45 protein-coding genes (2 of these 45 cut by a window edge) are annotated in these 57,671 nt (G+C 35.7%); 18 read left to right on the top strand and 27 right to left on the bottom strand.

Going from position 1 to position 57,671, the window contains the following annotated elements; all coding sequences use genetic code 11:
* The 4 genes from LEP1GSC202_RS10755 to LEP1GSC202_RS19465 all read right to left on the bottom strand — a co-directional run.
* Positions 1 to 1,865, bottom strand: the 5' portion of a protein-coding gene (locus tag LEP1GSC202_RS10755; protein WP_015677670.1) for a hypothetical protein. Its footprint begins 2,374 nt before the window's first position; 1,865 of the gene's 4,239 nt are visible here — the first part of the coding sequence; the start codon lies at positions 1,863 to 1,865; its stop codon lies off the left edge, out of view.
* Positions 1,862 to 4,915 (bottom strand): Ig-like domain-containing domain, encoded by a 3,054-nt coding sequence (locus LEP1GSC202_RS10750; protein ID WP_015677788.1) that lies wholly within the window; start codon positions 4,913 to 4,915, stop codon positions 1,862 to 1,864. The genes LEP1GSC202_RS10755 and LEP1GSC202_RS10750 overlap by 4 nt, the downstream gene beginning before the upstream one ends.
* A gap of 9 nt (positions 4,916 to 4,924) precedes the next feature.
* Complete coding sequence (locus LEP1GSC202_RS10745; RefSeq protein WP_244147709.1) at positions 4,925 to 7,174, bottom strand: fatty acid desaturase; 2,250 nt, start codon at positions 7,172 to 7,174, stop codon at positions 4,925 to 4,927.
* Between the two features lie 257 nt (positions 7,175 to 7,431).
* Positions 7,432 to 8,961: a hypothetical protein gene (locus LEP1GSC202_RS19465; protein WP_015677706.1), complete on the bottom strand. Its 1,530-nt coding sequence runs from the start codon at positions 8,959 to 8,961 to the stop codon at positions 7,432 to 7,434.
* Between the two features lie 194 nt (positions 8,962 to 9,155).
* Between LEP1GSC202_RS19465 and LEP1GSC202_RS10735 the strand changes: the two genes are divergently transcribed.
* The 4 genes from LEP1GSC202_RS10735 to LEP1GSC202_RS10720 all read left to right on the top strand — a co-directional run bounded on the left by LEP1GSC202_RS10735 (position 9,156) and on the right by LEP1GSC202_RS10720 (position 15,924).
* On the top strand, positions 9,156 to 12,767 hold the full coding sequence (locus tag LEP1GSC202_RS10735) for an adenylate/guanylate cyclase domain-containing protein (protein WP_015677796.1): 3,612 nt from the start codon (positions 9,156 to 9,158) through the stop codon (positions 12,765 to 12,767).
* Positions 12,730 to 13,416, top strand: a complete 687-nt coding sequence (locus LEP1GSC202_RS10730) for a response regulator (RefSeq protein WP_425256022.1) — start codon at positions 12,730 to 12,732, stop codon at positions 13,414 to 13,416. The genes LEP1GSC202_RS10735 and LEP1GSC202_RS10730 overlap by 38 nt, the downstream gene beginning before the upstream one ends.
* Positions 13,416 to 15,317 (top strand): 7TM-DISM domain-containing protein, encoded by a 1,902-nt coding sequence (locus tag LEP1GSC202_RS10725; protein WP_015677752.1) that lies wholly within the window; start codon positions 13,416 to 13,418, stop codon positions 15,315 to 15,317. The genes LEP1GSC202_RS10730 and LEP1GSC202_RS10725 overlap by 1 nt, the downstream gene beginning before the upstream one ends.
* Before the next feature lie 343 nt (positions 15,318 to 15,660).
* Positions 15,661 to 15,924, top strand: coding sequence for an RNA recognition motif domain-containing protein (locus LEP1GSC202_RS10720; protein ID WP_039928810.1), 264 nt, complete (start codon positions 15,661 to 15,663; stop codon positions 15,922 to 15,924).
* Positions 15,925 to 16,060: 136 nt separating this feature from the next.
* On the opposite strand, the gene LEP1GSC202_RS10715 is transcribed toward LEP1GSC202_RS10720, so the two are convergent.
* Complete coding sequence (locus tag LEP1GSC202_RS10715; RefSeq protein WP_015677715.1) at positions 16,061 to 19,762, bottom strand: LamG-like jellyroll fold domain-containing protein; 3,702 nt, start codon at positions 19,760 to 19,762, stop codon at positions 16,061 to 16,063.
* Between the two features lie 161 nt (positions 19,763 to 19,923).
* Positions 19,924 to 21,135, bottom strand: a complete 1,212-nt coding sequence (locus LEP1GSC202_RS10710) for an NAD(P)/FAD-dependent oxidoreductase (RefSeq protein WP_015677801.1) — start codon at positions 21,133 to 21,135, stop codon at positions 19,924 to 19,926.
* 363 nt (positions 21,136 to 21,498) lie between these two features.
* Between LEP1GSC202_RS10710 and LEP1GSC202_RS10705 the strand changes: the two genes are divergently transcribed.
* The gene (locus LEP1GSC202_RS10705) at positions 21,499 to 22,266 is read left to right on the top strand and encodes an OmpA family protein (protein ID WP_039928854.1); all 768 of its coding nucleotides are present in this window, start codon (positions 21,499 to 21,501) and stop codon (positions 22,264 to 22,266) included.
* A 72-nt stretch (positions 22,267 to 22,338) separates the two neighbouring features.
* Positions 22,339 to 22,959, top strand: coding sequence for a glycosyltransferase family protein (locus LEP1GSC202_RS10700; RefSeq protein WP_015677814.1), 621 nt, complete (start codon positions 22,339 to 22,341; stop codon positions 22,957 to 22,959).
* Between the two features lie 36 nt (positions 22,960 to 22,995).
* Here the strand turns inward: LEP1GSC202_RS10700 and rnk are convergent, their stop codons facing one another.
* From rnk to LEP1GSC202_RS10685, 3 genes are all read right to left on the bottom strand, one after another.
* On the bottom strand, positions 22,996 to 23,412 hold the full coding sequence (gene rnk / locus LEP1GSC202_RS10695; RefSeq protein ID WP_015677755.1) for a nucleoside diphosphate kinase regulator: 417 nt from the start codon (positions 23,410 to 23,412) through the stop codon (positions 22,996 to 22,998).
* A gap of 232 nt (positions 23,413 to 23,644) precedes the next feature.
* On the bottom strand, positions 23,645 to 24,448 hold the full coding sequence (locus tag LEP1GSC202_RS10690; RefSeq protein WP_015675630.1) for an IS3 family transposase: 804 nt from the start codon (positions 24,446 to 24,448) through the stop codon (positions 23,645 to 23,647).
* A complete protein-coding gene (locus LEP1GSC202_RS10685; protein WP_015675631.1) occupies positions 24,445 to 24,711 on the bottom strand; it encodes a transposase in 267 nt (88 codons plus the stop codon). The genes LEP1GSC202_RS10690 and LEP1GSC202_RS10685 overlap by 4 nt, the downstream gene beginning before the upstream one ends.
* A gap of 79 nt (positions 24,712 to 24,790) precedes the next feature.
* Here LEP1GSC202_RS10685 and LEP1GSC202_RS10680 point away from each other — a divergent pair, with 79 nt between their 5' ends.
* Positions 24,791 to 25,069, top strand: a complete 279-nt coding sequence (locus LEP1GSC202_RS10680) for a hypothetical protein (RefSeq protein WP_039928808.1) — start codon at positions 24,791 to 24,793, stop codon at positions 25,067 to 25,069.
* A 70-nt stretch (positions 25,070 to 25,139) separates the two neighbouring features.
* Here LEP1GSC202_RS10680 and LEP1GSC202_RS10675 read toward each other — a convergent pair whose 3' ends face one another.
* A complete protein-coding gene (locus LEP1GSC202_RS10675) occupies positions 25,140 to 26,099 on the bottom strand; it encodes an alpha/beta fold hydrolase (protein WP_015677760.1) in 960 nt (319 codons plus the stop codon).
* A 252-nt stretch (positions 26,100 to 26,351) separates the two neighbouring features.
* Between LEP1GSC202_RS10675 and LEP1GSC202_RS10670 the strand changes: the two genes are divergently transcribed.
* The 5 genes from LEP1GSC202_RS10670 to LEP1GSC202_RS10650 all read left to right on the top strand — a co-directional run bounded on the left by LEP1GSC202_RS10670 (position 26,352) and on the right by LEP1GSC202_RS10650 (position 29,844).
* Positions 26,352 to 27,341, top strand: a complete 990-nt coding sequence (locus tag LEP1GSC202_RS10670) for a M14 family zinc carboxypeptidase (RefSeq protein ID WP_015677674.1) — start codon at positions 26,352 to 26,354, stop codon at positions 27,339 to 27,341.
* Positions 27,342 to 27,443: 102 nt separating this feature from the next.
* Complete coding sequence (locus LEP1GSC202_RS10665; RefSeq protein ID WP_015677710.1) at positions 27,444 to 27,722, top strand: hypothetical protein; 279 nt, start codon at positions 27,444 to 27,446, stop codon at positions 27,720 to 27,722.
* On the top strand, positions 27,704 to 27,970 hold the full coding sequence (locus LEP1GSC202_RS10660) for a transposase (RefSeq protein WP_015675631.1): 267 nt from the start codon (positions 27,704 to 27,706) through the stop codon (positions 27,968 to 27,970). Before LEP1GSC202_RS10665 ends, LEP1GSC202_RS10660 begins: the two co-directional genes overlap by 19 nt.
* Positions 27,967 to 28,770, top strand: a complete 804-nt coding sequence (locus LEP1GSC202_RS10655; protein WP_015675630.1) for an IS3 family transposase — start codon at positions 27,967 to 27,969, stop codon at positions 28,768 to 28,770. Before LEP1GSC202_RS10660 ends, LEP1GSC202_RS10655 begins: the two co-directional genes overlap by 4 nt.
* A gap of 132 nt (positions 28,771 to 28,902) precedes the next feature.
* The gene (locus LEP1GSC202_RS10650; RefSeq protein ID WP_015677786.1) at positions 28,903 to 29,844 is read left to right on the top strand and encodes a sensor histidine kinase; all 942 of its coding nucleotides are present in this window, start codon (positions 28,903 to 28,905) and stop codon (positions 29,842 to 29,844) included.
* On the opposite strand, the gene LEP1GSC202_RS10645 is transcribed toward LEP1GSC202_RS10650, so the two are convergent.
* The 5 genes from LEP1GSC202_RS10645 to LEP1GSC202_RS10625 are packed head-to-tail and all read right to left on the bottom strand — an operon-like array spanning position 29,845 to position 32,664.
* Positions 29,845 to 30,435, bottom strand: a complete 591-nt coding sequence (locus LEP1GSC202_RS10645; RefSeq protein ID WP_015677703.1) for an HAD family hydrolase — start codon at positions 30,433 to 30,435, stop codon at positions 29,845 to 29,847.
* A complete protein-coding gene (locus tag LEP1GSC202_RS10640; RefSeq protein ID WP_015677636.1) occupies positions 30,432 to 31,064 on the bottom strand; it encodes a molybdenum cofactor guanylyltransferase in 633 nt (210 codons plus the stop codon). Before LEP1GSC202_RS10640 ends, LEP1GSC202_RS10645 begins: the two co-directional genes overlap by 4 nt.
* Positions 31,045 to 31,470 carry a molybdenum cofactor biosynthesis protein MoaE gene (locus tag LEP1GSC202_RS10635; protein WP_015677727.1) on the bottom strand — a complete coding sequence of 142 codons (426 nt, stop codon included), beginning with the start codon at positions 31,468 to 31,470 and terminating at the stop codon, positions 31,045 to 31,047. The genes LEP1GSC202_RS10640 and LEP1GSC202_RS10635 overlap by 20 nt, the downstream gene beginning before the upstream one ends.
* Positions 31,471 to 31,479: 9 nt before the next feature.
* Positions 31,480 to 31,722, bottom strand: a complete 243-nt coding sequence (locus tag LEP1GSC202_RS10630) for a MoaD/ThiS family protein (RefSeq protein ID WP_015677634.1) — start codon at positions 31,720 to 31,722, stop codon at positions 31,480 to 31,482.
* Complete coding sequence (locus LEP1GSC202_RS10625) at positions 31,723 to 32,664, bottom strand: GTP 3',8-cyclase MoaA (protein WP_015677733.1); 942 nt, start codon at positions 32,662 to 32,664, stop codon at positions 31,723 to 31,725.
* 124 nt (positions 32,665 to 32,788) lie between these two features.
* Here LEP1GSC202_RS10625 and LEP1GSC202_RS10620 point away from each other — a divergent pair, with 124 nt between their 5' ends.
* On the top strand, positions 32,789 to 33,865 hold the full coding sequence (locus LEP1GSC202_RS10620; RefSeq protein WP_015677693.1) for a HesA/MoeB/ThiF family protein: 1,077 nt from the start codon (positions 32,789 to 32,791) through the stop codon (positions 33,863 to 33,865).
* Here LEP1GSC202_RS10620 and LEP1GSC202_RS10615 read toward each other — a convergent pair.
* From LEP1GSC202_RS10615 to nirB, 7 genes are all read right to left on the bottom strand, one after another.
* A complete protein-coding gene (locus LEP1GSC202_RS10615; protein WP_015677793.1) occupies positions 33,862 to 36,018 on the bottom strand; it encodes a molybdopterin-dependent oxidoreductase in 2,157 nt (718 codons plus the stop codon). The genes LEP1GSC202_RS10620 and LEP1GSC202_RS10615 overlap by 4 nt on opposite strands.
* A gap of 92 nt (positions 36,019 to 36,110) precedes the next feature.
* A complete protein-coding gene (locus LEP1GSC202_RS10610; protein WP_015677759.1) occupies positions 36,111 to 37,466 on the bottom strand; it encodes a NarK family nitrate/nitrite MFS transporter in 1,356 nt (451 codons plus the stop codon).
* A gap of 198 nt (positions 37,467 to 37,664) precedes the next feature.
* On the bottom strand, positions 37,665 to 38,855 hold the full coding sequence (locus LEP1GSC202_RS10605) for a molybdopterin molybdotransferase MoeA (protein ID WP_015677756.1): 1,191 nt from the start codon (positions 38,853 to 38,855) through the stop codon (positions 37,665 to 37,667).
* Positions 38,852 to 39,766, bottom strand: a complete 915-nt coding sequence (gene moaCB / locus LEP1GSC202_RS10600; protein WP_015677780.1) for a bifunctional molybdenum cofactor biosynthesis protein MoaC/MoaB — start codon at positions 39,764 to 39,766, stop codon at positions 38,852 to 38,854. The genes LEP1GSC202_RS10605 and moaCB overlap by 4 nt, the downstream gene beginning before the upstream one ends.
* Positions 39,767 to 39,775: 9 nt before the next feature.
* On the bottom strand, positions 39,776 to 40,567 hold the full coding sequence (gene cobA / locus LEP1GSC202_RS10595; RefSeq protein WP_015677696.1) for a uroporphyrinogen-III C-methyltransferase: 792 nt from the start codon (positions 40,565 to 40,567) through the stop codon (positions 39,776 to 39,778).
* The gene (gene nirD / locus LEP1GSC202_RS10590; RefSeq protein WP_015677776.1) at positions 40,564 to 40,944 is read right to left on the bottom strand and encodes a nitrite reductase small subunit NirD; all 381 of its coding nucleotides are present in this window, start codon (positions 40,942 to 40,944) and stop codon (positions 40,564 to 40,566) included. The genes cobA and nirD overlap by 4 nt, the downstream gene beginning before the upstream one ends.
* Before the next feature lie 14 nt (positions 40,945 to 40,958).
* Positions 40,959 to 43,478, bottom strand: a complete 2,520-nt coding sequence (nirB, locus tag LEP1GSC202_RS10585; RefSeq protein ID WP_039928847.1) for a nitrite reductase large subunit NirB — start codon at positions 43,476 to 43,478, stop codon at positions 40,959 to 40,961.
* Between the two features lie 421 nt (positions 43,479 to 43,899).
* Here nirB and LEP1GSC202_RS10580 point away from each other — a divergent pair, with 421 nt between their 5' ends.
* Both LEP1GSC202_RS10580 and LEP1GSC202_RS10575 read left to right on the top strand, forming a co-directional pair.
* Complete coding sequence (locus tag LEP1GSC202_RS10580) at positions 43,900 to 47,412, top strand: nitrate reductase (RefSeq protein WP_015677772.1); 3,513 nt, start codon at positions 43,900 to 43,902, stop codon at positions 47,410 to 47,412.
* A gap of 140 nt (positions 47,413 to 47,552) precedes the next feature.
* Positions 47,553 to 48,662 carry a PepSY-associated TM helix domain-containing protein gene (locus LEP1GSC202_RS10575; RefSeq protein ID WP_015677659.1) on the top strand — a complete coding sequence of 370 codons (1,110 nt, stop codon included), beginning with the start codon at positions 47,553 to 47,555 and terminating at the stop codon, positions 48,660 to 48,662.
* A gap of 13 nt (positions 48,663 to 48,675) precedes the next feature.
* Here the strand turns inward: LEP1GSC202_RS10575 and LEP1GSC202_RS10570 are convergent, their stop codons facing one another.
* From LEP1GSC202_RS10570 to LEP1GSC202_RS10560, 3 genes are all read right to left on the bottom strand, one after another.
* A complete protein-coding gene (locus tag LEP1GSC202_RS10570) occupies positions 48,676 to 49,239 on the bottom strand; it encodes an LIC_11695 family lipoprotein (RefSeq protein ID WP_015677708.1) in 564 nt (187 codons plus the stop codon).
* A gap of 16 nt (positions 49,240 to 49,255) precedes the next feature.
* The gene (locus LEP1GSC202_RS10565; RefSeq protein ID WP_015677661.1) at positions 49,256 to 51,703 is read right to left on the bottom strand and encodes a TonB-dependent receptor; all 2,448 of its coding nucleotides are present in this window, start codon (positions 51,701 to 51,703) and stop codon (positions 49,256 to 49,258) included.
* 192 nt (positions 51,704 to 51,895) lie between these two features.
* Positions 51,896 to 52,306 carry a CoA-binding protein gene (locus LEP1GSC202_RS10560; protein ID WP_015677689.1) on the bottom strand — a complete coding sequence of 137 codons (411 nt, stop codon included), beginning with the start codon at positions 52,304 to 52,306 and terminating at the stop codon, positions 51,896 to 51,898.
* A 179-nt stretch (positions 52,307 to 52,485) separates the two neighbouring features.
* On the opposite strand from LEP1GSC202_RS10560, the gene LEP1GSC202_RS10555 reads away from it, so the two are divergent.
* The 3 genes from LEP1GSC202_RS10555 (at position 52,486) to LEP1GSC202_RS10545 (ending at position 54,973) form a co-directional block, all read left to right on the top strand.
* Positions 52,486 to 53,622 carry a hypothetical protein gene (locus LEP1GSC202_RS10555; RefSeq protein WP_015677804.1) on the top strand — a complete coding sequence of 379 codons (1,137 nt, stop codon included), beginning with the start codon at positions 52,486 to 52,488 and terminating at the stop codon, positions 53,620 to 53,622.
* Positions 53,619 to 54,344 carry a flagellin family protein gene (locus LEP1GSC202_RS10550; protein WP_015677769.1) on the top strand — a complete coding sequence of 242 codons (726 nt, stop codon included), beginning with the start codon at positions 53,619 to 53,621 and terminating at the stop codon, positions 54,342 to 54,344. The genes LEP1GSC202_RS10555 and LEP1GSC202_RS10550 overlap by 4 nt, the downstream gene beginning before the upstream one ends.
* Positions 54,345 to 54,424: 80 nt before the next feature.
* Positions 54,425 to 54,973: a DUF4334 domain-containing protein gene (locus tag LEP1GSC202_RS10545; RefSeq protein WP_039928803.1), complete on the top strand. Its 549-nt coding sequence runs from the start codon at positions 54,425 to 54,427 to the stop codon at positions 54,971 to 54,973.
* A gap of 21 nt (positions 54,974 to 54,994) precedes the next feature.
* On the opposite strand, the gene LEP1GSC202_RS10540 is transcribed toward LEP1GSC202_RS10545, so the two are convergent.
* Together LEP1GSC202_RS10540 and LEP1GSC202_RS10535 are read right to left on the bottom strand one after the other, a co-directional pair.
* Entirely contained in the window at positions 54,995 to 56,143 is a 1,149-nt protein-coding gene (locus tag LEP1GSC202_RS10540; protein WP_015677692.1) for an alpha/beta fold hydrolase, read from the bottom strand.
* Between the two features lie 10 nt (positions 56,144 to 56,153).
* A protein-coding gene (locus LEP1GSC202_RS10535) for a glycoside hydrolase family 2 protein (protein ID WP_015677765.1) crosses the window boundary here: on the bottom strand, positions 56,154 to 57,671 show its 3' portion. Its footprint extends 177 nt past the window's final position; 1,518 of the gene's 1,695 nt are visible here — the last part of the coding sequence; its start codon lies off the right edge, out of view — the gene reads right to left on this strand; the stop codon is at positions 56,154 to 56,156.

The following is a 57,671-nucleotide window of genomic DNA, read 5'->3' as shown; positions in this document are numbered from 1 at the left end:
TACAAATCATTTGAATTATCGAATATAATTTGGTTCGAACCATTTGTTAAATTTACCACCTTACCGATATCAGGTCCCGCTGTTATTTTTAGATTCGAATTTGTTTCACCAAATCCATCATTGGCTGCCCGACTGAGTATCAGTAATGGAGCGCTTGTGAATGTACTTGAATTTGGACATCCATCACCAGAAGGAATGGATCCATTCGTAACGATGGATTTAACAAATGTATTGGGTGCCAAAGATACACCGCGGAGAATTTGTCCTTCTTTGATTCCAGATAAACTATTTGGCTTTAACCTTGCACAATTGTTTTCAGTTGTACCTAAAAATTCTTGGATTGGATCACTGAATATTTTACCTCCGATGCGGAAGTTATCCGATAGTGAAGTAAAATTACCATTGGATTTAAATAGTCTTTCTAATAATCTTCCTAATACCGAGATTCCAAAATTTCCTGTTCCCATATTGACTCGTGCAGTGGAAGGATTGGGTTCATTCGGATTTGGTGATGTAGTTCCATAATGAAAACCAAAGACACGATAATACAGTTTTGCTCCTTTTTTGATTTCTACATAGTATGTATTGGCTCCATCGGTTGGCCTAAGACTCAAGTCGGAAAGTGTTGATAGATTGAGATTGGTTTGCCAAGGTATAAAGGAAGAAGTAGGTGGATGATTCAATTTTTTGATTTTAATTTCGTCCGCTTCCAAAAATTCTGATATAGTAGTTTGGATGGTGATTTCTGGAATAAGTGCTTTGTTTATAATCGCAGATTTAAAGTTAGGTGTTGGATGAATGGGTAATCCATTCTGTAACGTTGCTTGAAAGTAAAAAGCTGGTTCTGTGAAAAATTCTGTAATTAGTTTTTGACCTAAACAATTACTTTCATCGATTCTCCTCACACATTGGATTGTATGATTAGATCCAAATAATCTTGCGTCTGGCAATACGATATAATAACGGGTATTTGGTTCTAAAACTTCTAATGGATCCAAAACTAATTGTCGGTGTGAATTCCAATAACAATTACCAATGATAGATTGATTTTCATCATTTGGATTTTTTGTAATTTTGAGTAAACTCCCTCCATAAGGATTTGTTCCAGGAAACCCATTTTCACTTGGGTGATTATGGCAAATTGTATCTTTATCCATTGAATGAGAAAATTCAATTGTAATGGAATCAGATCTAGAAACTACCGAATAGGGTTTCATTACGATTGCACTGGCGTTTGAAGATCCAATCCCGCGGAGTTCCAGAAGTTTTTCTGGTTGATTAGGATCATCTGAAACAATCCGTAAACTTCCTGATTTACTGCCTGAATTTGTGGGTTCAAATTTTATTTCAAACTCGACAAATTGATTGGGAGAAAGGATCAAACTTTGTGAACCGTTATAAGAACCTAAACTAATCAATTGAAATTGATTTGTTTGAGAAGTAATTTCTGTTGATACAATGGTAACTGAATCATTGCCCACATTTTTTAATTTAACTAATTTATTTTCAGAAGTTCCTATTTGTTTTTCAGCAAAGTGAAATATGGATGCATTGGAATATTCATTTCCATCAATTTCTAGTTTTAATGTTCTTAATAAAGTTTGACTTCCACCTGGTGCGGATACAAAACTTAAATCCAAGTTAGGTGGCAAGTTGGGAATTTGACCTATATTTGAACCAATCACTACATCACTTGGATTTGGAGGTGTAATGTTATTAAAATCAGAGGTTTGGCCTACATTTGAATTTTGAGTCGAATTGTTTGTAAAAAATGATTCCAATAAATTTTGAAATGAATTTTTTTCCTTTTGGCCACCAACACATGAAATTACGAAAAGAATACAAATAAAAATGATCTTTTTCATAACCGGCAACTTCCTGTGAAAAGTATATTTTGTACTTTTGTATGTAAAATTAGAAATGATTCATTTGTATTTCCTGGAATTGGCAATGTTTCTAAATCATATAAATCCAGTCCACAAGCACGTAATTTAGGAAGAGGTATATCGCGTGTTATATTGTTGATAAGAGGAATGATCAATGATTTGACTAATGGATTGACAATCTCTTTTATCCCTGATGGACGAAGTGCAAGTGGATTGTGTATCGGACCTTCAAGTGGTTCAATCAAATAGTATAGGTCACCAATTTCTTTGCTCGTGATGAGTTTTAAACTTGGATTACCAATTGATGCCAATACAGAGTTAGAAAATGTGCAAGTTCCCGTGCAATTCGGCAGACTATACGTTCCAAAACTTAAACTTGATTTGGAAGTTAAACTCAAACGAACTTTCGAAATGGTATAAATACTTCCATCTTTACAATCGATAGAAGGGCATAAAGTACGAGATGGGTCTGTTTTTTTACCTTTAATTGTAATTTCTAAATCTGCAAAGCTGATTTGCAGTTTTGGAATTTCTAAATCTGTAGTACCCGATAAGGAACTAAATCCAAGATAGATCGGTTGGATTGGGTTAAGGGTTAGAATGATATCATCATTTGGATATATCGCGCCATTACTTGTTTTTAAATTGTTTTGTCCTGGTGCAAATATTGTAACTATGGGGTCTGCTTTTAGTAAAGATGTAGTGAGTCTAAGCAAAGAAGACGTACCAGCAAATTGATTGATATTTTCAATAAAAGTTTGGTTTACCTCAAAATTAAATCCCCCATTCCACCATAAATGATACATAGCTTGGTTAAGAAGATCGTTATGGATTTTTAATAAAACACCTGGATATTCGTTTGCGTTTTGTAGATTGGAAGGCAATGGCAAGATAGACTTTGTTTGGATAAAAGAATTAGTTCCATATGGAAGTATTGGGTATGTTGAACGTATATAACCAATATTCCATGGACAACGATTTGCATTGTCTTTCACACAGGTTAGTAATGAAACGTCCAGACTACCTTCAATTCCAAAATTGGGTGAGGAAAATTTAGGTGATGTATCTGTTTTTAATTTGGCATTGAGTTTCAAAGTAACTTTATTTAGGGGACTTGGAAGATAATCGGGAAGGCTAATCAGTATACCACTTTCTAATTGGCCCAGAAGGTTATTTAAAATTTCAGGTGTAACTCGCTCGGTTACATCCTTAAGTACATTTTGTACAATTTTGTTTTTTAATCGTGGAATCTCTTGGTTGATCACATCGGCAACTATGGCCGCAACAGCACCCGTACCTGTGACTTGGTTTACTTTTATGTGATTTGCCCAATGGGTCACAAATGGATTGCAAGGTAAAATTGCATTTGGAGTAATAACGTTTGGTAAATCCAAACAATCAATGTTTGGTTGGAAATTTGTAGGGAAGTTATTTGGATTCACTTGTAAAGTGATTTTTCCAAATGCATTTACTTGTAAATTGGACCTTACAAAGGCTCTGCGAGAGATTTCAACTGGTGGATCTTCATTAAATGCAAAAGCAACTTCATCTCCATCTGTTCCTTGGATAGACTCTCCATAATAAACGAGAGTATTGGCCAAAAGATAATCAAAAAATTCAATTTCTTCTACCTTTATAACGATTGCAAATTTCCCTCTTAATTTTTTTCCAAAGACATTGATGTCAAAAATCCCATTTTGAATATCAAATTGGAAATTGAGATTTGTATCTCCAGAAGGAAAACTAGTTTCATCGACAATCAAATTGGTGATATAAATATCAGCTTTTGCTTTGTAATCGACATTAGGATACGTAACACTTTCAAAAATACTTCCTTCCACTTCAATCCCACAAAAAGGACCTATGGTTGAGAGGTAGTCTATATGATTAGGAGTAGGGGCGTGAGTTAATTTTGCTGTTGGCCAAGGAAGACAATTGCCACCTGGGAAAACATTCGATTTCTTATGGATGAATTGGTTTAAGGATTTGTCTGACTGGGTAATTGTGTCAAATAAAGTAAAATTCCCTTTGGCATACTTAGTAATCAGTTCAGCTATCGCATTGATTCCTTGGTTTTGACCAACTAACAAATTTGCCACATTTGATAATTTCGTATCAGTGTTAGTTGCAAGTTCTCCATATAAAAAATTTACACCAAAATAACTAAAATGACCTGAAATCGATTCTACTCTCACAAAATATAAATTGGTCCCAATATTTGGTGGAATTACGGTTGAATTGAATAGGTCATAACTCCTATGAGCTTGGCAATTTTGATTACAGATCCTAACACCTACTGCAACTATGGACGAACAAATGACAGAGAGTGGATCCACAGAATGAGTTTGACCAAGTTTACACAGAAAAATTTCTTTTGTTTCCTCTGGAAAATTGATTCCTAATTCGAGGCGCAAATTCGTTGTTTGGTTTTTGTCTATCACAATTCCTTTGTCCGTGGAAACAGGGTAAGTGATGGACTCATTCACTAACAAACTCCTTGTTATCTGTATGTTTTTATCAGTTTGAAAAGACTGTCGGAAAGGTATTAAGGAAATATTTTGATTAGTCGATTTAGCAATTTGGTTCAATTCTACTTCATAATTTTGATTTGAATTCAGTTCTTCACCCATTCGAATGGATAGGTTGATTGGACTTGTCCATCTTAAACTATAATTTGAGACAGTAGTTCCCATCGTTAGATTTCGAATGGTAATTGCATTGGAGACCGAAGTTGGATCCATCGCTTCTGAAAATTGAAGTTCGAGAGGTTTGTATCGATCGACACTGTTTGGTAAAAACAAAAATCGGACCTCAGGACCAGAACTTCCAAATCCTGAAGGTGTTGGCAATGTAGGTGTATTGTTAGGTGGGTCAATTGGAGTTTGACCAATGCCATCAGCTCTTGTACCCGATGATAATACAGTTACTGATTCGGAGCTTGCAGAACTAGGTTTCTCATTTTTGCAATTGAGTTGGAAGATTGAAATCCCAATCACTATCCCCCATCGTATCCAATTCTGCCAGCCCATCTTATTCAACTATTCCTTGTTAGATGCAATTAACTTTTCAATTCCACTTTTTTCATTTGCAATTTTTGCTAATTCCAATTCTTCCGGACTTGCAAATTTTTTATCCCATTCCATTACTTTTGGAATCATAAGATAATGCCAAAGCGGAGGAATGAGAGCGACCACTATGGTTGTCAAATACCCACTGATCATCATAGGCGCATTAGGATAAGGTCTTAGGTCTTGGTAAGCTACTTCACCTTGTGCATGGTGGTGTGAATGTCTTGTTAGATTAAACATCGTCCACGAACTAATTCGTTTGTTTGTATTCCAGGAATGTCTAGGTTGAACAGGTTCTTCTGGTAATCGGACCATACCATAGTGTTCCATGTAATTTACGATTTCGAGTAATGTTTTTCCGAACAATCCGGCAGCGATAAAAAAGAACATTCCAGATATTCCACCAATCAAATACGCTAAACCAACTAAACATAGGCTCATCAAATGGCCACGAAGGAAAGCATTGTGGTAGGAGATAGTTGATAAATTCTTTCTCTTTAATCGTTTTACTTCGATTTTCCATGCGCTGATATTCCCTTTGATCGTAGAAGCGAGTATATGGTAATACACATTCCTTCCTCGGGGTGCAGTGGCAGGGTCTTCTGTTGTAGAAACATAACGATGGTGACCATACACATGTTCAATGGAAAAAATTGTATCAAAACTAAACGCAAGTAACCATCTACCGATAAACATGGAAATGGGATCCCAAGTTCTGTGAGTCAATTCATGGGCGGTAATAGTGCCAACAAGCCCAATCATAAGGCCCGTCAAAATCACCGCATAAAAATGAACTATTGTTGGAGTGTTTGCTTTTGCTAAATTGAAATCATATTCAAATAAATCTGTAAGCCATGATCCAAATCCCAATGTATCAGTCGGACTAACTGTCCAGGTAGAACAAAAAAAGATAAGGCTTAGAATTGGTAACGCCATCCATAATTGTAATGTTAATACTTCTGGTTTGGAATAACTTGGAGTACTTTTATCATCACCAGAGACGGCATCCCCAACAATGTAGAAGAAGAGTAAGGAAAAAAATCCAATTGTCGTGTAAGTTCCTCCCATTAATAAACTGACAACAGAAGTGAGACCAACCGCATGGAATAAAAAGAATTTTAGGTAATCAAAGAAATTGGCTTTGTTTCTCGATTTTTTATCATCGATTTGTAAGCTGAGACTGTGGTCGATGGTTGTGAATCGATCGGCAAAAATTGATTGTTTATCAATTCCAGATTGGAGAAGTTCTTTTGTCGCAGCATCCACCATTGGTGGGGGGCCACATAAATATGCTTCTGAATCTTTTGTTAGGTGATCTTTGATCTTTGATGTGACAAGTCCTCTTTCACCTTTCCAAGAACTGTTTTTTGGTTCTTCGGATAATATAGGAACAAAGGTGAATTTTCCTTTCCATATTTTCTCAATTTTTTGGATTTCATTGGTTTTGTATAAATCTTCTTTCTTTCGAGCTCCAAAAAGCAATGTGAGCGGCCGTTTGGTGCCGTTTAAAATTCCTTGTTCTAGTATGGCAAGGATAGGAGCAAGACCACTTCCACCAGCGACCATAAGAATTGGATTTTTGTTTTCTCTTAAATAAAAATTTCCAAATGCACCTTTGACTTTTGCTTTTTTGCCAACCAATGACTCATTAAAAATATAATTGGATAATTTTCCATTGGGAACTTTTCGAATGATGAATCGAACTATACCTTTCTCGTTTGGCGCATTGGCAATGGAGTAATTCCTTTCTGCCTCCATTCCTTCGATGGAAAGTGATACATATTGGCCTGCCTTGAAATTAAGTTTGGTATCTAGTTGGATGGAGATTTCGCAGATTTCATCAGTTAAGATCTTTTGTTGGAATACTTTCCCATAAATGGTTTCTTTATTTTCAACTTTAATACTAACATCTGTTTGAGGAATGCTTTGGCAGGCTAAGATATATCGATTGTCTAATTCTTCATCTGAAAGTAGATACCCAGTTTCTGTGAGTTCTTTTACTTTGCCTTCAACGAGTTGGCATTTGCATGTGGCACAACCTCCCACTCGACAGCTATGGGGGAAATCGATGCCGTGGCGTAGGGCAGCGCTCAGTATGTTTTCCTCTGGACGCACTTGAATCGATGTGCCATTGATTTTTACTTGGTTCGTCAATTTTTCTGTGTCTTGTTTTACCGAATCTTTCGCTTTCACACTGCTTGTTCGATCTGTTAGGAACATATCCAACTCCTTTCTTTCCATCGCGATGGTTCACTTGGCAGGAAACCGGCTTTAGCCCTCTTCTTCAATTTATATCGCACGTTCGTTATAAATAGAATAAGTCAAAAATAAGTCAAACATTAAATTTGTGTTTTTTTTGAGAAAAAATGCCTTCTTCCCTGGGAAGCACCGGGTAGAAAACTCGTATGGATGCTGCTAAAAAGAAGGAATGAGAGAGCGGAGAGGGGATTGGACGCTAAATTTCCCGATTGACCAGCCTAATGCTCTAACGGAATGAGAATGGGATGATCGTAGTCCCAATGCCAGACAGACGGTCCAGTTTTCCCATTGATGAGGGGAATGAGAACCAATTCGGGATCGGGGTGCCCACTGGCATCGATTTGGAATTCGAACACAGTACCCACTTTTCCAAAAACATAACGTTTTTTTCCTTTTGTTCTTTCAAATTCCCAACCATAGGCATCGTTCGGATTCATTTTAAATCCAAATCCAATCCGCTCTTTCTGTTTGGAATTGTCCGCAAAAAAGAAATAGAGATCTTTTTCTTCGAGGAAAATTTCCATAAATGGTTTTGCGGAGGCCAACATCCCATATAATATTTTGTCTTTTTGGAAAAAACGAAATTCTACATCCAAGACCTTTTGATTTTTATGATTTCGCAACAAAATGGGTTTTGTTTCTATAAAATCCCAATCATCTTTTAAGCCGTCAAAGATGATTCCATGGTTGCGAATTTTACTCTGCAGATAATCACGATCGTTTGCCTCGATTGGACTTGTGCCTAATGTCAACTCTGCGTAATCACCTAATCCGTCTTTGTCGCTATCCCATTCTTTTGGATTCGTTCCTATTTTGAATTCTTCAAAATCAACGAGAGAATCACCGTCACTATCTTTTAAGATGGACCTAGTATCCATTTGGTAACCTGATTGTAAAACCCAACCAGAAAGGAAATTTTCCCATTTGAAGTCTTTTTGAATTTTTAATAAAGTGAAAACTCCTTTGGATTGATGATCCAATATGGCTTGAGAAGGGGCGATAAAGTAATCATGCCAAGTCTCATGATTTGGATTCATTAGCGAAACCAAAAAGTTTCGATACCCTTCGGTGCCCAATTCTAAAAAAAGTAAATATTGGATTTTAAACGATTTTTCATAATATAAAGGAAAGTTTGTTATGATATTTTCTATTCCTTTCGCTTTGTCTCCTAACGGAGAATCGTTTTTCGGCAATGGATTGAAAAATCCCCACCATGACTTGATTTTATGAATTTCTAATTGATTTAAATCTAAATTTCCGCCCATTGCCATAGCGATTGGTAAAAAACTACTAACCCCTTCCGATATCCATCTTGGGTCTTGGCCAAACCACCAATGACCAATTTCATGATAGAGTAATGGTGCTTGGATGGGAAGTTCTGGATCAGGGAAAGCGAAAGGAAGGTAAATGATTGCACCTTCATTCCTTGCAGTTGTGCCGTCAGTTAGGTCTTTAATGGTTAAAACCTTGCCTTTTGGAGCAACGTTTAAATATTCCGCCACCTTAGGTATATAAGCTGCTGAAGTTTCCAACACTAGTTTTGCAAACTGACTTTTTATTCCCTCTGGTTTGTACAATACCCGAATGGTTTTCGATTCACCTAAAACTTGGATGGTTTTTTCTTGTGACTCCAATCCTTTTTCATTTAACGATTCAGAAGTATCCAGGAGATTCGATTTGGGAATCGTCTGAGACAGAGAACCTAAACAAAATGTTAAGATGAGACAAAGGATAAATCGTAGTTTCATGAGACCAAAATTTTATCTCACCATTGATTTTAGAAAAGCAGTTTCTTAAAATTCTTACAAAAACCCCCTAAACTGGGGGTGACTTCTAGTGAAATATTTATTTCCAAAATGAGGATTTCTGAAAGGTTCAAACGAATTCTTAGCAAAGGTTTGATGACTTTGCGGAGAAAACCGTAAAAACAAAAGAGGATTTCATGGTATCAATTCCTGAACTTTCAATCCATCCAACAGCGATTGAATACTTTTGGCACAAACTTCCTTGGGCCATTCCAAACTTTCTTACTATCTTTGTAGGTTTGGCGATCATGGCATTAGGAATTCTTGCCATTAAAAGAACAAATGATCGTCCTTTGTTATTTTCCTTTATCTGTTTTGCGTTTTCTTTTACCTCATTAGGATTTGTTTTAGCTACCCGCGCAGTTTTACAGGACCAATCAACCATACTGTTTTGGAATCGTATCGGTTATCTTGGTGTCATTTTATTATCACCATCGGCATCTTTTTTAACATATTATCTAACTAAAAAGAAATATAGTATCTTAAAGTTTACAGGTTTAATTGCACTGGTTACAGTTTCGATCGCCTTATACGGAATATGCACTCAATTTGATTTTAATGGTAAATGGTTTCATTATGAATTTGGAAAATATCCAGTTGCAGATTTTCCAATAAAATTGTGGGGACTATTTTCAGCAGTTAATTATTTGTTTGTTTTTGGTCCAACATCAATACATTTTTTGAGCAAACATAAATCTGAATTTGAATCCAACAAAACATTATTTTTAGGATTACATATTTGCGGAATACTTGCAATTACAAACTTGCCGAGTTTGGTCGGTTATCCTGTATTCCCTTTAAGTAGTTTTGCTTTTATTCCTTTATCCATTTTAGGTTATGGGATCTTTCGATCAGATTTTCTGAATTTAAATGATTTATTATTCAAACAAAGAGGTTTGTTTTATTTTTTATCAGGATTTATAACTACCATCTTACTTGTAATAGCCTTTATTGTTTCGTTCTACCTTCATCCTAATCTGCAACTAACAGCATACTTACGTCCGTATTTTTTGGTGCCACTCCTTTCTAGTATAGTCGTTTTTGCTTTGGCAATTTTCATTGCTGGCAGTAACCCCGACAAAAAATTGAATATGTTAGCATCTATTTCCTTTTTTTTGGCAGGAGCATTCACGATCGTGATGGTCATTTTAAAATTTGATATACCACTGATTGTTACGAGAAGGATAGAACAAATTTTTTACACCTTGTTTGTTTTTACGCCAGGAATCCATCTTCGATTTTGTTATGCGTTATATGAGAAGAAGTCACCTAAACAAATGCGAATTTTCGATTTTTTTTCGTTCGTTTTGTCAGGTTTACTTTGGACTCCGTATTTTTTTAGTGGTTTTTTTGAATATAATTTTGGTAAAATTTCAGCTGGTGGAATTGGCCTCAATGCTTTTGGAATTTTAGGCTTTATTGGGATTGTATTTTTTTTAAAAGATTGGATCGAGTTTAGAAAAGAATACAAGAATCGATTGGCAAATTTGATTGTACTCTTTTTATTTATGGGAGACTTTTTAATATTACTCAATTTGCCAGCTACCATGGGTATACCAATTTACACATTAGGTGAATTGCAGTTACTTCCAGCGCTTTTTATTTCCATCTTCATCATTAAATTGGGTGCCATCCCAATTTCAGGACAAGCTACTTTAATTGGAAATCGAGTATCACTTATGATTTTATTTTTTATACCGATTACAATGTCCTTTTATGTATTAAATCTTATCAATTCATTTCCAGTAAGTGTGGCGATCTATCACGCCATCTTTGTTGCCTCTCCCATTGCTCTTGCATTTTACTTAGTTTCGTTTGTGTTTTTGCGATCCACAGCTGTGAAGTTGGACCAAACGATGTTAGCATTGGCAGATGAAAAAATCAGGACTGACCAAGCTCTGATTGAATCGGAAGGAGCAAAAAAAGAAATTGAGGCCATCATCCAACTTACAAATTTAATCAACTCTGAATCCGAATTAGCAAAAATCATTAACGCCATTGCAAACTATGTAAACCAAAAATACGGAATTCTTGCCACTTGGTTATTTCTGTTGGATGAAAACAAAGAAGAGATCAGAAGTGTCTATGCTGAAACCTTTGTGGAAGCAACAAATGAACAAAGAACATTTGTAAATAATTTACGTATCCCTCTAGATGAAACCGGAGGAATTGCCTATTTAGTTTGGAAAAGAAAAAAAAGTATGTTACTTTCGTTTGTGAAAAAATTTAATTCTGAAATTGATAAAAGAATTAGTGAAGGTGTTGGTGCAACTTCATTTTTGCATGTCCCTTTGGTTTTAAACAATGAAACAATTGGGATCATTATGTTTTCAAATTTTGATAAACGTTTAGACATTTCAAAAACGGAATCAAGGTCCATTGAAAGGCTTTGCGCACAGGTTTCAGGTGTCATCCAGAGGGTTCATCTACTCAAACAAACCGAAAAACAAAAAAAAGATATCCTTGCTCTGAATGATCTAATCAAAAATCTAAATGAGAAAATGGACATCCATTTGATTATGAAAAAGGTACATCGGTATGTGAAAGAAAATTTCAATATCATGTATTATTCGTTACTTGTTGCAGACAGCGAAAAAAAATTTTTACGATTCGTCGATATGGAAGTGCCTGAAAACGTTACAGAGTTTCAGAAAAAACGAATCTATGATATGAAAATTCCAATCAAAGGCTCAAAAGGAGCACATGAATTATCTTTGCGTAGAAAAAAACCGATTTATATACCGGATCGAATTGGAAGTTTTGAAAGATGGTTATCCGATGACGATAAATGGGTACAAGAAGTTTGTAGTATCCGATCTTTTATTTTTATTCCAATGATATTAAATGGAGAAGTAGTTGGAATTTTGGATTTATCAAATTCCGAAAGTAAATTGGACTTAACGGATGAAGATATTTCCAATCTTTCGATTCTTGCAGAGCAACTCGCTGGTATTATATACGGTTCAACTCTTTTTAAAGAGCTTGAGATTTCTCGAAATATTGCGGAAGAAGAAAGGAATAAAAACGAAAAATTATTACTCAATATCCTTCCGGTTGACATCGCGCAAGAGTTAAAAGAAAAAGGTGCCACTGAACCTATCTTATATGAAAATGTCAGTGTAATGTTTACTGACTTTAAAGGATTCACTCAAATAGCCGAAGTTTTGTCCCCACAAGAACTGATTCGTGATTTAGATGCATGTTTTGTTCAGTTTGATAAAATCACAGAACATTACAAACTTGAGAAACTGAAAACCATAGGAGATAGTTATATGTGTGCAGGTGGAATTCCAAAACGAAACCATACACATGCAATCGATTCCATTCTTGCGGCATTGGAAATCCAATCATTTATGAACTTGATGAAACAAATCAAAGCAGACCAGGGCCTACCTTTTTGGGAATTACGTTTGGGCATCCATTCGGGCCCTCTAGTAGCAGGTGTCATTGGAGAAAAGAAATTTGCATACGACGTTTGGGGAGATACGGTAAATACAGCTTCAAGAATGGAATCCTCCGGAACTCCAGGAAAAATTAATATCAGCGGAACAACCTATGATATGATAAAGGATATTTTTGATTGTGAATACCGAGGAAAGGTAAATGCCAAAAACAAAGGGGAAGTGGAAATGTTTTACGTGTTAGGATTAAAAAAAGAATATTCCCTTTCGGAAGATACACGAACACCAAACGAACGTTTTTGGAAATATTATGAAACTATGGCAGGAACAAGAGAACATGTCGCCTAATTCTGAAAATAAAATGGAACTAAGTCAAATTAAAGTTGGTATCTTGGAGAACGATGAGTTCTTTTTGGAAGAATTAAAAAATCGTATTTCAGAACTTACGAATGTATCGGAAATACTTTCATGGGAGACCGGTGAAATATTATTACGTGATCCTCGTCACAAATCATTAGATATTTTATTTTTAGATATTATGTTGCCAGGAATGAGTGGTATAGAAGTTGTAAAAGTATTATCTGAGAAAAACGAAAATATCAAAGTGATTATGTTAACCAACATGAATTCCGATGAAATGATTTTTAATTCAATTAAAAACGGGGCACTTGGTTATCTATTAAAATCCGAACTTGGTCAAATTAAAAGTATAGTAGACGTAGTATTAGGTGGCGGTGCATATATTACTCCTACCATTGCACTTAGGGTATTTTCTAGTTTTCGAAAACCTATTGATAAACCTAAGGTTTATTTAACAGATAGAGAGAAGCAAATTTTGGAATTATTGGTAAAAGGGAAAACCATTCCTTTGGTCTCAAAATTCTTAGACCTGAGTGAACATACTGTACAAGGGTATGTAAAATCCATTTATCGAAAATTGCAAGTGCACAATCGTTCTGAACTTGCACTTAAAGTACATGAGTATTCCATATTGTAATGAATTTTTATTCCAAATTTTTTTTAATTTTAATTCTTTCTATTGTTCCATTGCATTGTTATCGGAATTTAACTCCAAAAAATCAGAAGGAATCGATATTAGATTTATCGAATGTAGAATGGGAATCGGATGTTCCTATCAATTTATCTTCGAACTGGGAATTTTATTGGAATGAATTATTGGAACCTTCTGATTTCCAAACTCTGTCTTTAGTAAGTGTTCCTGTTGTGGATTTTCGTCCATGGACCAATCTTGAAATCACAAAAGAAAAATTCCCTGCTAAAGGTTTTGCTACCTATCGCAAAAAAGTGAAAGTCCAAAAAAAGTCAGATCCAATCCACTTAGAGCTTTATTTTTCTCACTTATACACTGCCTCAAAGGTATACATCAACGGGAAATTGGAAGTGGAAAAAGGGAAAGTATCGTTGGATGAATCTCAAATTGATCCAGATAGAACCAATACTTCAATTCATATTGAATCCAACCAAGAAGAATTAGAAATTGTATTACAAATTGCGAACATGTCTTTTTATCATGGTGGGCCTAGAAGCGAATTTTTAATTGCATCACCAAAACAAATGTTATTATTTAAAAGTAAAAGTTTGTTAGTGGAAATTTTTGTTTTTGGTTTGATATTTGGTTCAGCTCTGTATCATTTGTTTTTTTATTTTATCAACAGAAAACAAAGAAGTTTTTTGTTTTTTGCATTTGTTTGTATTACATTTTTAATTCGAATCCCTTTTCTCAATTCGAAATCATATGAATTGTTTTTTCCTGTTTTGAGTTTTGATTTTCAGACCAATTTGTTGCATTTTGTAAACATTGCCACATTCCTTTTTTCAATTTCTTTTTTAAGTGAATTGTTTAAGCCTTACAATTATCCGTATGTGAGATATACTTTTTATATTGGCGCTTTTTTTGCTTGTTTCACACCATTAACACCTGTTTCGATTCAACATTATTTAAATTTGATTTATATCATTGTATACCTTGTTTTGTTTTTGATATTTTCAATTTTTTTATTAATCAAATATCGAAATGAGGCGCAAGGATTTTATTTTATGGCCATGGGACTTTTTTCCCTCGCTGTATTTTGTTTTTTAGCGATCTCTCTGAACTACTACGGTGTACAGGGTGGATTGTACTTAATCATAGGTTATCTATTTTATGTTGTGTTTCAGAGTGCCTCCCTTAGCCAATATTTTGCTTTTGCCATCGAGTCGAGAGCAAATATCGAAATGAGACTTCACAAAGAATCTTTAAATGCATTATCGAAACAAAGGGCTGAGATGCAGTTGATGGTTCATGACCAATTAGGTGCCAATTTGACAGATTTGAAAGTATATGTGGAAAGGCTAATTTCTGGTTTAAATAAATCATTAAATGAGACATTCGGCTTGGAAAACATTAACCAACGAGTTGTTTCAATCATACAGTCCCTCAGAAATCAACTCCTATATATCGAAGATTTAAATTTGATTTTTGAGAATTTTGTAACAGGAATTCAGTTAACATTGCTTAGACGCTATTCTGATGTTGGGCGAGAATTTGAATTTGTTCCTTCGGATGAATTTGTCAGTTATTTTTCTCAAATCAGAATAACAGGTAAAAATCAAAGTCATTTTCTGAATATTTTTTATATGTTATATGAAGTTTGTACGAATGATATAAAGTATGGAAAAGGGGAATCAATTTGGAATCTTCATTATTCAAACGGAGAATTTTTGATACATCAAAAGAATCTGATACGAAATTCTGAACTGATCGAAAAGGTAAATCCTGAATTAAAAAGTATCAAACAAAGATTGGTGCAACTCAAAGGAAGGTTGCATGTTCAGATAGAAGCTGGAATTTATGAGTTGAGGATTTATTTTCCTGAAGATCGAAGTATTCATTTCTAAAAGCTTCGATTTGGAACATTTCCCTCAGAAAAGATATGATGATAGCCAAAGCCAATTCCTTTTGAAAAATAAGACAATAATTGGATTTTCACAAAAAACGTATGTTAAATGAAAAATTTAATAAATTTGTTTGCTATTAATATGTTCTATATTTATTATGGTAACAGATTCAAAATATTATCGTTTTTTTAACTACTAAGTATTCCTCACTTTCTTGCATTCTGATCGCTTTTCTTAAGTTTTCCCCTGCATTTTCGTTGTGTTTTTACCTGATTTCTTCACTGGAAAGTTGTTTCTAATCCTCTAAAATTTCCGAGTCAAATTAAACTATTAAGGACATCACATGTCAACTAACATCTATGTAGGTAACCTCTCTTACGAAATGACCGAAACTAAACTTAACGAACTATTTTCAGTTCATGGCTCTGTTTCATCAGCAAAAATCATTACTGACCAATACACTGGCGGTTCAAAAGGATTTGGTTTTATCGAAATGAAAGATCGTAATGAAGCAGATAAAGCGATCAGCGATTTAAACGGAAAAAATATTCTCAATCGTGAAATGAAAGTGAATATTGCAAAACCAAAAACAAACAACTGGAACTAATCATTCCAATGGATTCACTTAGGTATGGATGGAAATTCCATTGGACTACCTAAGTGAGTTTGATTTCTTCTATATCAAACTTTGATATTAAAATCCCTTTAATTGTAACTTCCTTTTTTTAATAAACGATTCTTCGTTATGGACAGGTATGTCCTAATTTTAATTTGTATTTACTAGATAAATAACATTCCACAAGTTCTCTATCATTTTGGGTTAATACTTGGTCGAAGTAAAGAAAATCGCCAATGCTTCCATTCAGATAATCACCGTTAGCTGGATAAACTCCCGAATTCCAAAAATATCGCCCCATACTCAAATCACCTAAAGCACAATTGTAGGCAGTACCTGAAGAAGGTGTTACCGCCACACTGGATCCAAACTTATAAATGTTTCCCGTTGTTCCATTGTGCTCGAGTGTCAATAGAATGATTTCACCAAGTGAGCTACTGAATGGAGAAGAAGTGATGACTTTTGGTGGATTGCCAAGTTGTAAGTCAAATAAACTAACAAGTTTATTTGTAGGAGTTCCATCAGGTAAATACAGAAGTTTTGCACCATTTTGGAAAATACCATCACTGCCTGACATCTCCGTATCATTGTAAATGGCAAAAATTGTATTAGATGAAGAAAGTAAAGAGGCCGAACACGCCGTTGAAAGATAAGTGGCGTCAGTTCCGATAAAACGAATACCAGGTGATCCATTCAAAATATTTGCGTTGAAAATTGGCTGGGAACTAGGCGTGGCTTGCGTCAGGTTTAGATTGTTTCGACTACGATCATTCCACGCATAAACACAGTTAGCTCCTCCATTACAGGCCCCTGCACCAAAACTGGCACTCTCAGGTAATAAAAAAAACTTTAGGCTACTACTAGCGATTGTTTGGTTCCACGCGGTAACCTGTGTAGGGTAGTATCCTGAAATTGCTCTAATCTCTGATACGGATAAAGTACGGTCATAAATTCTAACATCATCGATATCGCCAGAAAAATATCCAGTTGGTGTGATCAAACGACCAATATTGAGAGTAGAGCTGACGCCTGTACTCCAAGAACTTTTTCCTTCAGAATGGCGAAGAGTCCCGTTTTCATACACGAAGGCTGTGGTTCCATCGTATACACCACAAAGATGGATCCACTGATTTAAAAAATCTTCTTGTATGACTTTTGCTTCATCATTCCATCCCAACATCCCAACTTCTGGTTGTAGTAAAACAAGACCGCTAGCCGTCGAATCAAGAGCCGTACCAAAACTGATAATGTATTGGGCAGCTGTACTAGATGATTTGAACCATGCACAAATAGATCGACTGCTTCCACCGATAGGCAAACCGTTTGGATTTGATTTTTCAAAATAACTAGTCCCATTAAAATAGTATGCTGAACTTGGGAAACCATTCCGATCCGTTGCAGTGGCTACAATTCCAAAGGATGTGAGATCGTTTGCATAATTTCCGTAGTCTTTTCCATTTCCATTGAATGGGTAATAAGAAATTAAACCTGATGGAACCTGAATTGCTAATTTTTGAATGGCATCATCATCCAATGCACCATTAAAAAATTGAACATTTGAAATTTTCCCTCTGAAATGAAATCCACTTCCATTATCACCGACCTTAAAAGTGTTAGTTGGTATTAATGGGTTTGTTGCATAACCTATAAAATCGGCCTTTCCATTGATGTAAATTTGCCAATTACCAGCAAATCGTCGCATAGCCACATGCGTCCATTGATTTGGAGAAACTTGCATAAATGAAGCTGGACTAAACAAGTTACCATTCGCAATTCTAAGAGAACCAGAACTTTCGATTACGAGACCATATCCATCAGTGTCTGCCAATCCATTGTAAAATATAAATTGATTCGTTATTTTTCCCGATGTATGTATCCAAGCTGAGATGGTTAAATTGTCTGTGATTTGTGATACAATGGAAGAACTTTCTATGTATTGAGTAGTTCCATCAAGTTCAAAGGCTCCATTGGACAATCCATTTTCATCCCTCGTAGTGTTAGGTGCTCCAACCAAATTCCCATCGTTTGTACCAACCGAATCATTTGTATTTCCATCAAAGGTATAATGTAACAATTCGGCTGGTTGTAAATACCTGATGGAATGATTTCCGCGGTCCGCAATGTAAATGGTTTGCCCATCGGTTGCGATATAACCTGGAAAATTGAGTAAACCATTTCCAGTTGCATTGTCCGCATATCCGGGTACACTTCCAACAAGAGTTGTTACTCGATTTGTGGTTAGGTTTAAATGTCTGATCCGATGCCCTAACCATTCTGAAATGAATAAATTGGTTCCATCCGTTGTCAAACCGTGTGGGTCATTGAATTGCGCAGATGTTCCAATCCCGTCAGTGGAAGCTTGTACACCATCACCAGCAATGGTATCAACTGCATTGGTTCCCGCAAGTGAGATCCTTCGAATTTTATAACCACCACCGGCACCCACATCTGATACATATAAATAATTACCAATACCAACAATGGCGATCGGTGAAACAAAACGAGCACTCGTGCCAACTGGGCTGTTGGCAAACGAACAGAGACCAACACCACCAGCAATCGTTGCGACTGCAGTCGTTGTGGGATTTAACGTACGAATTGTACAATTATTCCGATCAACGATATAAAAGATTCCGTTATGTAAAGTCATCCAAGACGGATTTGAAAATGAAGCAAGGATACCTGAAGTATTGTCCGATGAGCCAGCATTTCCAGAACCAGCCAAAGTGGATACGGAAGTTGTTGTTAGGTTGATGATCCGAATTCGATTTCCGTTACTTTCTAAGACAAACAAATTATTACCATTTGTTGTCAGTCCCACGGGACCATTGAATTGTGCAGCTGGTCCGACACCATCCAAACAATTGGTGATCAAAGTGCCTGGACAAGGAGTCCCTCCACCTGAATTTCCACCTGCTAAAATCGTCGTGTTTCCATTCACTTTGTCGATTCTTCGAATCACTCCATTTGCCGTATCTGCAACATATAAGTAATTTGCATCAGCAGCCATCATACTTGGCGTATTAAAGCGTGCTAATGTACTGGTAGTGCTTGTTACGGCAACTCCAGGAGCGGGTCCCAAACCTCCATTGTTTGTTGGGAAAGAACCTGCGAACGTTCTCAAATATGCCTTTTGGTTGATTAAACTGGATCCGATATCAGTTGAGGAGACAGAAAATAAATTACCACCAACATTATAACCAGATACACAAGTGATAAACACTGTGACATTGGCAACACCAATGGTTCCCACTGAAAGAGAAGGGTTGTCAAAAGAACAAACTGTACCTACCGGTTGCGATGAAATGGTAACGGCATAATTAGAACCACTTGGTTGGACGATTGAAAATTTTTGAAATCCATTCGCTGAAAAATTGATTGTATCGGCACCATTATTTTGAACATCAATAGAACCAGTAATGCCTGTTACGTTAACACCTACTTCATAAAATCCAACTCCAAGCCCACAGGTAACATTTATATTTGTGATCGGTGAATTTTGAACGATACCTTGTGCATTTGCAATTGTACAACTGAGTCCAACTCCATTTGTTGTTAGGTTAACATTATAACCATCTCCCGTATTTAATCTTCGGGGAAATGTAAAATTCCCATCAGCTGAGACTGTAATGGTATCACTTCCATTTGTTAAAGTGACTGAAGTATTGGCGATAAGACCAGAAACAACTCCGCCAAGGGTTTGTCCTGTAAACTGAGTGCTAGTAAATATCCGAAGGAATGCAAAAAAATCAAGTGAGCTACGGGAAAGTTTAGGAAAGGAACAGGCCGTGGAGAAAAGACAAACCAGTAGCAAAGTAGATCTTTTCATTTGGTTTCTCCCCAATAAAGGAAAGGATCATGGCCCTTGGAAAATAATCAAGAAATTATCAAGGGAAATCCATTTGCCTTCGATTCGGAGTGTCCCATTGGGAAAGTGTATGGTCTAAAGACGCTCAAACCAATGGGATCCCAATGGAAACAATCCAATCCTTAGGGGAGATGGACGAATCCTTTTTTGTTTTTCCATAACATGTATTTTTCTAAAATGATTTTACCAAAATTGTACAAAAGATTGGGGATCATCAATTCAAATTGTCTTGGCTTAAACAGATGGTTTGTAAGGATCCAAACTTCCTTTTTGCCAGCGTCCATGATACAAATGCCAGGGATCTTTCCAAACGGCATTGTTTTGAATTTCCTAGTCCCTTTGATATCGTTACGAATATTTTCAGCGACAATTTTACCCATCACATCGGAAGGAAAACCAGTTTTGGGAACACCGAAAGGAGCTGCCGATTTTTTGAAAGGTGCAATGACTTCCACTGCAAGTCCAGCTGCATAAACATTTTTATAATGAATGTGTTGGTAACCATCGTTTGTGACAACAAAGCCTTTATCATCTATGAGTTCTGGAGAATTTTTCATCACATCGGCTCCCAAAAAAGGAGGGATCATCATGGACATTTTGTACGGTATTTCTGTTTGGTCACCTAAGGTGATTTTGTTTTTTTCAATTTTTTGAATCGTAGCATTCGTATGCCAATTGATATCATAAAGTTTCATAAAAAGTTCTAACATCGATTGGCCACCTAGAATTCCTCCTATCCCAAAATGACCTAAAAACGGTTCAGGTGTCACCCAAGCGATTTTTACTTGGTTACGAACTCCACGTTTTCTGAGGTATTTGTCCAAATTGAATAGGTATTCATATGCGGCACCCATACAACTTGCACCTTGAGTTGCCGCTACTACAACTGGTCCTGGATTTTTAACAATCTCCTCAAATGCAATGGCTGCTTTTTCTGCAAGTTCGGGTGTGACAATGCATTGGATCATATTCTCTTTTGGATTCAGATTGGGTAAGATATCAAAATTGAGAGAAGCCCCTGTTGCAATAATGAGATAATCATAACTCATTTCACCGTTTTTTTCTGTGATCACTATGTTTTTATCTGGTAAAACTTTGATCCCACGGTCTTGGATAAACTTAACACCTTTTTTATTTAACATTGGTTCTACGGGAAAGGTAATATCTTTTACTTTTCTGGATCCAAACGGAACCCAAATAAGGGAGGGAACATATAAAAATTGAGATGTTGGTGATACTACTGTTACTTCTACTTCATTTCCTAATTTTCTTTTTGTGGAAATGGCTGCAGTGACTCCAGCAAAATTACTACCCAAAACTAAAATAGATTTCATTAAAAATCCTCCATATACAATACAGGGTATTCTATATGACGAATCAATCCAAATCTTTTCATCAAATTGATTTAAAAACCATCTCGACTTCATTTAAACTTAGAATCATTCAATGAAAATAGGGTTCCAGAAGACCGGGAGAAAGACTTTGTTTGTGAGTTCTTAAAGAAGGCCTCTTATTGAGAATGGTTCTTTCTCGTATGGTTTACAAATACAGTAACATTTGTTTGGCTTAGGATTGGATAAACGAGTTTGTGAACTGATCCCCATCCCGAATTGAAATGTGGTTATAATTTTCGTAACTCGGGAAAAATGGATCGGAAAATGGTTTTCATCTTTGGCAAGGATCGCAAAACTTTCCGTATGATGGAAAAAACTTTAAAAGCGAATTGGAAACAAACATTAGGTAGTTTATGTATTGCAATATTGGGAATGGCTTGTTCTTGGAATGGAATTCCTTTGGAGAAGAAAAAACATATCCCGATATCTGTTCCCTCCAGTTGTGAACCAAATTTGGAAACAAGAACCTATCGAATTTTATTTTTACTCCCAGTTTTCACACGTGACATTGGGACGGAATCCAATCTCAACCCTAACGATGCTTTTGTTGTGGAAACAAAAGCGTATGCAAAACCTTGGGACATCGTTGTCACAACATTAGGGTTTTTGTTTTCTGTTACTTCATCGTCTGAAATTAGTGTTGTCTGCCCCAAACAAGTTGTCCTTGAATCATTGGGCAAACAGGCTCCAGGCCAAACGATGGTTTCCAAGTTCCCTTTTTGGCAGGCAAGTGGAAGTCCATCTCCCATCCAATCCATTTCTTTTCCACCTGACGATTATAAATTAACGGAAGAAACGAAGGAAAAATTAATCCAACTGACAAGAGATTTACTCAAATCGGAAACAAATTTTAAAATTGTTTTGGTTGGTAAGTCTCATACTTCCGGTGATATTGCCTACCAAACTAGACTCGTAAAACGTCGGTTTGATGAGATTCGACAAGTATTGGTTTCAGAATCGATTTCAGAAGATCGGATTTTTCCTTTGATGGCCGAAAGAGAGAATAAAACTAGTTTGGATAAACAAGAAGAGAATCAATCTGCGATATCCATTTTTCTAGTCAAAGAATAAACCTTTATTTTGGGAACGAAACTGAATGGATCAACCAAGGAATGTTCGAAAAGAACAGAATGAAGTTTGATTATGCTAAGCATCATTGTTCCCACAGATATAGACGAGAACATTTATTACAAAGAATCACTTTTGCCGTTTCAAAAACATAAGGATGTAGAAATTATCTTAATTCCGCAGAAACAAGCTTTTACGAGGGCGGAAAGAATCAATGTAGGTTTCCATCGGTCAAATGGTGAGCTAATTTTACTGCATCACCCACGCACAAAACTTCCCAAAGATGCGATCAACTTTCTCATAGGCAAAAGCAAAACACAATTCATCGAATGGGAGTGGGGTGGTTTTCTCCATTCCTTTGACAAAAAACATTTTTTTTTAAATTGGATTTCTTGGTATTCCAATGAAGTGAGAGTTCGTAGAAAAGGTATTGTTTATTTTGATCATTGCATTTTCTTTCATAGAAATCTTTGGAAAAAAGATTTAAGTCCTCGTTATTTGTTTGAAGACACAGAGTTAAGTCAAAATTTATTGAAACAAAGTAAACCCATTCTATTACCTTTTAGGGCAATGACATCCGCGCATCGGTTTATTAAAAATGGTATCTATAAACAAACACTACTAAATTTCTTTCTGAAAATTGGTAATCTGATACAACTACCTTCGTCTTTTCTATTTTCTTTATACCAAAAGTAGTTGTATCATGACGAATTCAGCGATTTCGTTTTTGTATCACAAGTGGTAGTCGCCGTTTGCCTCTGGTTGGTAATGAATCCCTGTGATTTGGAATTGAAATATTCCGTTTGGCAATCTCCAATGTAAATTGTCTCCGACTTTATATCCAAGACAAGCAGTGGCGATAGGGGCTAATATCGAAATTTTATTTTCTTCTGAGTTTGCTTCTTCAGGAAACACTAATTTAAATACTTCAAAATTGATTTCATTGTGGTTTTTGATTTCAATCTGAGAATTCATCGTTACTACATTCGCAGGAATTTCTTTTGCATCTACTTTTTGAGCTCTTTCAATTTCTCCGAGTAAATCTTCGATATTTTGATTGGTTTTATCCTGCTTAGCGAATTCTAAAGCCATTTGTTTCAGTCGAATGTAATCAAAATGAGTCACTAAAATTTTTTTCTTCGTATTCATGTTTCATCTCCAAGTTTCATTTGTGTAAAACTTTCAGCTTATTTTCTGCTTCCTTTCTGTCAAGAGTAAGGTTCTGGCTCGGATTTCGGATACCTGAACATCGATTCCAATTCAAAATAATGGATTGCTAACAAAATTCACCTCACTAAGATTCGGCAGATTGAGAATTTTAGAAGGAATGACCTGCCCCCATTTTCAGTACCAATGGATAAGTTAGTTTTCTCTAAACATTTCAACCATAAGATCGCTTAAACTCTGAAGGAGTCAAGTAATTCAATGAAGAGTGAAGACGCTCGTCGTTGTATTCCTTTTGGAAAATTCGCAAAGCATCGGTTAACTCTCTTTGATTTTTAAAGTAGTGTAGATTCAAACACTCATCTCTAAGTTTACCATTGAAACTTTCTATAAATGCATTTTGTGTTGGTTTTCCTTTTTCAATAAAGTGAATTTCTATCCCCTTATCTTCTGCCCATTTCTGGAAGTCTTTGGATGTAAATTCTGTTCCATTATCCAAAACAAATGCTCTTGGAAGTCTTTCGAGGGTGTTTAAATATCTGATCAACTTTTCTGACGAAAAAGTAAACTCTGCCTGAAGTATGGTATTCTCTCTTGTTAAATGATCAATACCTGTTAAAATTCTTTGCTTTCTTCCATCAATCGTCCGTTCGAAAACAAAGTCCATTGACCAAACTTCGTTTGAATTCTTAGGCAATGGTAGTTGCTGTGATGATGCATTTCTTTTCTTTCGCTTCGGTTTTGTCCTTATTTTAAGCCCTTCTAAGCAATATAGTCGATATACTTTCTTATGATTGATTGTCCTACCCGACCTTCTTAACCTTCGGTAAATTCGTCGATAGCCTTCCCGTTTCCATCGAAAAGCAAGTCTTCGAATTTCGTTCATTGTCTCTTCATCAATAGCTTTCGGCTGATAATAATAACTTGATTTAGGAAGAAGAACAACATCTAGGCTTCTGTTTAGAGAAAGTCCCTCTTCAACTAGCAGATCAACTGCTCTCTCCTTCGTTGATCTGCTCAAAACTTTTTTCCCAAAACATTCTTAATTGCTTGGATTTCGAGAGCCATGTCAGCTACCAATCTTTTGAGATTTGAATTTTCCTGCTCGAGTGCCTTCATCTTCTTGATTTCGCTAAGCTCCATTCCTCCATACTTGTTACGCCAGCGATAAAATGTTTGTTCAGTGATTCCGTATTTTCGTGAAAGTTCCTTGATTGGAATACCTGTTTCTGCTTCCTTTAATATCCGAAAAATCTCGCTTTCTTCTATCTTCTTTCTTGCCATAATGCTCTCTCCTTAATATCGGAGAAAACTAACTTAAATATCGGTGCAGTTTTTGGGGAGCAGGTCAGGAAGAGAAACTATGTTTAAGAAAATACTCTTATTATCTTTAGTAATGATAAGTTTAATCACTTTTAATCTTTCCGCAAATGAATGCGAAGAAAATGATTTAGCATGCCAAATGCAAGGGAAAGTGGAAACTGCTGAAAATGAACCAGCTCTAAATCCAGATAAAGTGGATGATAAAACTCATAAGCTTTGTACAAAAAAACCAGATAGTGTTAAATGCCTAAAAAATCCAGATTGTTATTGGGATTCAACCGTAAAGGGAGGAAAGTGTAAGGGAAAAGGGCATCCATAACTGCTCGTCAAATATCAAAAATAAGAATCAAATTCAATCTTGATAGAATCGGTTTGAGTTTGGTTCATTTTTAAGATCGCTTAATGAACTCAAGGATGGCTTTGTCCCTCTTCTTAATTCGTTCAAAGAGGATTCCATAATGGTTTGTTTCGATTTCCAATCCCTTTGCATTCGGAATACGATTCAACATCGACAAATAAGCATCAGATGGCAATAGATCATCGTTGGGATATAAATTCATTTTAGTCCCTCTCATGATGAGAGTGGGTATTTGAATGGATTCAAAATCAAGGTGTTTATTCTTTTTTATTTTTTGAATCATATACAAGGGTCGAAGGAGAAACAAAATGAGTACCTTATATATATGGATTGACCCTCCCATTTCCTTCAATTCTTCTTCCATTACAAATTTTGGCATATGGCAAACATATCCATTGTTTGATTTATGTAACTCATTGATAAAATAGTTTTGAATTTCCTTTGTCCAATGTGGGATTAAGGGGGAGTTTTTTACCAATTGTAAATACGATTCCGGATTCGGAAAAACAACATCCAATCGATCAAACGATTGTTTTAGAACTTTTAAAATTTGAATTCTTTTCTTTACGGATAAGAGTCCACCTCCATCCAACAGTATCATTGATTTAAGTTGGTTTTGGTAACGTAACGCATGTCGAAGGGCAATCATACATCCAAATGAATGTCCAAGAACGATTGGATTTTTTAGTTTATAATATAGGATGATTTCTTGTAGGTCTTTGATATGATTTTCAAAACCATAACCAGTTAAAGGTTTGTCGGAATGACCTCGTCCTCGTAAATCGTAAGAGATGACTTTGTGGCCTTCTTTATGTAAAACTTTGATGATACTCTCCATCGAATGTAGGTTACCCGACAATCCGTGAAGGCAGATGATGGGAGTTTTTTTACCAGGCCAAATACATACATTCAGTTTGATTCCGTTGATCAAGATTCGTTCTTCGCGATTTTTTGATACTGATGGATTTGAGTTTTTTTTAGATTTGATCATAGCGAAATGGATGGAACCGTCTAAGAAAAATTAAAAACGTTTCCATCAAGTTGAAACACATAGTCATGAATGCAATCCATTCTTTTACAAGTCCGATTTGTATGAGAAATTCAATCTTTACGATTTGTAATCAAAATGTAACAAGAAATCAATTATTCGCATTTATGAAATGGAGGCCTATTAAAATCATGAGATTCACTACCTAAATTAAATAATTAAGGTTCAAAATGATATTGGAATGGGATTGAAACAATGTTACGTGGAATGAAGCGACTCAATCGTTATGAAAATAGAATCTTAAGGATAGTGAAACTCGGTGGCAAATTAGTTCGTTTGAAACAATATGGGTTTTCAAGTAAAACGGAAGAAGGGTTTCGATTTCCAATTTATGTTTTGGAAATTGGAAAACCAAAAGCAATTAAAAAAAACGTATCCGCTTTAGTTGCCGGAGTACATGGATTGGAAACGATTGGAATCCGCGTGCTTTTGGATTTTTTAGATCATTTATTAACCCACAAAACATCTGTTTTATACAATGAAATCAAAAATGGAGAATTGGGAATCGTATGCATTCCTATTTTGAATCCCGGTGGTGTTGCGATGAAACGACGTTCCAATCCACGTGGCGTTGATTTGATGCGGAACTCGGGAGTAGAAGCAGTGAAGGCCCCTTTTTTCTTTGGAGGGCATAAGTATTCCAATTTTTTTCCTTATTATCGGGGAAATGTCTTACAATCGGAATCGAGAGTATTAGATCGATTTTTTTATGAGTATCTCTTGAATGCCGAAAATGAGATGATACCTGTCGTAGACATTCATTCTGGATTTGGCACTATAGACCATGTTTGGTGGCCATATGCGAGCATTCATAGACCTTGTGCTGATGAGCCTTTGTTTCAAAAAATGGCGAATCATTTTACCAATTCCTTAAATCATTATTTATATCGATTTGGACCACAAAGTGAAACGTATACAACTCATGGCGATCTTTGGGATCGACTTTATGATTTGTTCCTTGAAAGGGCAAATTCAAAGACAAATGCGCAGAATTCGAGGTTTTTGCCACTTACACTAGAAATGGGAACTTGGTCTGATATTAAAATTGACCCGTGGAAAATTTTCCGTAAACGTGGAATTTTTAACCCAGCGCGTGAATCCAAACAAAAATCGATCATCAGTCATCGAAAATTCTTATCAGATGTTATGCGATTGGCAAAACAAAAAGTTGATGATTTGGTCTAAAAATCCAATTTTTTAGAATTTTTTTTAAATATTCTCTTTACCTTTCCCTATTCTCTGTTACTCTTTTTTTCCTGGGAAAAATTAGTTCCAAAGACAATCATTATGTACCAATTGAGCGAAGTATTAAATCTTATATTTGATAGTATTGGTTTATTGATTTTGATTCGATTGTTTTGGCTTGGACTTATTCCCAAATATAAATATTTATTACTCGGTTTCCTTTCGATTTGGTTTAGTAATATCTTTACTGTCGTAGAAGGATTTTATTTTCCTGATATTTTTAATTTATTAGAACTGACCTGCTCCCCAAAAACTGCACCGATATTTAAGTTAGTTTTCTCCGATATTAAGGAGAGAGCATTATGGCAAGAAAGAAGATAGAAGAAAGCGAGATTTTTCGGATATTAAAGGAAGCAGAAACAGGTATTCCAATCAAGGAACTTTCACGAAAATACGGAATCACTGAACAAACATTTTATCGCTGGCGTAACAAGTATGGAGGAATGGAGCTTAGCGAAATCAAGAAGATGAAGGCACTCGAGCAGGAAAATTCAAATCTCAAAAGATTGGTAGCTGACATGGCTCTCGAAATCCAAGCAATTAAGAATGTTTTGGGAAAAAAGTTTTGAGCAGATCAACGAAGGAGAGAGCAGTTGATCTGCTAGTTGAAGAGGGACTTTCTCTAAACAGAAGCCTAGATGTTGTTCTTCTTCCTAAATCAAGTTATTATTATCAGCCGAAAGCTATTGATGAAGAGACAATGAACGAAATTCGAAGACTTGCTTTTCGATGGAAACGGGAAGGCTATCGACGAATTTACCGAAGGTTAAGAAGGTCGGGTAGGACAATCAATCATAAGAAAGTATATCGACTATATTGCTTAGAAGGGCTTAAAATAAGGACAAAACCGAAGCGAAAGAAAAGAAATGCATCATCACAGCAACTACCATTGCCTAAGAATTCAAACGAAGTTTGGTCAATGGACTTTGTTTTCGAACGGACGATTGATGGAAGAAAGCAAAGAATTTTAACAGGTATTGATCATTTAACAAGAGAGAATACCATACTTCAGGCAGAGTTTACTTTTTCGTCAGAAAAGTTGATCAGATATTTAAACACCCTCGAAAGACTTCCAAGAGCATTTGTTTTGGATAATGGAACAGAATTTACATCCAAAGACTTCCAGAAATGGGCAGAAGATAAGGGGATAGAAATTCACTTTATTGAAAAAGGAAAACCAACACAAAATGCATTTATAGAAAGTTTCAATGGTAAACTTAGAGATGAGTGTTTGAATCTACACTACTTTAAAAATCAAAGAGAGTTAACCGATGCTTTGCGAATTTTCCAAAAGGAATACAACGACGAGCGTCTTCACTCTTCATTGAATTACTTGACTCCTTCAGAGTTTAAGCGATCTTATGGTTGAAATGTTTAGAGAAAACTAACTTATCCATTGGTACTGAAAATGGGGGCAGGTCAGAACATTCCTTTTATTTTTTCTCCTCCGTTTTCTTTTTTGTTAGTCTCAAAAAAGAAATTTTGGTATCAGCACATTGATATGAATGCAATCGTTTTATTAAATCTATTATCCTTTATCATATATCTAATTGCATTATTTCAAATCATTGTTGTTTTGATCAGAAAACCAGTGTTTCGCGGAGAAGGAACAATGGTTTTAGTTCTAGCACTCATTCCATGTTATGTGAACATTTCAAATATTTTTGAACATGGATTTTCCATAGACTATTTTGATGATTACGAAGGTTTTTTTAAGGATTTGTATGCAATGTTCTTACTTATCTATTTTTATATTCATACCATTAAAAAAGAGCAGAATACGATTATCCAACACCAATCTCAAATCAAATCAGATCTTAAATTAAAATCCAAATTACTTACCGAAATTCATCATCGTGTGAACAATAATTTGCAAATTATTTCTGGCCTTATGGCTTTGCAGATAGAATCCGAAAATGATGAAAAACTGACAACATCGCTAAACTTAATTCAAAACCGCATCAATGCGATTGCTTCCGTCCATAAGATCATTTATGGCTCACCAAATCTTTTATTTGTAAACCTTAACCAAATTTTTAGTTCAATCTTATTGAATCTAAAACTTACTTATCTCAAAGAAAATCAAAACATCGAGCTTCGGGAATTGATTGAGGAAGGACTGGAAATGGATTTGGATCGAGCTATACCAATTGGGCTCATTTTAAATGAATTGGTATCCAATTCATTCCGTCATGCTTTCAAAAAAGAGGATAAAGGGATAATTGAAGTAAGTTTGGGTAAATTGAATGATGAGTTCGTGTTGATAATTAAAGACAATGGACTCGGTTCAGAAGGAGAACTTATGGAAGCAAAAGGGATTGGGATCATGCTTGTTAAAAGTTTAGTGAAACAAATCAAAGGTAAAATTATATTTGATAGTGATCATGGTATGACGGCGGAAATTAGATTCCCTTTGGTGAATGCAAATCCTATTCAAATCTAATCATAAATAAAATATTTCATTTAAATTTTTTACAGCATAGGTTGCATCTTTCAAAAATGGGAAAGCGCCGCTTGGATCTATATAAATAGTTTCCACTCCTGCTTGTTTACCAGCTAACATGTCATAAAGATAATCGCCTACCATAATCGTATCTTCTGGCTTTGCTTCCCATTCTCGCATCAAATAAAAAATACCATCTGGATTCGGTTTTGGTAATGCCTTATCACGGCAAATAATGTTATTCGATTTAAAAAATGAATCGATTTTCGCAGCCTTTAAAGTTTCGATTGCGTTGTCATAACTATTTCTAGTCAGGATTCCGATTTTGTGGTTTATTACATTCAATTCGGTAAGAAGATTTGTGGAACCTTCCATTGCGATCGCCAGTTTTGCGATTTTTAGCTCGATTTCGTTTAATTGAATCTCTTTTTGCAATTTCTCTTCTTTTGGTAAATTGGATAGAGAAGTGAGTATGTCTTGTTCCAATGAAATTCCCAATTCTTGTTTGATTGCCAAAAAATCATGTTGGGCTACAGTGAGTGTTCCATCCATGTCAAAAATCCAGAATTTCTTTCGATTGAGTAATTTCATTTTTTAAAAAAATCCAAATCTTTTTCAGTGTTGATATTACGAAAATACCTTTCCTCTACTTTTGGAAGTGGTAGGAAAATCGGTTGCGGATCTAAAGATTCAATTTTTTTTTGAAGAGAAAATTCAATTTTGTTATTCGATTCAATTTCCTTTAACCATAAATCGAGTGTTTGGTGGTTGTATATGCTACAAAGTGGTTCCAGGCCATTACTTGATTGGTAAAATATGCCTGATGAATTTGAGTTTATATGATAATGTCTAAGTATTCTATCAATTGTTTTTAATTTGATATAGGGGATATCGATTGGTAATACGAAAATAGCATTATAATCTGGATTTGTTTTATTTAAGGTGAGATGAGTGGAAAGTAAACCAAGTAATGGTCCATAAACGGGGATGTTTTGGTCCATTATGATTTCATCTTCAGAAAATAACGAACTATAATCTTTAACCTGCTCGGAGCGAAGGGATAGGTATAATTCTTCATTGAAATATTTAATTTTTTGGATGATTTTTGTGATAAATGTTGATTTGTCCCCAATGGGAAGGAATGCTTTGTCTTTTCCCATTCGGATACTTTGTCCACCAGCTAACAATATAAATATGATGTCATTTTTCGTGTGTCTCATGAACACAGCCTTTTGACCAATCGGAACTTCCATCAATATAGGTTTCTTTTTTCCAAATAGGGACTTCGTGTTTCACGCGATCAATGATATATCGATTTGCCTGGTATGCTTCATCTCTATGCACAGATCCTGTGGATACTATCACTGCTATCTCACCAACAACCAATTTTCCTAAACGGTGGATGCAGTCTGCATATTCTAGTTCCCATTTTGTCTTCGCATCATTAATGATATCCTCGATCATTTGGTTGGCCAACTCAGAATACGCTTCATACTCCAAATGCGTGACTGTTTTCCCTTCATTTGTATCTCTGACGATTCCAGTAAACAATACAAATCCACCCATCTTCGGTAATGTCGGTATAATCTCTTGGATTTCTAGTTTGTTTTCAGTGATATGTTTCATTAAAATCAGCTATCCTCCACTCGAGGGCGGTAAGATTGCAATGCTTGCATTTTTAGGAATTGTATCTGATTCCTTGGCCATTTTTTGGTTAATGGAAACTCTACAAACTTTTAATATTTTAGCAGCATCTGGATTCTCTTTTATTAAAATTTCAATTAGTGTTGAAACACTTGTATCTCCTTCGATCTCCCTTTGTTGTTTATTTGGAAAATAATCTTTTAGAGCTGCAAAATATAAAATTTCAACTTCCATTTAACCTCCAATATACTTCATCGATAATTCAGAACCAGTGAATTTATTCTTTTTCGTCAGCATTGCTTGATGTAAAGTGGATTGAATTTCATCAAATGATTCAGGTATCACAAAAGAAGTTTCATCGCTTAGGCATCCATAAATACGTCCCTTGCTATCCATGCGCAATCGGTTACAACCTTCGCAGAATGGTTCGGTATGATTGGCAATCATACCAAAAATATAACCTTCATTTGTTATATAATATTGAGCAGTAGAATCTTGTGGTGTAGGATAATCTTGAAAATGATATTTCAAACGAATTTGGTTTCGAATTTCTTCAGCGGAATAAAAATAGGAAGGGTGTTCTTTCTGTAGTGGACCCATTTTCATAAATTCTAAAAAACGAATAGGAATTCCCTCTTCGCCGCACCAAGTAAGTATGTTCAATACTTCATGGTCATTCAATCCACGTAAAACAGTAGTATTTATTTTTACTTTAAGGCCAATTTGTTTTGCTTTTTTGATTTGGTTTAATACATGGGAAACTGGTATTTTCCGATCGCTTAAACGTTCGAAAATCGATTGTGTAATGCTATCTAAGGAAAAGTTAATTCTTGTTAGTCCAGATGAAACCATTTCTTCCAATAAATCCGGGTTAAAATGACCATTTGAAGTGAGGGCTATTTCCTGGATGGAATGATATTTTACGATTTGGATCAATTCAATTAAATTTTTATGAAGTGTTGGTTCTCCTCCTGTCAAATGTACTTCCTTAATTTTTAAATGGGGTTTCAGTAAGTTCAAATTTTTATCTAATTGATCCGGGCTTAAAGAATGTGAATGGGTTAGCTGTGGAGAAAAATTTTCTTTTTCTTTGGGTGCACAATAAACACATGCGAAATTGCAATGGGATAGGATACTAATTCGCAAAACTTCAAATTTTCGAGTATCCAGTGTCATCGTTATAAACGAATTTATACAGGAATTCTAAGTTGGAAACTAAAATTGATTTTTTTCAATGGGTTCTATCGGAAAAATCGACATTAAGATCCTTTTTTGAATCGTTTTTTATACAATCGAAATTATGAATATAGATAAAAATAAATTTTTTCAAAGGCAAAGTTTGGTCCCAGAAATCGGTGAATTTGGGCAAAAGAAATGGGCTGAATCGTCAGTGTTGATTATTGGGCTAGGTGGTTTAGGTTGTCCTTCTGCTTTACAATTAGCAGTTTCTGGAATTGGTAGGATCGGTCTTATTGATTTTGATGTTGTTGAAGTTTCAAATTTACACCGACAAACCTTGTTTACATGGAAACATATCGGACGTAAAAAAAATGAAGTTGCTGCTGAAGTAATAAAGGAACATGTTCCATGGATACAAATTGAAATTTATTCAGAGTTCGTCCATTCAGAATCAAATCCAAATATCTTTCAAACTTGGGATATTGTTTTAGATTGTACAGATACTATCGCTTCCAAGTATGCAATCAATGATATTTGTTTAAAATTTGGAATTCCTTTGGTAACAGCTTCGGTATTTCGGACAAGTGCCCAATTTGCGTTATTCTCTGGAAAAGGAAAACCATGTTATCGTTGTTTGTTTCCAGACCTGAGTGAAGGAGATACTTTGAGTTGTAATGAAGGGGGAGTTCTAGGTTTACAGGCATCCATTGCAGGCAATTATCAAGCTTCTTTGGCATTACAATACCTTTTAAATCCAAATCAGTTTGATTCCAATTCTGTTTATTTTATCGAGTGGAATCCAATTACATTTTATGAATCAAAATTAGATCCTAATATAAATTGTATTTGTGATAATACAGATATTAGAGTAACGAAACCTATCACAAAAAAAATGGAAGTCGATTTTGAAGGATACAATTTACTCAAAAACAAAGGATCAGTAGTTTTACTCGACGTAAGAGAAAGGGAAGAAGTTGAACAGTACCCGATTAAAGGTGTCTTACATTTCCCTTTATCAGAAATGAAAAAGGGAAATCTTCCTGATATCGAAGACAACCAAATCATCGTTTGTATCTGTGAATCGGGGATTCGATCAAATTTAGCACTGTCTTTTTTTCCTCATCATTCAGAAAGGTATTCCTTTTTAGGAGGAAGAAAATTTTATATGCAAGCAAATCAAAAAATGGAAACGAATTAAGGATTGAGTTTCATTATTTTTACTTGGATCCCACTAAAAGCAGCATTCCCAGAAAATTCATCTAAATTTTGATCATCCGTTAGGTCATTAATGCTCACACCTGAAAATTGGCTTGCTATCATTTGTTTAGTTCCCGATCTGCTATGACCAAAGCCATGAGGAATGCTTACCACTCCTTTCATTAATTCCTCTGTAATTTCAATTGGAATCGTAAGTTGGCCTACTTTTGATGTTACAATGACTTCTTCTTCATTTTTGATCCCGAGTTGATTTGCATCATCGGGATGGATCATCATTGTACATCTAGGTTTTCCAGACATAAGTTTTGGAAGATTATGCATCCAGGAATTGTTATTTCGTAAATGCCTCCTTCCAATTAGAAGAAAAGGATATAACGATTGATTGGTGACAAGATACTCTTTGAATTTTGCCATGAGTCTTGGTATGTCATTTTTTAAATGACTTGGGAATAATTGAATCATTTTGTCTTCAGTATACAATCTTTCAGGGAAAGATTGTTTCAAAGGACCCAAGTCTACGCCGTGAGGACTATTTTTAAGTAACTCTAAACTCATTTGCAAATCTGGGTTTTGTTTTGCTCCATAGGGTCCTGATTTTAAGGCGTGATCAATGATATTTGCAGGTGTTAATTTGGTTCGGATTATTTCATTTGGTAATTCTTTACCAGATCGTTTTAATTCAATTCGTTTGGTTAGATCTGTAAAAATTTCCCAATCATGTAACATCCCTTCTTTAGGTGGGAAAAGTGGCTCGTTGTATCTCGTTGTGTTTCTTATTGCAAATACATTAAAAATTAAATCATAGTGATCATGTTCTAATGCAGAAGTTGGTGGTAAAATGTAGTGAGCATGTTTGGTAGTTTCATTGATATAAAAATCAAAACTGATCATAAGCTCTAACGAAGACAGGGCCTTTTCTAGTTTTTTCCCGTTAGGTGTTGACAAAACAGGATTTCCTGCAGATGTCACCAAACATCGAATTTGTCCTTCACCTTCTGTAAGTATTTCCTCGGCCAGGGCAGAAACCGGCAATTCATCATTGAATTCAGGTAATTTTCTAACTCTTGATTGGTAAGTATTAAAACTTCCTTGCGAGGATCGAATGACTGATCCTTCGCCCACTAAATCCACTGCTGGCAAAGTGAACATGGCACCACCCTCTTTGTCTAAATTTCCAGTGATGGTGTTGATGACATTGATGAGCCATTGGCAAAGTGCACCAAACTCTTGGGTAGATACACCAACTCTCCCATAACAAACTGCAGACGGTGCATTTGCAAATTCCAATGCAATGCGGTGTATGGTTTCGTTGGGAACTCCTGTAATTTTGGAAACAGTTTCTGGATCAAATTCACTGACCAAACTCTGGATCGATTTTAAATCTGATTCCTTAGTCAATGGATTTGGTTTTGAGAGGTTCTCTTTAAATATAACATGAACAATGGATAAAAGAAAAAATACATCTGTTCCCGGTTTGATGAAAATATGTTCATTGGCATGTTCTGCCGTTTCTGTTTTCCTTGGGTCAACAACAACGTATTTTCCACCTCTATCCTGAATCGATTTTAGTCTTTTTTTCACATCGGGAACGCTCATTAAACTTCCATTAGATGCAAAAGGATTCCCTCCTAAAATTAAAAAGAACTGAGTTCGATCAATATCGGGAATAGGGATCAGTAACTGGTGACCAAACATCAAATACGATAGCAATTGGTGGGGGAGTTGATCAACAGAGGTTGCTGAAAAATTGTTTTTGGTTTTGATCCGACTGACAAATCTTTGGCCAAACAACATAGAACCATAATTATGAACTGTAGGATTTCCATTATAAATCCCAACTGAGTCGTTACCATATTTTGTTTGGATGTTCACGATTTTTGTGGCGATCTCAGAAAGAGCACCAACCCAAGATACTTCCTCCCATCCAGATTCTGTTTTTTTAAGAGGAAACTTAATACGATCAGGATCTTCGTATAAACTTTTTAATTCTGGACCCTTTGGACAGATATGTCCACGACTAAAACTGTCCTTTTGATCTCCCTTAAAACCTAGGATTGAACCATTTTTAACTTCGATTTGGAGTCCACACATGGCCTCACATAAATTACAAGATCGGTAATGAGTGAATTCCATTTGTCTCTCCCAGGAGGAAAATTTTAAAATGGAATTTTTGAGAGACAAGTGGAAAATTGCCTCTCAAAAGAAATTTGTATCGTTATTTTAAATCAAGTTGCTGTTAACAAGTCAGTTTTTTTCTCACCTGGAGGAACAATTTGACTCATCTCGTCTCCTACTTCTTTTTCTTCTTCCATTGAAAAACGAACTAATAGGGCAAAAAATGCGGAAACAGTGACAAAAACACCTATCATTAGTAAGGCGTTTTGGTATGTCAATTCACCTCGGAATAAAAATCCTGCTGAAACAGCTCCAACATTTCCACCTGCTCCAACAATCCCTGATACAGCACCAATCGCTTTTTTGTTAACAAAAGGAACTACAGAGAAGGTTGCTCCTTCTGACATTTGAACAAATAAACTGAAAACAATCATGGATGAAATGGCTAGTATAAGTGAAGTCATTTGCGAAAATAAAATCAAACAAATCCCCTCACCAGCAAGTGCCGCTGATAACCATACCACACGACCGCGTAACCCCCATTTGATTCCGAATTTATCTCCGAAAACACCACCTAATGTTCTTGCAAATAGATTCATCAAACCAAATAAACCAGCGATGAGTCCAGCAGTTGGAGGTGTTAGTTTGAATTGATCAACATAATAAAGAGCTGCAATATTGTTAATGGTTAATTCAATTCCAAAGCAGGCACCATAGGCTAAAAACAAGAGCCAAACTCTAGAATCCTTAATCACCAAAAGAAAGTTAGCAAGTGAATTTTTTTTACCACCTTGAAAGGTTGGATACGTATCCTTGATGTCTTTAAAATTTCCACCAGGTGTATCTTGTGTTCCAAAATAATAGATGATACCCATAAGAAAAAGGGCAACACCTGGAACTACCATGGCAAGTCTCCAAGAAACCCCGGTTGTAAAACCAAATGCAACAAAAAATCCGAAAATCAGAGGCATTACCATCTGCGTTACGCCCCCTCCTAAGTTTCCCCAACCTGCCGTAGTGGCATTTGCGGTTCCTATAATATTCGGTGCAAACATAACAGACGTATGGTACTGTGTGATCACAAAGGAAGCTCCAATTGCTCCAATGGCCAAACGTAATAATAAAAAAGTAAGGTAACTGTCGGCTAAACCAATACACATGACTGGAATTGATCCAAAGATTAACAAAAATGTGTATGCAATCCTCGGACCAATTTTGTCACACAACCAACCAATGAATAGACGCATAAATATTGTGATTGCAACAGAAGCTATGATGATGTTACCGATTTGTGCTTTCGTAAGAGATAATTCTTCTCTTACATATACCATCAGTGGCGCAATGCCAAACCATCCAAAAAAACACAAAAAGAAGGCAATCCAAGTGAGATGGAAGGTTCTCATTTGGGGAGTTTTGAAACTGAATAAATCGATTTTAGTTGCTTTCGCATGAGGTGTAATCGTCACGGGAATGATTCTCCTTATAGAGAATCTAATTGCAAAAATTGTACCAAATGATCTCATCCAATGCACCCAAAAAAGGCTTAAAATACGGGGTTTTTGGTCGATTTTGCAGTACAAATTGAGAGGGTGTGTGTCTTGAATTAGAATTGTAGAAAATTCGAATCATCTGTGTACGGAACGTACAATCTGTTTAAATGGTATCTACCAAGGCAAAAATTGGATTCCTTCTTCTGCTTCGATTTGTTTTGATTCACTGGGAAATAAAGCAAGGCCATCCGAAAAAATTCCTGCTTTGATATCACCACTTCCATTAAAAGGAATCGCTTCTAATCGAGTTTTCTCTTTCGTTACGAATCGAACAGGGAAAAACTCAGTCAATGAATGTTTTTTCTTTTTCGGTTGGGAGAGAGGAAATCTGAGATACATTTCTTTTTGTTGGGAAAAACAACATCTTAAAAATGGATCTATAAATAATCGGAGACAAGTTTGGACACTAAAGGGATTACCAGGTAATCCGAAAACAACGGTTCTGTTTTTTTTACCGAACCAAATTGGTTTTCCTGGTTTAATGGCTGTTTTGTGAAAAATGGTTTCTACTCCTAAATCCATTAGAAGAGAGGGGACTAAATCTTTTTCTCCCATAGATACTCCCCCCGATAGGATCAGGATGTCACAATCAAGCGATTGTTTGATTGCATTTTTCATCATACTTTCATCGTCTGGGACTATAGAAATCTGACTTGGGTTGATATTCCATTTTTTTAGAAATGTAGAAATGGTAACAGAATTTGAATCTCTGATTTGGTGGGGAAGGGGTGTGATACCGAAAGGGACAACTTCATTGCCAGTTGAAATGATTTTTACATTTGGAGGTGAAAATACAGATACAGTTGTTTTTCCTAAACTTGCCAATAAGGAAACTTCAGAAAGATTGAGGTAGGTTCCAACAGGAAGTAATGGATCAGATTTAAGGGCATCTTCTCCTCGTTTGGCGATATTTTGCCACTGAGAGATATTTTCTATAGGAAACATAACCATTTTTTGATTCTGTTCTTCGGTTAGTAACGCATCCTCTATTTTGATCACTGCGTCAAATCCCTCGGGAACAGGGGCACCCGTCATGATACGAATTACAGTTTCCTCAGTTAGTTTCGTGAGAGTGGATCCTGCATGTAGTTCTCTTGTATAAGGGTACTGTTTGTTTGGTATAAATGCTTTCGTAACAATTGCAAATCCATCCATTGCAGAACGATTGAATGGAGGATAGTCACGATCAGCTAACACAGATTCCGCTACAATGCGTCCATATGTCTCTTGTAATGGAATGGATTCCGTCCCAAAAGTCTTCGCTTCTTGGTTGATCAATCCAATTGCTTTTTCGAAAGAAATCAATGTCCTTCCCCTCTCATCATCTTTTTGGAATGAAAGATTGCCGGTAAAATTGCGGTCATACTTTCTTTTGCTCCATTGCTGCTTCCAGGTACCGCAATAATGATGGATTTTCCTATACTCCCAGCAATGGATCGGGATAACATTGCAAATGGAGTTCTGTCTTGGCCAAACGAACGCATCACTTCTGCAATCCCTGGAATTTCTTTTTCTAACATTGGTTTGATGGTATCAGTTGTGTTATCTCTTGGCCCTAACCCTGTCCCACCTGTAGTAACAATTAAATCAATATTTTCTTTTGTCCATTTCGCAATTGTTTCTCTGATTTTATTCGGTTCATCTGGAACAATTTTGATTTCTAAAACTTCAACACCTTCTTCTTTTAATAGTTCAGCGATGATTTTTCCAGAGCCGTCTTCCTTTTTTCCAGCAAAACAAGAATCGGAACAAACTAAAATTTTTGCAGTAGAACCAAACGCGAATTTTGCGATCTGTTTGTCAGTTTTTCCGCCTTTTTTTTCCAATAGCCGAACAGAAGATATTTCAAGTGTTTTATCAATTGGTTTTAATAAGTCATAAATTACTAAAGCTGCAACGGTTACCCCTGTCAGGGCTTCCATTTCGATTCCTGTTTTGCCGATTGATTTAGCTTGCGTTAAGATCCGAACGGCATTTTTTTCTTCTAAAATTTCAAACTGGATGGAAAACGAATCAATAATGACAGGATGGCAATGAGGGATGAGGTCGGAAGTTTTTTTAGCACCTAATAAAGCAGAGGCTTTTGCTACCCCAAACAAATCTCCTTTGGGGAGAGTATTGGCTTTGATTCTCTCGATGGTTTCTTTTTGACAATAAACAAACCCTTCTGCTTCTGCAAAACGTAGGGTAGTTCTTTTTCCAGTAATATCATTCATTCCTATCCCTTATACTGGAGATAGAATGGAAGCACAGCCATTTTTCAAAATTTTCATCTCTTCATAAAAACGGACGATTTCACCAATGACTAGGATAGCAGGTGATTTGACTTCATTTTTTGTAACAATGGATTCTATAGTTTTCAAATTCCCAGTAAAAACTCGTTCCGTCTCTAAGGTTGCATTTTGGATTATGGCTATTTTAGTTGATGAGTCATTTCCCGATCGAATGAGTTCAGAGATTATGAGACCCAATGAATTCAATCCCATATAGATGATGATGGTTTTTCCGATACAATTTAAATTTTGAAATGCATCGGTATTCACTCCGTCCTTTTTATGACCCGATAAAAATAAAATTTCCCGCGCATAATCTCTATGTGTTAGAGGGAAACCTAAAGACGATGCCACTCCTGATGCGGTAGTAATCCCTGCAATGATTTCACAAGAAATGCCTTCTTGTAAAATGGAAGCATATTCTTCACCTACCCTTCCGAAGATGGAAGGATCTCCCCCTTTTAATCGAACGATGGTTTTGTGTTCTAAACTTGCTTGGATCAGTTTATCATTGATTTCGTTTTGCAAACAACTATGAACACCCAAACGTTTTCCCACGTACACCATTTGGATTCGTTTACGACAAACCCCAAGAATCCTTGGTGAAACCAAGTCATCATAAAATACAATATCGGCTTTTCTTAGGATTTTTAATGCTTTGATTGTGAGTAGTTCAGGGTCTCCAGGCCCTGCACCAACCAAATAAATTTTACCTCTATTGAATCGATCGGATGGAATCGTCATGATAATAAACCTGGAGATTGTAGAAGAGAAGGATCAACTTCTATGTAAACAGATCCATTTTCAACGATAACTTGATAAAGATTCACTTTGTAATTTTCATCACTCAAACATTCACCTGTTTGCAAGGAAAAATTTCGTTTGTGAAGTGGGCAAACAACTTTTGGTTCACCATTAGAATCACCTAACAAACCTCTTGATAAAACCATATCACCAGTGTGAGGGCATGCATTATCACATGCATACCATTCATCTTTTGATTCAAAATAAAAAATGGCTATCTGTTTTGACCCAATTTTTGCACTGACTCCACCTTCTTTTTCAAAATCGGTAACTGGACCTATGAATACTTTTTCTTTTGTATTTTGATTCGTTTGCATAAAAATATCCTTATTTAAGTTTTAACTAAATCATTTTGTGACCAATCGATTGGTCGGATTTGTCCACGTTCTTCTATAAACTGAATGTTTGGATCTGTTTCGTCGCTATTAACAAAGTGTTTGAATTTTTTTTGTTTTTCAACGTCTTCTACAACGTCTTTCCATTCACAATGGTAAGTATTCACTAAGTGTTTCATTTCTTCATCTAACTGTGAATTTATACCCAACCTATCATTGATCACAACATCTTTTAGGTATTCGATCCCACCTTCCAATTGTTCCAACCATGTTGAAGTTCTCATTAATTTGTCAGCTGTTCGGATGTAAAACATCATATAACGGTCGATATATTTTATACATGTGTCTTCATCCAAATCTTCAGCAAATAAAATTGCATGTTTTGGGTTTACACCGCCGTTTCCGCCGATGTATAAATTCCATCCTTTTTCAGTTGCGATGATTCCAAAATCTTTTCCACGTGCTTCTGCACACTCGCGTATACATCCTGATACACCACATTTTAATTTATGAGGAGCACGGATTCCCTTGTAACGTTCTTCCAATCTGATCGCAAAAGATGTACTATCCTGCACACCAAATCGACACCAAGTTGAACCAACACAACTTTTTACGGTTCGCATAGATTTACCATAGGCATGTCCACTTTCGAATCCGTTATCTACTAAATCTTTCCAAATGGCAGGAAGTTCGTTTAATTTTGCACCTAACAAATCAATACGTTGACCACCTGTAATTTTGCAGTATAAATTGTACTTTTTGGCGATTGCACCTATGACAATTAGTTTATCAGGTGTGATTTCTCCTCCTGGGATTCTTGGAACTACAGAATAAGTTCCTCCTCTTTGGATATTGGCTAAGTATTTATCATTGGTATCTTGGATTTCTCTATGTTTTAAAATAGGTTCATTCCAGATACTTGCAAGGATTGAGGCAACAGCAGGTTTACAAATTTCACAGCCGTGGCCTTTACCGACTTCTTTTAAAACATCAGGGAATGTTTTTAAAGATTTTACTTTAATGACTTGGAAAAGTTCCTTTCTTGAATATTTAAAATGTTCACATAAGTGCTCTGTGACAACTTTTCCCTGAACTTTTAATTCAGCTTTTAGAATCGAATTCACTTGTGGTAAACAACCACCACAACCACTACCCGCTTTAGAACAATTTTTTAAACTTGTGATATCAAAACAATCTTTGTCACGAATTGCGTTTAAGATATCTCCTTTTGAAACATTATTACACGAACATATTTTTGCTTCATCTGGCAAAGAATCTGCACCAAATAAATTTTCCGAAGATACTGAACCAACAATTAATGTCTCTGGTTCTTCTGGTAATTCCATCTTATTAAGATAAAAAGATAAGAGATTTCCATATGCTTTCGCATCCCCGACTAGGATTCCTCCAAGTAAATATTTTCCATCAGGCGAAATTACGAGTTTTTTATAAACACCACTCCTTGGATTTTTGAATACGATAGGAATATGTTCACTTTGTCCTAAGGCATCACCAAAAGAAGCTACTTCAACTCCAATTAATTTAAGTTTTGTAGAAAGGTCTGATCCAACATAAACTTTTGGTTTACTTCCGGGACTACATAGATTGAAGGCAAGTGTTTCAGCCATTTCGTATCCAGGTGCAACCAAACCGTAAATAAAATTCCTGTGTAACGCAACTTCCCCGATTGCATAAATTCCATAAACATTAGTACCCATTCCATCATCAACGATGATACCACCACGTTCTCCTACACTAATGCCTGCTTCTTTCGCTAATTCATCTCTAGGACGTATACCAGCTGAGACAACCAACATATCAAATTCTAAGGTTTCTCCATCTTTGAAGGTAAATCCTTCAATTTTTTTATCTCCTAAAACTGTTTCGGTTTGTTTGTTTAAGTGGATTTCTACTCCAATTTCCTCAATTTTTGATTTTAAAATTGAAGCTCCACCTTCATCGAGTTGGCGTGGCATAAGTCTTGGAGCAAATTCAATCACATGTGTCTCTTTTCCTAAGTCGACAAGGGCTTTTGCTGCTTCGAGACCGAGCAAACCTCCACCTAATACGGCAGCTTTTTTAATTTTTTTACTATATTCTAATGTTTCTTCTAAATCTTCAATCGTACGATAAACAAAAACACCTTCTTTGTTTAATCCATCAAGTGGTGGAATGAATGGAGAAGAGCCAGTTGCAAATATCAATTCATCAAATTCTAATTCGGTTCCTAAACTTGTTACCAATTTCCTTTTTACTGTATCGAGTGAGATTGCTCGCTCAGATAATAACAATTTTATACCATTGGTTCTATACCAATCTGGGCTACATAGATAAAGGTCTTCAGCGGAGCGATTCGCAAAATATTCAGAGAGGTGAACTCTGTCATAAGCACGCCTAGGTTCTTCTCCAAGAACTGTGATTTCAAATTTGTCAATCCCACCGAATTCTACCAACTTTTCGCAGAACCTGTGGCCAACCATTCCATTACCTATGACAACTAACTTCCGCTTGATCATCTCTTTACCTAACCCAAGGCACAAATTAAAGGAACCTCGAAGGCTCCCTTTCCATACTTTTTATGCACGAATTGTACCAAAGAAAGGCATCTAGATGAATAAAAGGTCGAAATTAGCAATGATCCGTAATCAATTTGTACAGAATGTCCGTTTATTGGAAGGAATCACCTGTTGCTCTGTCTATAAAATCGCAAAAATTGAATTTTCTAAACTAGTTTCGCTTTCATCGGGAAAGGATTATTCGGAACCAAATTGGAGTTAAGAAGGCAAAATGCCTACGATGTGTACATTATGCATTCAAATATGTAGAATATTAGAAAACAAGAATGGCATACCGACTTTAATATCTAATTTTTTCCATAGGAGTAAGCATTTTTGTGAAATATTCAGCATTTGGCATAATAATTGCTAATTTTGATCTGTGCAAAACAAAGAAACATATCCCTCTACTTGTTCCTATTGTGGTGTTGGTTGCGGTGTCACGATTCAAAAATTAGGAAATCATGAAATTCGTGTGGAAGGCGATAAAGACCATCCTGCCAATTTGGGATTGTTGTGTTCGAAAGGAAGGAATTTGCACTACACAGTGATGGACAGAAGTGATCGGATATTGTATCCATTACATCGGGCAACAAGGACTTCCAATTTAAAACGAATTACATGGAACCAAGCACTCGATTCGATCAGCGAAAAATTTAAAAATCTATTGGATACATACGGCCCGGATTCAGTTGGATTTTATGTATCGGGTCAATTATTAACTGAAGAGTACTATATTATAAATAAGTTAATTAAGGGATTTATCGGTAGTAATAATATCGATACTAACTCAAGGCTTTGTATGAGTTCCGCCGTCGTTGGTTACAAAATGGCTTTAGGTGAGGATAGTGTTCCAGTATCTTATGAAGATATTGAACTTGCAGATTGTTTTCTCATTGCAGGTGCCAATCCTGCTTGGTGCCATCCTATTATATTCCGAAGGATTGAAGCACAAAAGAAAAATTTTCCGAATACGAAACTCATAGTAGTAGATCCTAGAAAAACCGACACATGCGAAGAAGCTGACCTTCACCTTCAAATCCATCCAGGTACCGATATTTATCTTTTTCATGCCATCGCTAAAGTATTGATCGATCACGATTGGATTGATCATAACTTTCTCACATCTCACACAGAAGGATTTGATGAATTAAAAACATTTCTTCTAGGCTTCGATTTGCAAAAAGCTGCAAACATTTGCGGTGTACCTTTGGAAGACATTGCACTTGCAGCAAAATACATCCACGAAGCCAAAGGATTTTTATCATTATGGGCAATGGGTCTAAACCAAAGTGTGATTGGAGTGAACAAAAATTTAGCATTAATTAATTTATCTCTCATCACTGGGAAAATTGGGAAACCAGGGTCTGGACCATTTTCACTTACTGGTCAACCCAATGCTATGGGAGGGCGGGAAGTCGGTGGACTTTGTAATTTATTACCTGCACATCGAGATTTGAACCAAGCAGATCATCGCAGAGAAGTTGAATTGTTTTGGGGAGTGAGTGAAGGAAAAATCAAAGACAAACCTGGATTTACTGCAGTAGAAATGTTTGAAAATCTAAAAAGCGGTAAAATGAAGGCAGTATGGATTGTATGCACAAACCCAACAACGAGTTTACCTGATGCAAGAACAGTTGAACAAGGATTACGTGAAGCAGAACTAGTTGTTGTTCAAGACATTTCCATGAGTAATGCATCCATCCCATACGCGGACTATGTGTTACCGGCCGCAGGATGGGCTGAAAAACAAGGCACTATGACAAACTCGGATCGAAGAGTGACCTATCTATCCAAAATCATCGATCCACCAGGTGAGGCAATCTCAGACACCTTCATCATCCAAAAATTTGCAGAGAAAATGGGTTATGGTTCTTCCTTTGCGTATCAATCAGAGGAAGATGTATTTTTGGAACATGCAGCGTTAACAAAAGGGACAAACATTGACATTAGTGGATTAGATTATTCGATTTTACAAGAAAAGAGATCAGTCCAATGGCCTTTTCCTGAAAATAGCAAGGAAGGAACTCCAAGGTTATTTACCGATCATAAATTTTACCGACCGAATGGAAAGGCTAAAATCTTTGATGTCAAACCTGATGATGTTTCTGAAAAAACTTCAGAAAGGTATCCATTCATTCTTACTACAGGTCGCATCAGGGACCAATGGCATACCATGACCCGTACTGGAAAGGTTCGTAAACTCATGGAACATAAAAGTGAGCCCTATTTGGAAATCCATCCAAAGGATTCTGCATCTATTGGAATTGAAGATGAAACACTTGTCGAAGTTTTCAATGAAAGAGGGCTCGTGCGTGTAAAGGCAAAGGTAACAGATTCGATTAAACAAGGGACTGTTTTTTTACCCATGCATTGGGGGAAAAAAAATCAGAATGATGAGTTCCGTGCCAACAACTTAACAAATAAAGAATTTGATCCTTTTTCCAAACAACCAGGCTTCAAAATATCGGCTGTACAAATTCGTACCTTCCAAAAGGAAAAAGAAAAAATTTTAATCATTGGTGGTGGGAATAGTACGTCTGCCTTCATCAAACATTACAAAGAACTTTGCCCAGATGACGAAATTACCGTTTTATGTAAGGAAGAAAATCCATTGTACAATCGAATCCTACTTCCTGATTTTATCAGCGGTGAGAAGTTGTTTACTGAATTGACAAGTGTGAGTGCCGATGAAGTAAAATCTTGGGACATCCAACTTCATACTTCAACATCGGTCACTACTATTTTGCCCGAGGCAAAAATTGTAAAAGATTCGCTTGGGAACTCATATTCATATCATAAATTAATCATTGCAACAGGAAGTTCTCCTCAAATTCCAAAATCCATCTCTCCAAACATGGTAGGTGTATTTAGTTTACGAGCCAAAACTGATGCTGATAAAATCAAAGGATTTTTTGTTCCAGATTCTCATGCATTGATTGTTGGTGGTGGTTTATTAGGTTTGGAGCTTGCATCAGCACTCAAATCTCTTGGTGTAAAGGTTACCGTTTTAGTTCGCACCAATCGATTGATGTCTAAACAACTTGATTCAATTGCTTGTGAAATTTTAAGAGAAGAGATTGAAAGCCGTGGAATTGAAGTATCATTCAATTCAGAAATTTCCAAAGTTCACGGATATGATCGTGTGACGTACGTGGAATTAAAGGACGGAAAAAAAATATATCCAGATGGTATCGTTTATGCGATGGGTACAAGTCCAAATTTATCGTTAGCAAAAGAAATGGGTATTGAAATTGGTGAAGGAATTAAGGTAAATGAATTTTTGCAAACATCAGATCCTGATATTTATGCAATCGGGGAGGTTGCCGAACATACATCTGGAGTTTATGGAACAGTCCTTGCTGCCGAAGAACAAGCAAAAGTTGCTGCAAATCATATTTATGGATACCGTTTTCAAACTTATAAAGGATCTTTACATTCAAATTTATTAAAAATCCCAGGATTGGAATTAGTTTCCTTACGTTTACCTGGAATCCAGTTTGAAGACTTATCGGATGAATATGAAGAAATTGTCTTTATGGATCGTAAAAGACGCAAATACAAAAAATGTATTGTGAAAGGTGACAAGTTGGTGGGAGCCATACTTGTTGGAGACAAATCAGAGTTTGTTGAATATAAAAATTTAATTGCTTCTGGATTAGAGTTAGGTGATAAACGGCAACAACTTTTGTCCAGTATATCCACCGCCAAACCTCCGAAAGGTGTATTAGTGTGTTCTTGTAATGGAGTAGGACAGGGAAATATCGAGGACGTAATCCAATTTGGTGCAAAAGATTTAAACGAAGTGATGGAAAAAACGGGAGCTGGAACCGGCTGTGGTAGTTGCCGACCAGAAGTGAGTCAGATCATAAAGAGATGTCTCTCGAGTCATTGATTCCAAAAGACGAATTCCGGTTCACACTCAAAACCATTGTTTTGGGTCGGAATTTGAAACCCTAAGCATAGCAATCAAATTGACTTGAAAATGAGACCTATTCTCGTTTGAATGGAAAAAATGAGCCTTAGGAAAGAAAATTGAAAGCAAAACATTGGTACAAACTCCATCTGGTCTTAGGACTTTTTGGTTCTCTATTTTTACTGATTCTCGGGATTACTGGTTCTTTGCTCGTATATGGAAAAGAAATTCAATCCTTTTTGACGCCTATGGAGATAGGAGGTAGTGAAAAACGATTGGGATTTGATACACTTTACCACCAATTCCAAAAACAGGTTCCTGATGGCAGTATTGCAGGATGGCTCGTCTCAGATATCGTGGACCAACCAGATCAAATTTGGTACCATCATAAGGAAAATCCAAATCAAGAATTCGTTTATCTTTTAGATCCTTTCCAAGGGAATGTGATCGGTTCGTTAAAGGACGATCGCAGAGATAGTTTCTATGGGTTTCTATTAGTTTTGCATTATAGTTTATTTATGGGAGGAATCGGTTATTTTATCACAGGTTGTTTTGCGATTATCTATTTATTATTAGTATTCACTGGGATTAAACTTTACAAACGATTTTGGAATAGTTTATTTCGGTTGCGATTTAAAGAAAGTTTTCAAATCCTATTTTCCGACTTACATAAATTTGTTGGTATTAATGCAGTTTGGTTTCATCTCATATTAGCAATAACAGGTGGTTGGTGGAGTATTCGTGATACTTTGATTCGTAATCATCCTGAGGAAAAAATTGTTCATGGACTATGGTCGGAATCAAAATCAATTGAATCATTATTAAAAAAATCTAAAATTCAAATCCCAGGATTCCAACTAGGTTACATTTCTTTTCCACACCATTCAGAAGACGAACCTATCGGTTTATATGGAAATCGATTCCAATCATCTGCTTGGGAGAGCCGATATGGATCCTATGTATTGTTCATTCCCAATACCGAGGACATTGTACGTAAAGTTGATATTTCGAAAGTATCACTGCTCACTCAAGTTTTAGATGCATTTAGACCGTTACATTTTGGAACTTTCGCAAATCATTTCAGTAAAATTTTATGGGTAATGGGAGGCCTGACACCTGCAATACTTTCGATTAGTGGATTTTTGATATTTTATAAAAAAAGGCAAAACAAAATTAAGAGTATAAATACTAGAACCCAATCTTTTTCATTAGGTTCCAATATTCGATAAACAATCTTAATGTTTATTGCCAACACTTACTTGGATCATAACAAACATAAGTTCCGTTATAACCTTCGCAGGCTTCTTTAGCATTTTTAAGATTTGTGATTCCATAATAAATATATGCTGGAATTAAATATTGATGTTCTCCTTCTGTAGAATAAGCATAAGGGATTAAGTCGTTGATTCCATCAACTCCGTCGTAATGGCAAGCACTGATTTTATTGTTGATTGCGCAGGGACCATTGATTCTTTCCACTACTATATCAATTCCTATTGCATTTCCAATTGTGGCATAAGTTTGTTCAATATTCAATTCCCATTCTGCTTGTTTTTCTAAATATGCTGTCGAATATTCACGGCAAAATAATTGAGGACCGTTTTTTACACTGAAACGGTGGCTATATGCAATCGTAAGGCCTAATTTTTGGCCTTCACTCATGCTATTTGCATTCAATTGTTGTAATGTCAAAATTTCGACAAGTTCATTGTTTGTAATCTTTGACTTTGGGTCAAAAAGGTCACATTGGGAAACCATCATACCAATCAATAAGATTGGAACTAAGAATTTGAGTTTTATTTTCATATTGTTCTCCAGAAAATTAAATTTTATAAGTTAACATAAATCCGTAAGTTTGTGGTGCACCAGGTACTGCTTGGAAAGTACCATCTATGTAAGATGTAAAGTAATATCGATCAGTGATATTATTCATATAAAGGTATGCCGAAAGTTTATCGGTTTCATAACCAATTCTTGCGTTTAACACATAATACGGGTCGCTATAAACAGTGTTATCTGCAGCAAAATACATCTGACCTACTGCTTGAAATTCTCCTCTTAAGAAAATGCCAAAATCATTTCTATATTGAAGGTAACTTACGATGTCATACTTGGGTATAAAATGTACCCACTTCCCATTGAAATTACGATTGAGAACTGTATCTTGAAAGCGGTTAAAAATGCCTTCTGTATACCCTGCGGATAAACCTAGTTTGGTATCTTTATGTGGTTTTACAAAAGTTTCTAATTCATATCCTCTAATCGTTACCAATTCAGCATTTAGGTTTACATATTGAGAAAGATTGATTGCTCGTATCACATGAAAGTCTTGGGTTTCTGTGTAGAATTGTGTATATTTTAATCCAAATTTTCCTTTAAAGAATTCTGATTTGACTCCGGCTTCAATCGTATCATTGATTTCGGGTTTAAAACTTGCTCGAGAAGGGACATTGACAACAGTGCTGTAACCAGCATTTTTATAACCTCTACTTGCTCCGATAAAAAACATTAAATTTTCAATAGGCTTATAGTCAAAAATGACTCTGGAAACATTATAGTTATAACGATTGTTAATTGTGTATGGATCTGAAAGTAGAATAGTTCCACCAATAGGATTATTGCCAGATACACCGGTAGCAAGTTCTGAATGTGATAATCGACTTTCTTGTCTTTCTAATCTTGCACCTAATGTTATTGTGAATTTTTCAAAAAAAGTATAACTATTATGAGTGTAAAAACTTACATTCCTGTCATGTAGTCTCGATAAATTTTTCTCCTGCGTCGGAGCACTCAAACCAGGAAAATCGTTTACAACATATAATTGTACTCTATGTTCTCTTGCTTGGTCAATATTTGATATTTTATTTGAAGAATAGATTCCTAGTTTGAACTGAAGCGGGTCATGTTTGTCTTTCGATTCAAAGTAAATATCGTTCAGTACGGTAGTTGATTTTTCAATGTATATGGAGCGATTTTGATCTACTTTTGAAAAGTCGGAGTCCGCCGTGATAGGATCAATGTCCATTTTTCGTAGGGCTGTAGCAGTTTTTAAATTTGTATAAGGTAACTTAGTTGTTGTTGCCAGGGAATAAGTATTTCCTGTTACATTACTTTTGCCTTCGTAATCCCAATATACTTTTCTATCACCATTTACACGATTTATATACGTTCCATATAGTTTTGAACAATTGGAAGGTGCAGCAACGCAGCCTTGTAAAAGAGCCTTTTCTCTCTCAGATTTTGCTCCTAAATAGTTTACTAAGTTAAGGGATCCATCATCAAAACTTTCAGCACTAATTTGTAGATCAGCCTCAAAAATTTCGTTAGGTGTGAAGTATAATCTAAATCTACCTGCTCTTCCTTTTCTCCCATCGGGATGAGTTTTATAAATTTCAACAGGAAGTTCATAAGGTCTATTATTTGGATAATAAAATCCAGTTACATTGGATAAATATCCTTCTCTTTCGGTTGTTTTTCCTGCAACACCAAAATAAAGTTTATCATATACAATTGGAGCATTATAATATACTGATGTTTCCTGTTTTTTATAATTCCCGAAATCTAAACTGATTTTTCCTTCTGGTAAATTCGTTGGTTTTTTTGTTTTAATCTCAACGACTCCGCCTTGAAAATTTTTTCCAAACAAAGTCGCTTGGCTACCTCTATAAACTTCTATACTTTCTAATCCATAAAGTTCAGTATTGAGGGCAACATTATCATTGAGTGGAATGCCATCTAAAATTAATCCAACTGCCGGTTCACTAAACGCGATACTGCGCATCCCTCGAATGTTAAAATATGTAAAATTACGTGAACCAGAATCTATGATCGAAAAATTAGGTACTTGTTTATCGATATCATTCGTTCGATTGATGCCAGCGTCCTGGATCTCTTGTTCATTCAATCTGCTGATGCTATTTGGTGTTTTTAATATCTCTCTATCTCGTTGGTCTTTTTTGCCAGTGACTCGGATCCCATTCTCTTGTTTGTTTGTCCCCGCGCTAGAATCGGAATCAGTTCCTTCCCACTTTCGGTTTGGAGTTATGGTTTGCGGTAGGAGTGGAATGGTTGGGAAAAGTAGAAGGATGCTGAGGCTGAAAGTGGCAAACCGAGGGTGATTTGCCGACCATGGCTTCTTTTCGTTTCTGGCTTGATTTGATACAAGCCAGGGTATTAAATGAGAGTAATTCTCAATTAACTGTTGCATATGGGCATTTTTTCCGTAGGCTGTGGTTTGGCAAGAATAAATGAGAAGTAGACTCAAATTCATATTCTCAGGAAACCGGCAACCAGACAAAGAAGGGCCGATTGGGAGTCCTTACGTTTGGGGAATCTCTAGATGGTAAAGGATTCCTAGATCATAGGAAGGCGGGGCGAGATTGAAAGAGTTCGCATCAATTCAGATTGCGAGTTTTCTGAAAGTTTTCTTGGAGTTTTGCTTTATTAAGCGAACCAAAAAAGTTTAAAAATATTGGTTGTATTCGATGATCAGGCAACGGTTGGAAACTACTTTGATTCCCGCCTGCTCGGCCTTTTTTTCTGCTTCTGGATGAGAAATGCCCAACTGTAACCACAAGACTTCCGTGCCACCTAACTTTAGTATTTCGTCAACTACTTCTGGAATTTTGTCAGAACTACGAAAGACATCGATAAATTTGCGATCTTCTTTTGGAATTTCGACTAGGTTTTTGAATATTGAAAATCCACCTACGTCATGTTCCTTGGGATAGGTTCCAATGATACGCCAACCTTTATCACGCATGAAAACTGGAACATAGTGACTAGGTTTCGTTTTGTCATTACTTAAGCCATATACAGTAATTGTTTTATAAGACTCTAACAATGTTTTGATTTCTGAATCTGGAACATTCATAAAAAAAAGGATATCATGATTCTTTTGAGCCTACAAGTAAAAGTTTTTAATTTGATAAATGACAAGACGATTCATTCCTTAATTTAAAAAATATGATTGCCTTTTGTATCGATTCATGAAAATGAATTGGTCGCTGTGAGTTGATTTGAAATTCAAATTTATCAAACTATGGAAACAAAATGCAAAGAAGTGAATTTTTAAGTCGGATTTCTCTCACTGCTCTTTTGGTTTCCGGAATTCGGCAGAATTTAGAAGCAAAAAAAACTAAGGAAAAATCGAACCTAAACGATTTGCAGTTTGAAATCCCATACTATCCCATCGAACGAACTTCCGAAATCATTTCCTCTATCCTTTCAAAGTTGTCTACGGGAGAAATTGAATTAAATTTATTTTTGGACTCATTTGCAAAAGAACTCGAATTACGTTTCCCTTTGAAACAAAAAAACAAAATCTCATCCTACAACGAATTGTATTCTTATTCTGTAAAAATTGAGATTGTATGTGAACTCACGAGCGTACTCATTGGCATTTGGCAAAATCTATGCATCCAAATCGGATTGTATGGTTATCAAATAGAGGATTTCAAAACAGATTCTAAATCAATTAAAACTTCGATGATCGGATTTGGGAAAAAAATGAATAATTTTAAGATCCCAATCATTTCAGATCTAAGATCCAAAGGAAAATGGTGGGACCAATCGGAAATGATTCTCCGTTTGCCTTGGTTTGGTGGAATCAAATCAGAGAAAATAATCTCAAATAAAATGAATCTGGAGCAAATTTTTGACTTAGATCTGAAACAAATAAAAAATTCTAATCAATCTGAATTCTCTTTTATTTCGATTGAGTTTTTCCAACATACAAAAAATTTACAATATCAAATCGATAGAATCCGTGCTAGGTGGCACCAATATGCAGTCCGATTCTATTATATGGCCTTTGTACAAAAAAAGTATAAGCTGGTCACATCAAATCCTATTGTTTACCAAAATCTAATTCGTTCTTATGGTTTTGAATCAGCAATCAAAACGATTCAAAACCGAGCGTTTCATATGCAAAGTGGGATATACCATTATTTGGATCGGCAATCACAACAGATGGTTGTTTCATCACTTGTTTTGATGTTGAAAGACCTGGGTAAAAGTACGGGGGGCGACAAAAACTTGTTTAGAATTCTAAAATTGGAAAACTCATATGGAGGGATCATTTCTGTGTCCACTGGAATGTCGGCCATGGAAACCTTTAAAAACTTGGAGGAAGGAATCCTCTATTTAAAGGAAGAACGAAAGAAATTATTTACACAGGATACATTATGAAAATCAAATATGATCCAAATCTTATTTTTGGTTCAAAAAGGGAATCATTATTTGGAAAACACATTCTTAAGGCACGTTCTCTCATTAGAAAATATTTTGCAGGTAAAAGATCGAAAGATTCAAAAAAAGTAAAATTGAATGTATTAACAAGTATTCGAAGAGGTGGTCTTTTACAAACAAAGTTAGAAAAAGAAACCTACCACTCGATTGATTCACGGTTAAAGTTTATCTCAATTACTGCCACAGCATTGGAAAGATTACACCTAATTCAACCAATACAAACTACATTCCAAAAACAAAAGTTTTTAATCCACCAAACGATTGTTTATTTAGATACATTACTCGCCATTTCTGAGCATTTATTGGCATTGTCCACCAATGAACATAGGAAAAAGCAGTTTCGATGGGAAAAACAAAGAGAAGTGGAGGAATTGGTTGATGAAGTAGACCGAATTGCATCCACTGCCGAATTCAATCAGATGACCTTGTTTTTAGGAGATTTTGCTAAATCTTCAAGAACAGCTTCCATGTGGTTTTTGAAAGAAAGTGGTGAAGTGTTTCAAGTATATATTGCAACAATGACATCCAAATCACTCGGACTCACTGATTTTAAAAATGAAGTAATTACTTTGTCTAGTCCAATTGAGTATGAAAATAAAGTGAAACTAGCCATTGAACGGATCAAAGAAGAACGAAAACAAATGGCAACTGTTCTCGAATGATTCATTTAAAATGTAAAATTGTTTTGGAAAAATATTTCATAAATCCAGACATTTGTGAAAACAGGTCAAAGTAATTTTTTATGAAAAATAAATCCCTCGAGTCCAAATTTAATGAAATGCGTTCTAAAATGAACAATTCCACGGAAGATTCTTTTGCATTGTTTGATGCTTTAGAAGTAGTTTCCATCCAGGAAATGATCGGTAAGTGGCATGGATCTGGCTTTCATACAGGACACACTATGGATGGAGCGTTAGAAACATTCAATTGGTATGGAAAGGAATTTGTGGATTCTGAAAATGTGCATCCATTGGTTTTTCAATCATTAAGAAAATGTTTGTTTAAAGTGAATCCTTCGTTAATGCCTGTAAGGCTCGCTACCATCATTCCTTCGACTCATTTATGGCCACTTAAGTATTTGTTTCTTTTGGTTCGATTTTTATTTCAAACAAATAAATCAAAAGCGCGGGTTCGACAAATTGAGTTTAGGGGCCAAGTCACAGCAGCAATGATTTATGACAACTTACCCATCCATGATGTATTTAAAAAAGTAAATCAAAATACATTATTAGGATGTATGGACTTTAAGGGAATGAAACAACCTTTCTTTTTTGTATTGGAAAGGGATTAGAGTTTGGTTAACAGAATTCACCTAAAAACTTTTTGATAGTTTTTGATTCAGTTCATTAAATTTTAAGATCGATTGAAAGTATTCGCCGATCAATCGGTCAGACCAAGAGGATGCAAATAATCCCTCAAAAAAAGCTATGTGGCTTCCTCTTTTCGTATGTACATGGATGGTATTCTTTAAGGTTTCTAACCAATGTAAATTTTCTAATACATTTTGATTCACACAGATAGGGTCATCTGCTGCATTTAGTATGAGTAGGGGTGTTTTGATTTTATCTGCTACCAAAATGGGATTTGAATTTTGATAATACGAAGATTTGTCTTTATACCCTGAGATGGTATGAAGTTTGTCTTGAAACTCTCCTAAAGTTTTTACATGAAATAGCTCTTCGCTCCCTTTCACTCTTGAAAAACTCTCATAGTGCCGTTTTAGAAAATAATTGATCATCCTTTGTCCCATAATTTTGCTATAAACAGGATGTACTCGGTGAAATGCTTTTTCAATATCATAGGCAGGAGAGACGGCGACGGCCGCATCAAACATACTTTTGAATCCAGACTCACCTAAGTAACGAGCAAGTAGTCCTGAACCTGCTGAAATTCCGACACCAAACAAAGGTTTATTGGGAAACTTGTGCTTTATATATGTTAATTGTTCTTTTAAGTCAGAAGTGGATCCCATTGTATTGATAATAGGTTTAGTGAGTGGAAGGTTTCCATGACCTCTTCGAATACAAACCACTACTATCCAATTATATGTTTTCCTCAAATAAGAGACAGTATCTTTTACATCTTGTTCATCGCCACTAATTGTATGGAAAAGAACGATAATGGGTGAATCATCCTTTTGGTTGGCTGTCGATAGACCTGTCCAAGCAAGTCCAGTTGTACCTCCATCCTTCATTTCCAAATGTTCTATTTTATCATAATGATATAATTTTGATTTTGATTCACGTAACATCAGCAAAAGTAACATAAGGTGTTGGTTAAAACACCAGATTGTCGGATAATATTTTTTTGTGAGTCTTTTTGTTTTAGAAATGATTTGAGTTGAAAATTCAGATTCATGGAATCTCAGGACAGGGGTTTCGATTACGTTAAGGATATAATAAAAGAAAAACCCAATAAAACCAAGTCCCAAGAAAATCAAAATGATATTACCGAATGGCATAGGCAAATTTTCAATGATACTTTAATTTTGCATTCAATTCTTTTAGAAAGGGAATGTCAAATTTAATTACTTTACGATCATATGTAACAAGCCCGTTGATTTCTTCTTCAACATCACTGACTTGGGTATAAATGGAAGCACTAAGTCCTTGTTTGATTAATGGTAAAAGTTCTGTTTCGATCAGTTTTTTGTACTCCCATTGTAAAGTTTCCTTTGTAGGTAGAACTTTATATCCAAAAATTTTTTTTTCATCATAAACGTGACCTTCTGTTTTTAGAGAATAACCACCAAATTCGGATAATACAATGACTCTTGGTTCTTTTTTTGGAACTTTCAGTTTTTGGAAATAGAGGTGTAAACTTTTTAGTTCACTACTATTTTTTCCTTGGTCATACCACCCACTAACACTATCAACGATTCTTGTGTTATCCAAACCCTTTACTTTCTTTGTGAGGGAAACACTATCAAATTGTCCCCATCCTTCGTTGAATAAAACCCAAATGCTTAGCGATACTGAATTGTATAATAATGAAATCGTTTCTTCGATTTCCTTTATAAATTCCCTTTTACCATTTTCATCGGTGCGATTGAGAAATTTATATTTGGTATCATCTGTTTTCCATCCGATGAACGGCAAATAGGCGACTTTCCAAGTTTCGAATGGGCCCCCTCCACAAACAAAATCTTGCCATACTAATAAGCCTATTCGATCACAATGGTAGTACCAGCGTAACGGTTCTATTTTGATATGTTTTCTTAAAGTATTAAAACCCATTTCTTTTATCAAAGAAATTTCTTTGATCATTGATTCGTCGTCGGGTGGAGTTAATAAACTTTCCGACCAGTAACCTTGGTCTAATAGTCCATTATGAAAATAAGGCTTGTTATTCAAATACAATCGTTTGTATTGACCATCATATCCAATGGAAAATTTTCTCATTCCAAAATAAGATTCAATTTTATCTGATTTAGTTTGGACTATTACATCGTATAATTTTGGATTTTCGGGAGACCAAAGTTCCATATCGGGTATGTTCATAACCGATATCCTTTTAGTGCTTTCTGCAATGACTTCGGAGTTACTTAAAATTTGAACGAGTATCGAATGAGATTCCGTGTCTACTTCGATTTCTACTGATTTGGTGTCTATGTTAGGTGTGATTTTAATTTTTTTTACATAATCATTTGTTACACTTTCCAACCACACTGTTTGCCAAATTCCAGATTGAGGTGTATACCAAATTCCACCTCGTTTTAGTTTTTGTTTTCCACGACTCTGAGTTCCTGTATCGGTTGGGTCCGTTACAGTGAGTCGTATTTCGTTTTTACCAATTTTGATTTCTTTGGTAATATTGAATGTAAATGGTAAAAAACCACCTTGGTGAAATCCAACTTCTTTTCCGTTCACATAACAAATGCAAGAGTAATCCACTGCACCAAAATGCAAAAAAGTGATGTCTTTGATAAAATCTGAAGTGATTTCAAATTCCCTTTTGTAAAACAAAACTTCGTTTGGTTGGAGGATAAA

Source organism: Leptospira yanagawae serovar Saopaulo str. Sao Paulo = ATCC 700523 (genome assembly GCF_000332475.2).
Taxonomy (GTDB): Bacteria; Spirochaetota; Leptospiria; order Leptospirales; family Leptospiraceae; genus Leptospira_A; species Leptospira_A yanagawae.
Note: the sequence above shows the minus strand (reverse complement) of the source record. Positions and strands in the feature narration are given on the sequence as shown.

Bases quoted from the DNA above. Each gene is read 5' to 3' on its own strand.
- LEP1GSC202_RS10545 (WP_039928803.1), top strand. From the start codon at position 54,425: ATGAAAAATAAATCCCTCGAGTCCAAATTTAATGAAATGCGTTCTAAA.
- LEP1GSC202_RS10620 (WP_015677693.1), top strand. From the start codon at position 32,789: ATGAATATAGATAAAAATAAATTTTTTCAAAGGCAAAGTTTGGTCCCA.
- LEP1GSC202_RS10720 (WP_039928810.1), top strand. From the start codon at position 15,661: ATGTCAACTAACATCTATGTAGGTAACCTCTCTTACGAAATGACCGAA.
- LEP1GSC202_RS10715 (WP_015677715.1), bottom strand. From the start codon at position 19,762: ATGAAAAGATCTACTTTGCTACTGGTTTGTCTTTTCTCCACGGCCTGT.
- LEP1GSC202_RS10665 (WP_015677710.1), top strand. From the start codon at position 27,444: ATGTACCAATTGAGCGAAGTATTAAATCTTATATTTGATAGTATTGGT.
- LEP1GSC202_RS10725 (WP_015677752.1), top strand. From the start codon at position 13,416: ATGAATTTTTATTCCAAATTTTTTTTAATTTTAATTCTTTCTATTGTT.
- LEP1GSC202_RS10550 (WP_015677769.1), top strand. From the start codon at position 53,619: ATGAAAATCAAATATGATCCAAATCTTATTTTTGGTTCAAAAAGGGAA.
- LEP1GSC202_RS10615 (WP_015677793.1), bottom strand. From the start codon at position 36,018: ATGGAATTCACTCATTACCGATCTTGTAATTTATGTGAGGCCATGTGT.
- LEP1GSC202_RS10630 (WP_015677634.1), bottom strand. From the start codon at position 31,722: ATGGAAGTTGAAATTTTATATTTTGCAGCTCTAAAAGATTATTTTCCA.
- LEP1GSC202_RS10735 (WP_015677796.1), top strand. From the start codon at position 9,156: ATGGTATCAATTCCTGAACTTTCAATCCATCCAACAGCGATTGAATAC.
- LEP1GSC202_RS10660 (WP_015675631.1), top strand. From the start codon at position 27,704: ATGGCAAGAAAGAAGATAGAAGAAAGCGAGATTTTTCGGATATTAAAG.
- LEP1GSC202_RS10670 (WP_015677674.1), top strand. From the start codon at position 26,352: ATGTTACGTGGAATGAAGCGACTCAATCGTTATGAAAATAGAATCTTA.
- moaCB (WP_015677780.1), bottom strand. From the start codon at position 39,766: ATGAATGATATTACTGGAAAAAGAACTACCCTACGTTTTGCAGAAGCA.
- LEP1GSC202_RS10565 (WP_015677661.1), bottom strand. From the start codon at position 51,703: ATGAATTTGAGTCTACTTCTCATTTATTCTTGCCAAACCACAGCCTAC.
- LEP1GSC202_RS10685 (WP_015675631.1), bottom strand. From the start codon at position 24,711: ATGGCAAGAAAGAAGATAGAAGAAAGCGAGATTTTTCGGATATTAAAG.
- LEP1GSC202_RS10555 (WP_015677804.1), top strand. From the start codon at position 52,486: ATGCAAAGAAGTGAATTTTTAAGTCGGATTTCTCTCACTGCTCTTTTG.
- LEP1GSC202_RS10730 (WP_425256022.1), top strand. From the start codon at position 12,730: ATGAAACTATGGCAGGAACAAGAGAACATGTCGCCTAATTCTGAAAAT.
- nirB (WP_039928847.1), bottom strand. From the start codon at position 43,478: ATGATCAAGCGGAAGTTAGTTGTCATAGGTAATGGAATGGTTGGCCAC.
- LEP1GSC202_RS10560 (WP_015677689.1), bottom strand. From the start codon at position 52,306: ATGAATGTTCCAGATTCAGAAATCAAAACATTGTTAGAGTCTTATAAA.
- LEP1GSC202_RS10650 (WP_015677786.1), top strand. From the start codon at position 28,903: ATGAATGCAATCGTTTTATTAAATCTATTATCCTTTATCATATATCTA.
- LEP1GSC202_RS10750 (WP_015677788.1), bottom strand. From the start codon at position 4,915: ATGGGCTGGCAGAATTGGATACGATGGGGGATAGTGATTGGGATTTCA.
- LEP1GSC202_RS10700 (WP_015677814.1), top strand. From the start codon at position 22,339: ATGCTAAGCATCATTGTTCCCACAGATATAGACGAGAACATTTATTAC.
- LEP1GSC202_RS10675 (WP_015677760.1), bottom strand. From the start codon at position 26,099: ATGATCAAATCTAAAAAAAACTCAAATCCATCAGTATCAAAAAATCGC.
- LEP1GSC202_RS10640 (WP_015677636.1), bottom strand. From the start codon at position 31,064: ATGAGACACACGAAAAATGACATCATATTTATATTGTTAGCTGGTGGA.
- LEP1GSC202_RS10625 (WP_015677733.1), bottom strand. From the start codon at position 32,664: ATGACACTGGATACTCGAAAATTTGAAGTTTTGCGAATTAGTATCCTA.
- nirD (WP_015677776.1), bottom strand. From the start codon at position 40,944: ATGCAAACGAATCAAAATACAAAAGAAAAAGTATTCATAGGTCCAGTT.
- LEP1GSC202_RS10705 (WP_039928854.1), top strand. From the start codon at position 21,499: ATGATGGAAAAAACTTTAAAAGCGAATTGGAAACAAACATTAGGTAGT.
- LEP1GSC202_RS19465 (WP_015677706.1), bottom strand. From the start codon at position 8,961: ATGAAACTACGATTTATCCTTTGTCTCATCTTAACATTTTGTTTAGGT.
- LEP1GSC202_RS10645 (WP_015677703.1), bottom strand. From the start codon at position 30,435: ATGAAATTACTCAATCGAAAGAAATTCTGGATTTTTGACATGGATGGA.
- LEP1GSC202_RS10570 (WP_015677708.1), bottom strand. From the start codon at position 49,239: ATGAAAATAAAACTCAAATTCTTAGTTCCAATCTTATTGATTGGTATG.
- rnk (WP_015677755.1), bottom strand. From the start codon at position 23,412: ATGAATACGAAGAAAAAAATTTTAGTGACTCATTTTGATTACATTCGA.
- LEP1GSC202_RS10540 (WP_015677692.1), bottom strand. From the start codon at position 56,143: ATGCCATTCGGTAATATCATTTTGATTTTCTTGGGACTTGGTTTTATT.
- cobA (WP_015677696.1), bottom strand. From the start codon at position 40,567: ATGACGATTCCATCCGATCGATTCAATAGAGGTAAAATTTATTTGGTT.
- LEP1GSC202_RS10635 (WP_015677727.1), bottom strand. From the start codon at position 31,470: ATGAAACATATCACTGAAAACAAACTAGAAATCCAAGAGATTATACCG.
- LEP1GSC202_RS10710 (WP_015677801.1), bottom strand. From the start codon at position 21,135: ATGAAATCTATTTTAGTTTTGGGTAGTAATTTTGCTGGAGTCACTGCA.
- LEP1GSC202_RS10680 (WP_039928808.1), top strand. From the start codon at position 24,791: ATGTTTAAGAAAATACTCTTATTATCTTTAGTAATGATAAGTTTAATC.
- LEP1GSC202_RS10745 (WP_244147709.1), bottom strand. From the start codon at position 7,174: ATGTTCCTAACAGATCGAACAAGCAGTGTGAAAGCGAAAGATTCGGTA.